The 57,671-nt window shown below is 53.2% G+C and carries 29 protein-coding genes (2 of these 29 running past the window's edge); 27 read left to right on the top strand and 2 right to left on the bottom strand.

The features are described 5' to 3' along the window. The 17 genes from NSS79_RS17885 to NSS79_RS17965 all read left to right on the top strand — a co-directional run. Positions 1-1,514: the 3' portion of a serine hydrolase domain-containing protein gene (locus tag NSS79_RS17885; protein WP_342435532.1), read on the top strand. It extends 52 nt beyond the left edge of the window; only the last 1,514 of its 1,566 coding nucleotides appear in the window; its start codon lies off the left edge, out of view; it ends in the stop codon at positions 1,512-1,514. After that, complete coding sequence (locus NSS79_RS17890; protein ID WP_342435533.1) at positions 1,511-2,218, top strand: alpha/beta fold hydrolase; 708 nt, start codon at positions 1,511-1,513, stop codon at positions 2,216-2,218. The genes NSS79_RS17885 and NSS79_RS17890 overlap by 4 nt, the downstream gene beginning before the upstream one ends. An 11-nt stretch (positions 2,219-2,229) precedes the next feature. Next, positions 2,230-12,153: an amino acid adenylation domain-containing protein gene (locus tag NSS79_RS17895; protein ID WP_342435534.1), complete on the top strand. Its 9,924-nt coding sequence runs from the start codon at positions 2,230-2,232 to the stop codon at positions 12,151-12,153. A 4-nt stretch (positions 12,154-12,157) separates the two neighbouring features. Then, complete coding sequence (locus NSS79_RS17900) at positions 12,158-16,609, top strand: beta-ketoacyl synthase N-terminal-like domain-containing protein (RefSeq protein WP_342435535.1); 4,452 nt, start codon at positions 12,158-12,160, stop codon at positions 16,607-16,609. Between the two features lie 23 nt (positions 16,610-16,632). Further along, positions 16,633-17,487, top strand: a complete 855-nt coding sequence (locus NSS79_RS17905; RefSeq protein WP_342435536.1) for a 3-hydroxyacyl-CoA dehydrogenase NAD-binding domain-containing protein — start codon at positions 16,633-16,635, stop codon at positions 17,485-17,487. Between the two features lie 20 nt (positions 17,488-17,507). Beyond that, positions 17,508-17,765: an acyl carrier protein gene (locus NSS79_RS17910; protein WP_342435537.1), complete on the top strand. Its 258-nt coding sequence runs from the start codon at positions 17,508-17,510 to the stop codon at positions 17,763-17,765. Next, positions 17,765-18,892 carry an acyl-CoA dehydrogenase family protein gene (locus NSS79_RS17915; RefSeq protein ID WP_342435538.1) on the top strand — a complete coding sequence of 376 codons (1,128 nt, stop codon included), beginning with the start codon at positions 17,765-17,767 and terminating at the stop codon, positions 18,890-18,892. Before NSS79_RS17910 ends, NSS79_RS17915 begins: the two co-directional genes overlap by 1 nt. A gap of 37 nt (positions 18,893-18,929) precedes the next feature. After that, positions 18,930-20,252 carry an ACP S-malonyltransferase gene (locus NSS79_RS17920; RefSeq protein ID WP_342435539.1) on the top strand — a complete coding sequence of 441 codons (1,323 nt, stop codon included), beginning with the start codon at positions 18,930-18,932 and terminating at the stop codon, positions 20,250-20,252. After that, positions 20,249-21,880, top strand: a complete 1,632-nt coding sequence (locus tag NSS79_RS17925) for an amino acid adenylation domain-containing protein (protein ID WP_342435540.1) — start codon at positions 20,249-20,251, stop codon at positions 21,878-21,880. The genes NSS79_RS17920 and NSS79_RS17925 overlap by 4 nt, the downstream gene beginning before the upstream one ends. A 16-nt stretch (positions 21,881-21,896) precedes the next feature. Next, positions 21,897-25,232, top strand: coding sequence for an amino acid adenylation domain-containing protein (locus NSS79_RS17930; protein ID WP_342435541.1), 3,336 nt, complete (start codon positions 21,897-21,899; stop codon positions 25,230-25,232). A 5-nt stretch (positions 25,233-25,237) separates the two neighbouring features. Then, positions 25,238-28,393 (top strand): beta-ketoacyl synthase N-terminal-like domain-containing protein, encoded by a 3,156-nt coding sequence (locus NSS79_RS17935; RefSeq protein ID WP_342435542.1) that lies wholly within the window; start codon positions 25,238-25,240, stop codon positions 28,391-28,393. Next, on the top strand, positions 28,393-34,968 hold the full coding sequence (locus tag NSS79_RS17940) for an amino acid adenylation domain-containing protein (RefSeq protein WP_342435543.1): 6,576 nt from the start codon (positions 28,393-28,395) through the stop codon (positions 34,966-34,968). Before NSS79_RS17935 ends, NSS79_RS17940 begins: the two co-directional genes overlap by 1 nt. A gap of 25 nt (positions 34,969-34,993) precedes the next feature. Continuing rightward, complete coding sequence (locus tag NSS79_RS17945; protein ID WP_342435544.1) at positions 34,994-41,614, top strand: amino acid adenylation domain-containing protein; 6,621 nt, start codon at positions 34,994-34,996, stop codon at positions 41,612-41,614. Positions 41,615-41,642: 28 nt separating this feature from the next. Beyond that, entirely contained in the window at positions 41,643-42,527 is an 885-nt protein-coding gene (locus NSS79_RS17950) for a stalk domain-containing protein (protein WP_342435545.1), read from the top strand. After that, entirely contained in the window at positions 42,524-43,282 is a 759-nt protein-coding gene (locus tag NSS79_RS17955; RefSeq protein ID WP_342435546.1) for a VOC family protein, read from the top strand. Before NSS79_RS17950 ends, NSS79_RS17955 begins: the two co-directional genes overlap by 4 nt. An 81-nt stretch (positions 43,283-43,363) precedes the next feature. After that, positions 43,364-44,119 carry a YoaP domain-containing protein gene (locus NSS79_RS17960; RefSeq protein WP_342435547.1) on the top strand — a complete coding sequence of 252 codons (756 nt, stop codon included), beginning with the start codon at positions 43,364-43,366 and terminating at the stop codon, positions 44,117-44,119. A gap of 24 nt (positions 44,120-44,143) precedes the next feature. Continuing rightward, complete coding sequence (locus tag NSS79_RS17965; protein WP_342435548.1) at positions 44,144-45,616, top strand: amidase family protein; 1,473 nt, start codon at positions 44,144-44,146, stop codon at positions 45,614-45,616. A gap of 179 nt (positions 45,617-45,795) precedes the next feature. On the opposite strand, the gene NSS79_RS17970 is transcribed toward NSS79_RS17965, so the two are convergent. Both NSS79_RS17970 and NSS79_RS17975 read right to left on the bottom strand, forming a co-directional pair. Next, positions 45,796-47,076: an MFS transporter gene (locus NSS79_RS17970; RefSeq protein WP_342435549.1), complete on the bottom strand. Its 1,281-nt coding sequence runs from the start codon at positions 47,074-47,076 to the stop codon at positions 45,796-45,798. Then, a complete protein-coding gene (locus NSS79_RS17975) occupies positions 47,073-47,735 on the bottom strand; it encodes a TetR family transcriptional regulator (RefSeq protein ID WP_342435550.1) in 663 nt (220 codons plus the stop codon). The genes NSS79_RS17970 and NSS79_RS17975 overlap by 4 nt, the downstream gene beginning before the upstream one ends. 395 nt (positions 47,736-48,130) lie before the next feature. On the opposite strand from NSS79_RS17975, the gene NSS79_RS17980 reads away from it, so the two are divergent. The 10 genes from NSS79_RS17980 to NSS79_RS18025 form a co-directional block, all read left to right on the top strand. Then, positions 48,131-49,687, top strand: a complete 1,557-nt coding sequence (locus NSS79_RS17980) for a contractile injection system protein, VgrG/Pvc8 family (protein WP_342435551.1) — start codon at positions 48,131-48,133, stop codon at positions 49,685-49,687. A 27-nt stretch (positions 49,688-49,714) separates the two neighbouring features. Beyond that, entirely contained in the window at positions 49,715-50,425 is a 711-nt protein-coding gene (locus tag NSS79_RS17985) for a hypothetical protein (RefSeq protein WP_342435552.1), read from the top strand. A 20-nt stretch (positions 50,426-50,445) separates the two neighbouring features. Further along, positions 50,446-50,865 (top strand): pentapeptide repeat-containing protein, encoded by a 420-nt coding sequence (locus NSS79_RS17990; RefSeq protein ID WP_342435553.1) that lies wholly within the window; start codon positions 50,446-50,448, stop codon positions 50,863-50,865. Further along, positions 50,858-51,382: a hypothetical protein gene (locus NSS79_RS17995; RefSeq protein ID WP_342435554.1), complete on the top strand. Its 525-nt coding sequence runs from the start codon at positions 50,858-50,860 to the stop codon at positions 51,380-51,382. Before NSS79_RS17990 ends, NSS79_RS17995 begins: the two co-directional genes overlap by 8 nt. A 1-nt stretch (position 51,383) precedes the next feature. After that, positions 51,384-51,980 carry a PAAR-like protein gene (locus NSS79_RS18000; RefSeq protein WP_342435555.1) on the top strand — a complete coding sequence of 199 codons (597 nt, stop codon included), beginning with the start codon at positions 51,384-51,386 and terminating at the stop codon, positions 51,978-51,980. A 118-nt stretch (positions 51,981-52,098) separates the two neighbouring features. Beyond that, positions 52,099-55,509: a hypothetical protein gene (locus NSS79_RS18005; RefSeq protein WP_342435556.1), complete on the top strand. Its 3,411-nt coding sequence runs from the start codon at positions 52,099-52,101 to the stop codon at positions 55,507-55,509. Next, positions 55,502-56,008 carry a hypothetical protein gene (locus NSS79_RS18010; RefSeq protein ID WP_342435557.1) on the top strand — a complete coding sequence of 169 codons (507 nt, stop codon included), beginning with the start codon at positions 55,502-55,504 and terminating at the stop codon, positions 56,006-56,008. Before NSS79_RS18005 ends, NSS79_RS18010 begins: the two co-directional genes overlap by 8 nt. A 670-nt stretch (positions 56,009-56,678) precedes the next feature. Continuing rightward, positions 56,679-57,050, top strand: coding sequence for a hypothetical protein (locus tag NSS79_RS18015; RefSeq protein ID WP_342435558.1), 372 nt, complete (start codon positions 56,679-56,681; stop codon positions 57,048-57,050). Beyond that, a complete protein-coding gene (locus NSS79_RS18020) occupies positions 57,031-57,195 on the top strand; it encodes a hypothetical protein (RefSeq protein WP_179091748.1) in 165 nt (54 codons plus the stop codon). The genes NSS79_RS18015 and NSS79_RS18020 overlap by 20 nt, the downstream gene beginning before the upstream one ends. Before the next feature lie 2 nt (positions 57,196-57,197). After that, a protein-coding gene (locus NSS79_RS18025; protein WP_342435559.1) for a hypothetical protein crosses the window boundary here: on the top strand, positions 57,198-57,671 show its 5' portion. Its footprint extends 24 nt past the window's final position; 474 of the gene's 498 nt are visible here — the first part of the coding sequence; it begins with the start codon at positions 57,198-57,200; the stop codon falls past the right edge of the window.

Raw genomic sequence — 57,671 nt, forward strand, 5'->3', positions numbered from 1 at the left:
CTGCGCTGCCGCTAGCTTCGGCAAATACTGCTGGCAGCGGGATTTCGGCTGAGTCCGTCGACGAATATGTGCTTAGGCTGATGGATCAGACGGATCTTCCCGGTGTCTCTGTAGCTGTGCTTCGCGGTGACAAGACTTATGTTAAGGGGTATGGCAAAGCTGACACCAGCCGGAATATACCCGTAACCCCGGACACCTTGTTCGAACTTGGCTCCAACAGTAAAGCCTTCACCGGCGTCGGTCTGCTGCTGCTTGTCGAAAGAGGGCTTGTAGACCTGGAGGCGCCAGTAACCCGCTATCTGCCATGGTTAACACTGCAAGTGAAGGGGGAGTCTGCCGAACCAACGGTCGGGCATTTCCTCCACCAGACCAGTGGACTGGGCAGTGATTCCGTTTCGCTGATTGATCCGTCCACCGAAGACACCGCACTCCAGGATACAGTGCGCGGACTAAGCGAGAACCCGCTCTGGTATAAACCGGGGACCCAATTTCTGTACTCCACCGGAAATTATGATGTACTTGGCGCGATTATTGAAGCTGTGAGCGGGATGTCCTATGAATCCTATATGTCCGCTGAAGTTTTGCAGCCTTTGGGTTTAGAGCAAACATCCGCAGGAAGAGCGATCTTGCAAGGTGGCAAGGAAATCTCCCAAGGCTACAAGCCTGGACTTATCGGCAACAGAGAGTATCAAGCCCCCGTCTACCGCGGGAATACACCCGCAGGCTACATTTTGTCAAGCGCTAAGGATATGGCCCGCTGGTTGAATCTGCAGATGAACCCGGCAGCAGCGCCTTCAGAGCTTAGGGGGGCCATTGCCCGTGCGCAGATTCCCGATGAAACGGTCAAGGCAACAGAAACTCCTCCGTACACGACACCTTTTCGCTATGGCGGTGGCTGGCTTGTATTTAACAAAGGAGATCATACCCTCTTTTCACACGGGGGCAATAATCCTAATTTCTCTTCTTACGTCTTGTTTGATCCAGTAAAACAAATCGGAGTTGCTGTCCTGGGGAATCGGAATACGACGGCGACTTACGCCATCTGCGAGGGACTGTATGCCTTGCAGCAAGATCTGAAACCTGCCGCTGCACCAATGGATACTATGGACACGGCGAATCTCGCAGGACGGATCATTATCATCATTTGTGCGGCTCTTTGTCTCTGGATGATCTACGTATGGGTCAAGGATCTGCGCTTGATCCGCAATGGCAGACGGATGCGCAGGGGATCTTCTTTCGCTCTATACCTCAAGACATCCGGTTTTGTTATCCTAGCCGCTTTTATCGTGGGCGTAGCCTGGTATATACCCAAAATGCTTTTTTGGGGCTATTCTTGGAGATTTATTGTCGTCTGGGCACCGTTTACGATAGTCCCGGCTATGATTTTAATCGCAATCACAGGAACGATGTTCTCAGCCTTAAGACTGTTAAAAATGTGGTTCCCGCTACACCCAGAGGTGCAAACGGACCGCCGGACACAGCCGCAAGAGATTCAAGAGGAGGCTTCCTTATGACTATCAAGCTTTTTACAATTCCGTATTCCGGCAGCTCAGCGGCCATTTACCTGAAATGGAGGACCCTGCTGCCGGAAAATATCGAAGTGGTACCCCTTGAATTTCCAGGCAGAGGCAAACGGTTCGGGTCCAAGCTATGCGGCAGTATGGAGGAATTGATTGACGATCTTGTACAGCATATTAGCAGCCAGCTTCAGGGGAGTCCATATGCGCTGTACGGACACAGCCTGGGAGGACTGGCGGCTTATGAACTGAGTGTGCGGCTCCTGGAGAGCGGACAGTCGCTTCCGGTACATGTCTTCCTCTCTGGCTGTAATCCCCCGCACCTGCGTTATGGAGAGGAGCAACTGCATAAACTGCCGGACGAGCTATTCCTTCAAGAAATCATCAAGCTGGGCGGTACCGCTCAGGAACTGGTTAATCACTCGGAGTTAATGAGAGTTTTTCTGCCGATCATCAAAGCGGACTATAGAATCTACGAGTTATATGCCGGTAACGGCCGGTGCGTGAAGCTTCCGGTGGATTGCACGGTCATGCTCGGCACCGATGATCCCTTGATGCCTGCGGAGAACGGGATAGAGTGGGAGCAGTATATCAGCGGGAGCATGGTGATCAAAAATCTGCCCGGCGGCCACTTTTTCATTCATGACCGGCAGGATGATGTGATCGCCGCCATTCAGGATGCACTTGCCGTTCATAAGTGAGGAGGCCCGAGATGAAGGTTGAGAAAAACAACGTCCAGGATATTTGGCCGCTGCGGCCGCTGCAGCAAGGGATGCTGTTTCATTATTTGCAGGGGGAATCCAAAAGTGAATACATGGAGCACCTTGTCCTTAGCCTGCAGGGGAAAGTCGATAACCGGCTGTTCAATGAGGCCTGGCTCGCTGTCTACCGTGCGAATGACGCATTGCGGTCTGTTTTCAAATGGGAGGGTCTCCGGTCACCTGTACAGGTGGTGCTTCGGAGCCGTGAACCGTTGCCGGAAATCTATGATTTCACGGGCGGAATTATCCCTGATGAATTTAAGGCCGTCATTTCCAGTGAAGATCAAGCGGCTCTGAAGCAGACGAAGAGCATAGAAGAACGGATGCAGCTAACTGCAGAAATCATTGGCAAACGGAACCGTACGATACGTTTCGACCTGACCCGGGAAACCCTAAGAATCGTATTATGTAAGTTCGACGGGGAATGCAGATTGTTCCTTACGTACCATCACATTGTGCTGGATGGCTGGAGTCTCGGCATTGTGCTGGAAGAATGGCTTCATGCCTACCGGGCACTCGCTGAAGATCAGGAAGTGTCCCTCTCAGCAAAGCCGGGAATGAAGGCTTATCTGGCTGCTGTCAAAAGCTCACGCGAACCGGAACGGGAAGCGGTGTATTGGGCCGATTGCCTGCGGGATTATGAAATAAAGCAAACGATACAGCCGTTCTACAAACCCCGGCGCTCGGGATTCAAACGGGTATCCCTGAACATACCGGAAACGGCAGCGGCGGGAATGCGGCTATTTTGCCAAAACAATGGCATGTCGGTAGCCACCTTGATGAATGGTGCGTGGGGCATATTGCTCCAGCGGTTCAAACATGTCGATGATATTGTATTTGGCTCGACGTTATCCGGCAGGGGCGTTAGTCTTACCGGCATCGGGCGTATAGTCGGGCTGTTGATCAATACGGTGCCGCTGCGTCTTTCCAGCCGAAAGAGGGAAAGTGTTCTGGAGTATTTCGCGGGCGTTCATTCAGCAATCGCGGCCAGGCGTCCATATGAAATGGCTGGTCTGTCTGAGATCCGGGAATACGCTGGGATTCAAGGTACGGAGGAGTTATTTGATACCTTACTGGTCATGGAGAACTATCCGCTGGATAAGGTGCTGCTGGAGCAGCCGATGGCAGACTCAGTACCGGAAGATCTAACCGGGCAAGTTCCGTTGTCGATCAGTTCCTTTGAAATGGTGGAGCACACTCATTATCCGCTTACTCTGCTCATTCGGGAGAGCAGCGGTTTCGAAATGGACTTCATCTATGATCAGGAAAGCTATGAGTATTTTGTGGTAAATCAGATGTCACAGTGTTTTGTGCTACTGCTGCATAATCTTGTCGCGCAGCCAGAGGTACTGGTGTCAGACATTAGGATCGCGGAGCCTGACGCACTAAAAATGAACGGACTGCTGTCCTCCGCCGAACCCCTTAAGCAGTTCCGTGAACAATCTATTCCGCAGTGGTTCACCACGATGGCACGGAGCCATCCCCAGAACATTGCCATAATTCATGAGCAAGTCAAGTGGACCTATGCTGAGCTTGATCGGATGTCTGACCGGGTAGCCGCTGCACTGATTCGTCTTGGAGCCGGGCCGGAGCAATACATTGGAATCGAGTCTCGGCGGAGCCCGGAGACGATCATGGGACTGCTCGCGATTCTGAAATCCGGGGCGGCTTATGTGCCTCTGCACCCGGATTATCCCGAAGAGCGGATCAGGTTCATGATCGAAGATTCAGGAATGCGGCTTATGCTGTCAGACACAGATAGCCGGCTTTCTTTTATGAAATCCATGAATGTAGATACACTGTGTTACCAAGATATCCTTGTGAAAGAAGACCCAGCACCGCTGGACAGCTTCCCTTCTCCGCATGATGGCGGACACCGTCTAGCCTGCATTGTTTATACTTCCGGATCTACCGGAAAGCCCAAAGGCGTAATGATCGAGCATAGAGGGATCGTGCGGCTGGTCAAACATACAGAGTTTGTGAATTTCAGCACCAGCGATGTGATTTTGCCGACATGTCCGTTTGAATTCGATGTCTCCAACTTCGAGATCTGGGGGGCACTGCTGAATGGAGCGTCACTGTACCTGATGGCTCAGGACAAGCTGCTGATGCCTCAGGTATTAAAAGAAACGCTGCTCCAGCAGAAAATAAGCTTAATGTGGATGACTACACCGCTGTTCAATCAATTAGCCAGTGTGGATGCTTCGCTGTTCCGTTCCCTGCGTTATCTGATTATTGGTGGTGATACATTGTCGCCAACACAGATTAACAAGGTGAGACAGGCCTGCCCGGCTTTGGCACTTGTCAATGGCTATGGTCCTTCCGAGAATTCGGTGCTGTCCACCACATTTGCGATTGAACGGGAATATGAGACCAGAATCCCGATCGGCAGACCTGTCTCGAACTCCACTGCATATATTCTGGACCGGGATCAACAGCTTTTGCCTGTAGGAGCGGTTGGTGAACTATGCGTCGGGCTGGAAGGCGTGGCAAGAGGGTATCTGAACAACCCTGAGCTGACCGAAGCCAAATTTATTCCCGATCCGCTTTATCCAGAGTACAGGATGTACAGAACAGGGGATTTGGCCCGATGGCTTCCTGATGGAAATATTGATTTTCTCGGGAGAGCCGACAATCAGGTGAAGGTTCGGGGATACCGGATTGAGCTGCAAGAAATTGAACATGAATTAAGCCGGCTGCCCGGAATAGAAGACTGTACGGTTATTATTATTCAGTCACCTGACCGGGAGAAGGAGCTGGCTGCATATTTTGTAGCGGGCGACACACTGCAAACAGGTTCGCTAAGAAAAGCGTTGCTGGAACGGCTGCCATCCTATGCGGTGCCTACGCGTTACATGCAGCTTGCTGCGCTGCCGCTGACAATCAACGGGAAAATTGACAAGAAGGCACTGCGCAACCTGCCATTCCCTTCCTCAATCATTGGAGGTACACCCGCAAAATCATTGGCCTTTATGGAGATCACGGTGCTGGAAGCCTGGAAGGAAGCATTAGGGGTGGAACAGATTGGACTTGATGACCCCTTTTTTGATATCGGCGGAAATTCGCTCCTGACGATCCGTATCAGCGATAAGCTGAATGCCTCCACCGGTATTGAGCTGTCGGTAACCGATTTATTCCGATATCCAACGGTCAGAGAGCTCGCCGCGTACATGGCCGCGAAGCAAACCGAAGGGAGCCCGAAGAACGACACCGATCATGTAGCTGTTACCTCCCAAGTAGAGCAACATCCGATGGAAGGCGCTTCAGCAACAACCAGTGATATTGCTGTTATCGGACTTGCCGGAAGGTTCCCAGGTGCTGCCGATCCGATGAGTTTCTGGCGCAATCTGCGGGAGGGGAAGGAGAGCATTTCGTTCTTTTCCGATGAAGAATTGCGCGCTGCCGGAATTGCCGAGACGCTGCTGCGTGACTCCAGGTATGTGAAGGCCAAGGGGATGCTTGAGGATATCGAATACTTCGATGCGGAATTGTTCCATTACAGTCCGCAAGAGGCCGAACTTATGGACCCGCAGCTTCGCATTCTGCATGAACTCGCCTGGGCGAGCCTGGAGGATGCCGGATATGATCCCATGCGGTACCAGGATGCCATTGGCTTATTTGTTGGCGCAACGGTCCATTTGAACTGGGTAAACCGCCTGTTCGATTCACTGGAGGACGATACAGAACGCTGGCGGGCGGCAAATCTTAATGTACATTCCTTGAGCATGCCCATCTCATATAAGCTCAATCTGAAAGGTCCGTCGTTAACCGTAGAAACCGCCTGTTCTTCGTCTCTAGTAGCGCTACATCTAGCCTGTAATTCCCTGATGCGAGGAGAGTCGGATCTGGCGCTGGCAGGAGGGGTGTCGATCTCAGTACCCAAGAAATCGGGCTACACCTACCAGGATGGCATGATTAAATCGCCGGACGGGCACTGCAAAGCCTTTGATGCAGATGCCAAAGGGACAGTCAGCGGCGACGGTGCGGGTCTTGTGGTGTTAAAAAGGCTGGATCAGGCTGTTCGGGATGGCGATCATGTCTACGCTGTTATTAAAGGATCTGCGATTAACAACGATGGAACGCGCAAGGCTGGATTCACAGCACCTAGCGTTCAGGGACAACTAGAGGTTGTGACGGCTGCATTGGAAGCCGCAGCCGTCCCTGCGGAATCCATCAGTTACATTGAGACACATGGTACGGGCACCCCACTGGGTGATCCTATTGAGATCGAAGCCTTGTCCGGGTTGTTCCCCGCCTCCAATGGAACTGGAACAGCCATCGGGTCAGTCAAAACCAATATCGGACATCTCGATGCTGCTGCGGGAATTGCCGGATTCATCAAAACAGTGCTGGCACTGCATCACAAGCAGTTGCCTCCCAGCTTGCATTATAAGCAGGCAAATCCAGCCATCGGCTTCGACAAAAGTTCATTGTATGTCAATGCCACGCTTCAGGATTGGCTGCCGCCGGAAGGTTCGCCGCGCCGTGCCGGTGTAAGCTCCTTCGGAATCGGCGGAACCAACGCGCATGTCGTCCTGGAGGAGGCCCCGCTTTCCGTCGCCGCAGATCATTGGAACAGACAGAACCGGAATGAGGGATCACCCGAATTGTTCCTATTATCCGCTGCGACAGAAGAAGCCTTGCTGCAAAAAACAGAAGACTTGCTCTGTTATCTCAGTTCGGCAGAAGGTCAAGAGCAACAGCTTGCTGATATCGCCCATACGCTGAATACAGGCCGTCAAGAATTGAACTGCCGGGTGGCATGGGTTGCCTCGGATGCAGCTGAGCTTGCTGCCGGCCTGCGTGCTTTCCAGAGCGGAACACGCAACATTGCCCGTATCCGGGAGGCTGTGCATGTAGTATTCGCATTCCCGGGCCAAGGAACCCAGCATGCAGGAATGGCACGTTACCTGTATGATACGCAGCCGCTATTCCGGAGTGAAATGGATCGCTGCCTGGAGCTGGCCTCACCGATCTTGGCGACCGATTTACGGTCCATCTGGCTGCCGCAGCAGGGGCCGGACTCGGGAGGGTCAACACTGCCGGCAACGACTTTGAAGGCTATCGACCAGACCGAAATTGCCCAGCCGCTGCTGTTCATGGTGGAGTATGCGCTGGCCCGGCTTTTGCAGCATTGGGGCATCTCACAGGCGGCTATGATCGGGCATAGCCTCGGTGAATACACGGCGGCCTGCATCGCAGGCGTGTTGACACTGGAGGAGGCTATCCGGCTGGTGATCCGCCGATCCTCGCTAATGCAGCAGATGGAACACGGCGAGATGATTAGCATTGGCCTGGGGCATGAGCGTTTGCTTCCACTGCTGGGCGAATGGCCCGATCTGTGCGTGGCTGCGACCAACAGCCCGGAACTCACAGTGGTCTCGGGACCACCCGCATCCATTCGTGCCCTATCAGCCGAACTGCGGCAAAACGGCCACGAGCCGTTCCGTCTGCAGGTATCGCATGCCTTTCATTCCGCGATGATGGAGCCGATGCTCGGCCCCTACAGCAAAGTGCTCCAAGAAATCAAATTGGCGGCTCCGGCAATTCCGTATATCTCCAATGTTACGGGTGAGTTCATCACAGCCGAACAAGCGGTGGACCCTGAATACTATGTGAATCATGTCCGGCAAACCGTCAGGTTCTCGGAAGGTGTGACAACGCTGGCGGAACAGCTTGAGCCTGTATTTCTGGAAGTCGGCCCGGGCCGGACGCTGGGTCAACTGATCCGCCGAAATCCGGGTATCAGCAGTAACAATAAGATTCTTAGCATAATACCCAAAGCCTCCGAGGCTCAGGCCGCAGATGTTCATCTGCTTCAAGCCTTAGGCGACCTATGGATGAGCGGAGTGGCTATCAACTGGGAGAAAGTATTTGAGAACCGCAAAGGGCGGCGGGTTTCCCTGCCGGTGTACCCGTTCGAGAAGCACTATTACTGGAAATATCAGCAGGGGAAAGCAGAGAATATCCAACCGGACAGCTCGCTTTCCCGCAAACGTCCGGTTTCAGAATGGGCTTATGCCCCGGACTGGAGTGAGCAAGAGGGCAGTATGGAAGACAAACGTCCTGCCTGCAACGGACAGACGGTGCTTTTGTTCACTGAGCGGAGCCTTTTCGCTGACCAGCTTGCAAAGTTACTGGAGGAGCAAGGAGACCGCTGGATCAAGGTCTACCCCGAAGGGAGCTTTCAGAGGGAGTCTGCTGCAGAGTACACCCTTGATCCCAGCAACCCGGCCCATTATGCTCAATTGTTTGATGTGCTTGCCGAAGCCGGGATACAGCCGCCCGAACGGATCATTCATCTGTGGAGTCTCGGGTTGGAACAAGCCGAAACCTTGGTTCAGGCCCAAGTAGCGTCCGGTCGAAACGGGGAGAATCTTGCCGGCATTGAGGTGCTTAACCGCTGCCTGTACAGCGTACTGGAACTGGTTCGTGCGGCCGCTGTAGCCGCGCAAGGGAAGACGCTGGATCTTACGCTGGTCTCAAATCAAATGGAACGTGTCCATTCGAACGACATTGTAGATCCGCTAAAAGCTACCCTGCTTGGATTAGCCAGCGTTATCCCGCTGGAGTATCCGCATATCCGGGTGCATACGCTGGATCTCGACAAGGAGTCCGCCGCCGCGAATCCCGGACTTCTGCTGACACTGCCTTTCGAAGGATCGGAGGGTAAGGCTTGCCCGCTTCCCACTCGGCAAGCGCTGCGGTCCTCACACCGATATGAACACGGCTTCATCCGGGTGCCCCTTCCCCGGAGAACCCTTCCGTCTGGCGCTTTGCGCAAGGGAGCGGTGTACCTGATCACTGGCGGCCTTGGCGGAATCGGCCTTGCGCTCGCCGATTATCTGGCTAGTCAATATCAGGCCAGGCTTGTACTGGTTAGCCGCAAGCCGCATCCGGTACAGGAGCGGCTGGAGCAGCTAAGTGTGAGCGGAGCACAGGTGCATGTGGAATATGCCGATGTCGCTGACCGAGCATCGATGAAACGCGTCATTTGCGCAGCGGCGGAGCGCTTCGGCCCGCTGGACGGAGTATTCCATGCCGCAGGAGTGCCGGATGGAAGCATGATCCACATCGCAACAAGAGAACAAATCGCAGCGGTGCTGCGGCCCAAAATCGCAGGTACCACAGTTTTATATGAGGTGCTTGCAGATATGCAGCAGCCACCGGCATTTCTCCTGCTGTTCTCTTCGATCAGCGGCACGTTCGGTGCTTTCGGGCAGAGTGGGTACTCAGCGGCCAATGCCTTTATGGACGGATTCGCCCGTGCACATGCCGGGGAGTCGTCTGGAATGCGCGTAGTCAGCATGGATTGGGATGCATGGAAGGAGACGGGGATGGCTGTTGAGGCTATGAACAAATTTAACGGGTCCGACAAAGACGATTTGGATACCCCAGCCTACAAAGAAGGGCTTACGGACCTTCCGCTGCGCATCTCCCACCCGCTGCTGACCTCCAAAAGTGAGGCGGCAGGGGAGACGCAGACGGTTTATGTGTCCAGATTGTCGGCAGAGCATCATTGGGTACTGGACGGCCACCGGATGCTCGGTTCCTCCATTTTACCGGGAACAGGTTATGTAGAGATTCTCAGGGCATCGTTTGAAGAGTTAACCGGAGATACCGGCCTGAACATTGTAGAACTGTTTTTTCTACAGCCGCTTGTGGTTGAAGAGATGTGTGAGCTAAGAACCGTATGGTCCAAAAATAGCAGCGGCTGGGAATTCTCCATGTCCTCCATAGGAGCGGCAGGAGAATGGGTACAACATGCCAAAGGCTGCGCGGAGCGCCTGGAAGAGCAGACTGATCGGACACTCAGCGACACAGAGCTCAATAAGCTCCATAACTGCCTATTGGCAGCAACGGTTCCTGTAGAAGCAGATCGAACCAAGGAGGGCACGAAGGTACGCATGCAATATGGCCCTCACTGGAACAACATGCGCCGGTTCTTCCGAAACGAGAATGAAGCTGTTGCCGAATTGTCACTGCCAGAGGATCTGGCAAGGGACTCGGCTGATTACGGAGTTCATCCCGCTCTGATGGACCGGGCTACGAGCCTGCTGGGCGGACAAACGGAGGACAGCCGTGCTTATCTGCCTTTTGCGTATAAGAACCTCCAGATTCTCCGGCCGTTTCCTGCTAATCTCTGCACCATTGTGCAAGAAGGGGAACAAAGTGAAGAAGCCCGGACGTATACCTGCCTCATTACTGATCTGGAAGGCAGTGTACTCATGGAGATTGAAGAATATGTCATGAGAAAAGTCCGTGACCAGTCGCTGTCAGACAAGTTGCCTTTGGAACGCGAAGGAATGTTGCCTGCGGTCGGCAATTATCGGCTGGGATTAGCCGTACCAGGTGAACTGAACAGCCTGCATATCCTGTCTGAATACCGGATGCCGCCGGGACCGGATGAGGTAGAGATTAGAGTGGCGGCTAACGGCCTGAACTTTAAGGAAGTGCTGTATGCACTCGGTGTGCTCAAGCTGCCGGATACCTATGGTTTCAGCTTCGGCCTGGAATGCGCCGGGACGGTAACGAGGGTGGGGGCAGGCGTAACCGGTTGGCTGCCTGGAGATGAAGTGATGGCGATAGCCGGAGCAAGCTTGGGTAAATACGCGCGAGTGCCGGAAAGCTCGGTGGTGCGCAAGCCTTCCCGGATATCGTTTGCTGAAGCGGCAACCCTGCCGATTGCCTTTATGACAGCATACTACGCCCTGATTATCCGTGGACAGCTCTCCTTGCGCGAGAAAGTGCTGATTCATACGGCAACAGGCGGCGTGGGTCTGGCAGCCGTGCAAATCGCCCAGTGGGCTGGAGCGGAGATTTATGCAACGGCCGGTACCGAAGAGAAACGAGACTACCTGCGTTCCCTGGGTATCTCCCATGTGTACTCCTCTCGGGATCTTGCTTTTGCCGACCAAATTCGTAAGTCTGCCGGAAGTGTAGACGTGGTTCTGAATTCCCTGACGGGAGAGGCTGTCGAAAAAGGCCTTTCCTTATTGGCCCCGCATGGCAGATTTCTGGAAATGGGCGTAAAGGACATTATGGAGAACAGCAAGCTGGGAATGCGGATTTTCGAGAAAGGAATTTCTGTGTCAGCCATCAGCATGGACAGTGGCCTGCCAGGCTACACAAGGCTCTTCCGCGAGATTGCCCGGCATGTGGAAGACGGCACTTTTACACCGCTGCCTGTGATTCCCTACCGGTTCGCAGATACGGAAGAGGCTTTCCGGTATATGGCATCGGCCAAGCATATCGGCAAAATCGTCATTACCCAGGAACATGTTGCAGCTCAAAAGCCGGAGACGGTGCAGCTCGAGGGTGGAATGACCAACGCTGAAGGAATGGAAGTGCTTGAGCATATTTTAACCAAAGTCATGAGTACAGAGTTGTCCCACGTTCAGTGGCTGTTGTCAACGACCGACCTGAACACCCGGTATTCCTTACTTGAGGCCAACACGCCGGAGGGGATAAGACCTGCTAATAAGCCTCTTCCTGCAGGACGCAAGCGGAAACGGAAACGGATGGCTAACAGCACCGAATATGCACCTCCGCTTACACAGACGCAGAAGAAGCTGGCAGAACTGTTCATGGACTATCTGGAGCTGGAGGCGATCGGGCTGCATGACAATTTTTTCGAAGCGGGAGCAAGCTCACTTGACCTGATTCAGATTAATGCCCAAATCAATGCTTTGTCTGTCAAAGATACGTCGATTGTCAAAATGTACTCCTACCCGACGGTTCATCTGCTGGATGCCTATTTGTTCGCGGACAGGGAAGACCAGACGGACAAGAGCGAGGTTCTCAAAGATTCCGAAGACCGCAAAAGAAAAGCAAGCCGCTTGAAAACACTGGAGTCCATCAAGGGAAGAAGGTGACGTGATGAGTGAAGAGACCGCTGAGACCGGACTTGAGATTGCCATCATTGGCATGAGCGGTAAATTTCCGGGCGCGGATAATATCGAGGATTATTGGAATCTGCTGATGCAGGGCGCATCCTCCGTAACCCAATTCAGCTTCGAAGAGCTTCGGGAACAAGGGATTTCTCCAGAACGTTTGAGCCATCCCGATTACGTCAAAGCGAAGCCTTACCTGGGCAACGTATACGATTTTGATGCTTCTTTATTCGGATATGCCCCCTGGGAAGCCGAGAACATGGACCCCCAGATCCGTCTGTTCCACGAAATTGTCTATCATGCGCTAGAGAATTCGGGCTATCACCCCGACCGCTATGACGGCCAAATTGGCATGTATGCCGGAGCCCCGCTCGACCTGAAATGGACGAGTGATCATCTGTCCCGTCACGGAGACGGAGAAGATGTGCTGGAGTCGGGCATCGTGTCGAGCAAGGATTTCTTAAGCCAACTGATTTCCTACAAGCTCAATCTGACGGGACCCAGCTACACCCTGTACACCGCCTGTTCAACCTCACTCGCAGCAGTCCATCTGGCTTGCCAGGGTCTCCTGCTTGGAGACTGCAATCTGGCCGTTGCCGGAGGGGTGACGCTGGAGCAGCCGGGCAAGTCGGGTTATCTCTACCAGGAGGGCACTATTTATTCTAAAAGTGGCGTTTGCCGCCCTTTCGACAGCCGGGCCGATGGCACCATCTTCGGAGAAGGTGCAGGCGCGGTAGTGCTCAAGCGCTTCTCGGAAGCTATAGATGACGGCGACCATATCTATGCCGTGATTAAAGGCTCGTCGAGCAACAATGACGGGCGTCGAAAAGTAGGCTTTGCTGCCCCAAGCCTGGAGGGCCAGAAGGAGGTCATCCGCTCGGCCTGGAACCTTGCAGATATTGAACCGGATACCGCCGGTTACATCGAAACCCACGGTACCGGCACCAAAGTCGGTGACCCGATTGAATTTACCGCCTTACAGCAAGTGTTCGGGGAGGAGAGCCAGCACCGGCCCATCGGCTCGGTCAAGGGCAACATCGGACATCTTCATGCCGCTGCCGGGATTGCCGGCTTGATCAAGACCGCTTTGTCTCTGGAACGTGAGATGATTCCGCCGACAGCAAATTATGCTGAACCCAATCCGCTGCTGGAGATGGAGAAGTCGTCCTTTTACCTCAGCCGGGAACCCGTGGTGTGGCCTAGAGGGAAGCTGCCGCGCCGCGCAGGCATCAGTTCGTTTGGCGTTGGCGGCACCAATGTCCATCTGGTTCTCGAGGAGCCGCCAATCCGGGCGCTCAGTGAGCCGGCGGAGCTTCCGGCTGTTCTGCTTCTCTCGGCCAAAAGCCCTGCCGCCCTGGAGCGGATGCAAGGCGAGTTGGCAGATCATTTGGAGAACATATCAAGCAGCGTACCGCTGGCCGATGTTGCGTTCACGCTGCAAATGGGACGGGGGCAATTCAAATACCGGCTAGCCTGTACTGCAGTGCAGACGGAAGAGGCTGTCCGCCTTCTAAGAGGTTCTGAAGGTGTGGGAATGATTCGATCTTCTCAGGAGCGTATCCACCGTCCGGTGGTGTTCATGTTCACGGGCCAAGGCTCGCAAGTTATGGGGATGGGCGCAGAGCTGTACCAGCGCCATCTGTCCTATCGCCAGGAAGTGGACCGGTTGTCGGAGCTGCTGCGGCCGAAGCTTGGCCTTGATATCCGCCGCTATATCGGCGTGGCGGAGGCAGAACCTCTGACTCTTGCCGGCACTTCCTCCGATTCCGAGCTGGACCAGACCTGGCTTGCTCAGCCCGCATTGTTCGTTTTGGAATATGCGCTTGCCCGTGCCTGGATGAAGCTTGGTGTCCGCCCTTCACACATGGTGGGACACAGCATAGGGGAATATGTTGCGGCAACACTCGCCGGGGTCTTCACTCTTGAGGATGCTCTCGATATTGTTGTGGCTCGCGGACGACTGATGCAGTCCGCTCCAGGTGGCATGATGTTAGCCGCAGCTATTCCTGCATCTGAAGCAGGCCGGTATGTCAGTGCAGACGTATCGCTCGCAGCTATTAACCAGCCGGGATTATGCGTATTCTCAGGCGACGAAGAAGAACTGCGGCTGCGGCAGGAGGAGTGGAGCCAAGCGGGGATTTTCACGGCAAGGCTGAACACCTCTCATGCGTTTCACTCTGCACGGATGGATGCCGTTCTGGAGCCGTTCGGCGAGGTTCTCCGCTCCAAACACCTGAATACACCCGAGCTGCCGTTCTATTCCTGTCTGACCGGTGAACCTGTCACTAGCGAGATGGCAGTAAATCCCGAGTATTGGACCGCGCAGCTTCGCGGGACGGTGAACTTCTCGGCGATGATCAGCGGCTGTCTAGCCAATGAGGACAATGTCTTCCTTGAAATAGGCCCAGGCCAGACGTTATGCCGTCTGGCGAAAGCTCAGACCGGAAGCGACCAGCTGGTGCTGTCCAGCCTGGGGGCCACGGCAGCAACAAGTGAAGCAGTCGTTTTCGTGCAGACCTTGTCCCAGCTATGGCTGGCCGGGGTACCCGTCCAGTGGGAGGAGCTCTATCCGCCGCAGTCCCGCCGGCGGCTGCCCCTGCCTATGTACAGCTTTGACCGGCAGACCTATCTGCCTAGGCCAACGCTTCCAGGGCCACTCCGGGCGGCAACGGCGGAGCAGAACATTTCCTTGCTCTATCTGCCTGCATGGAAGCAGGAGCCGCTCCCGGATGCACCAAATAATACCCGTTCGCATCCTCTAACCTGGCTCATTCTGCGGGAAGAAGGCCGGGCAGTCGAGCGATGTAAAGAACGGCTTGTTGAACAGGGAGACCGCTGTATCGAGGTGCTGGCTGCTGCGCAGTATCGACGGCTCGCACCGGATCTGATCGAGCTGAATCCGGTCCATGCCGGGGATTACCAGCGGCTCGCCGGTGACCTGCGAAGGGACGGCATTATCATCGACCGCATTCTCCATGCCTGGATGCTGGAAGAGCAGCCGCAGCCCGGAATTCTGTCCGCTGCAGAGATGACGGGAGCAGCCGCAGCCGAGCGCGGATACCTGTCGCTCATTCATCTAGTCCCTGCCCTGGATAAGGATCTCTGCGGAGCGCAAGTCCAGCTAACGGTGGCGGCCAGCCGGATCTTTACGATCTTCGGAGCAGGAAGAGGTGAGGCGGAACGACGGGCCATCCTTGGGCCAATCCTGACCTTGGGCCAGGAGCAGCCGGGCTGGCAGGGCCGGCTGGTTGACTTCCAGCCTGAGGAGCCCGAAAGACGTCTGACAGACAAGCTTTGGCTGGAACTCATGTCGCCTCCCGGTACTTCGATAGTAGCTGCTTACCGGGGCGGGACGCGGCTGGTGCAGGCTTTTGAACCATTTACAGCTCCAATTCAATTGGGTGAGCCTGCTATCTTCTCCGAAACAGCGGCAGCAACACCCGGGGAGGTTTATCTGGTTGTCTCTCCCGCTGGTGGCGCGGAGTTGATCCGCAGCTTTTTGGCAGCCCGGCCTGGTGTGGAGGTCATAGCATCCGAAGGTCTCGGATCAGATCAGCTTCGTCAGGCCATTGCGGCAGCGGTTGGAATCTGCGGCCGGATTGACGGGGTGGTATACGAACCGGAGCTGCAAGCCTTGGAATGGCGGACACTTGCGGCGTTGTCTGCGGCGGCGAACCCCAAGGTTCCGGCGCCCCGCACCTTCCAGGAACTGAACAAGCTGCTGCAGAGCTGCGGTGCTGAGATCGGTTTTGGCTGGCTATTATCTTCCTTGTCTTCCGTAGTTGGCGGACTGGGCCTCACCGAACTGGCAGCGGCAGCAGGCGTGCTTGATGCCGCTGCGGAAGATGCGGGCAGCGGGAATATCCCCTGGCTGTCGCTGAGCCGGGATTTCATCCGCAGCACGGCAGCCCCGGGTCCGGGCATTACCCGGGAACAGGAATATGCCTTATATGAGCAACTGTGGCCGATCCGGGGACAGATCAGCCGGGCCATTATTTCTGCTCAGCCTCCAACATTCCGGTTGAAGATCGCCTCAGAGGAACAGCCACTTCCGGTGGAAGCCCATCCCTCCGCCCATCCTTACGATGCTGCGGGCAGTCGCGAGCGCCCGGCTTATCTGGGAGCATACAAACCTCCAGTGACGGAGCAGGAGGCTATCATCTGTGAGATTATCGCCGAATTGCTTGGAGTACATCCGGTGGGTGTGGACGACCATTTTTACGATTTGGGTGGACATTCGCTGCTGCTGATACGACTCCTGTCACGAATCAAGGATGTGTTTCGCGCCGAACTGCCGCTTCGTACCGTGATGGAGAATCCAACGGTGGAAGGGATGATCCACAGCTTGGTGAGCGAGTGGGGAGATGCCGGAACCTTAGCGGACATTGCAGATGCCTACCGGGAATATCAACGGCTGGCCTATGAAGGTGTACAGTGAGCAGAATTCAGGACGGAGGAAGAATGATGGAACAGAGGATTGGCGTTATAGGCTCAGGTGTGATGGGAAGCGGCGTAGCCCAAGTCTTCGCTCAAGGAGGGTACGACACGGTAGTTGTAGATGTATCCGAAGCGCAGATGCGCCGAACCCGGGAGAAGATCCGGGAGAGCCTTCGTTTTCAGAAAATGATGACGGGTGTGGCCCCGCGGGAACGTGCTGAGGTGGTGCTGGACCGCATCCACTTCACCCAGGAGATCGAAGACCTCGCTGCGTGTTCGTTCGTGGTGGAGAATGTGACCGAGAGCTGGGAAATCAAGCAGACGGTATACGAACAGCTTAACAAGGTCTGCGCGAAGGATTGTATTCTGGGGGTCAACACGTCGGCGATTTCAATCACACGAGTTGCCGCATTGGTGGAACGCCCCGAACGGGTTGTCGGGATTCATTTCATGAATCCGGTGCCGCTCAAACCTATGGTTGAAGTCATCAAAGGATACCATACCACCCCGGAGACGCTGCAGATGACGCAGGAAATGCTGGGAACCCTCGGCAAGCAAAGCGTAGTCGTTGACGACTCGGTCGGGTTTGTGACGAACCGGGCGATGATGATTTTTGTCAATGAGGCCATCTTTATGGTGCAGGAGCAGGTAGCTTCCTCGGAGGACATTGATATTTTGTTCAAACAGTGTTTCGGGCACAAGATGGGCCCCTTGCAGACAGCCGACCTCATTGGTCTGGACACCATTCTCAAGTCACTTGATGTACTTTACGAAGGCTATAACGACAGTAAATACCGCCCTTGTCCCTTGCTCAAAAAAATGGTTGATGCCGGGCTTCACGGTATGAAATCCGGTCAGGGTTTTTATTCTTACAATTGATTACAGGAGGCTGATCCCCTATGAATCATGAGGAAATCAAAGTACAGGTGACTACATTTCTTACCCGCTCGCTGCGTACCAAGGAACTTAAGGAGGACGATAACATCCTGGAGCTGGGCCTTGTGCATTCCCTGTTCATGATCCAGTTGATTATGTTCATCGAGAAGACCTTTCATCTGGAGCTGGAAGAAGAGGATTTGGATATGGACAATATCAAGACGGTCCGCGATCTGGTAGTTCTGATTGAACGCCATCAACCTACGGGAGCTGAAATCTAATGACTACGCCACTAAAAGCGACCTCCATTCCTACCGCCCTTACCATCCGCCAGTTTGTTGACACGCACATCCTGCCGCAGGCCGCCCAGATGGATCAGGAGCAGGAGATTCCGCGCTCATTGTTCACTGAGATGGCAGCCGAAGGACTTACAGGCCTTGCGATTCCAGAAAAATATGGGGGAACTGCCGTCGACTACGCCACACTTGGAGCCATTCATGAGGAGTTGGGCCGCGGATATGCCTCGGTGCAGAATGCCTGTACTGTGTTCGGCATGGTCTGCAAACCGCTGGCGCGGTTTGGGTCGGAAGCCCAGAAGCAAAAATGGCTGCCCGCCATCGCGGCTGGCGGGGTAATTCCGGCGATAGCAATCACCGAACCGATGGTGGGCAGCGATATTGCCAAGCTGGAGACGGAAGCGGTTCAGGAAGATGGACAAATCATCCTGAATGGCCGCAAAAAGTACATCACGCTCGGGCAAATCGCCGATTTGTTCCTGGTGTTCGCCCGCTTGAACGGGCGCGGGGTCGCTGTACTGATGGAACGGGGAACTCCCGGTTTGCAGATTGATCCTATGCGGGGGCTGATGGGGCTGAGGGCCAATATGGTTGCCGAGCTGACCTTCGAGCATTGCAGTGTGCCTGTGGATAATTTGGTTGGCAAAATCGGCTTCGGCTTCACCCATGTGGCGAACTATGCGCTGGACGAAGGCCGTTACACCACCGCCTGCGGCAGCGTCGGGTTAGCACAGGTCTGTCTGGAGCAAAGCATCCAGTATGCCGGAGAGCGGTTCCAGTTCGGTGAACCCCTGCGCAAGCATCAGCTTGTGCAGAAGATGCTCAGCGAAATGATTACCGAGTCCAAAGCCGCCCGCGAGCTGTGTGCCGCCGCCGGGAGACTGCGGGAGCAAGGTGATCCGGCGGCCATCACAGAGACCTTGGTCGCCAAGTACCATGCTTCCAAAACGGCTGTCCATGCAGCAGATCATGCCTTGCAAATACACGGCGCTTCAGGCTGTATGAGCGGCAATCCGGTAGAACGGTTCTACCGGGATGCCAAGATTATGGAGATTATTGAGGGGACTTCACAGATGCATGAGCTGCAAATCGCACGCACCTTCCGTTTGTGACACTATGCCGCAACTTTGGCAGAAGGGTGAGGATCGGATGAACAATCAAGCAGACCTGGCTTTATTATTCCCTGGATCAGGGTCCCAATATAAAGGAATGATGCGGAGCCTATATGAATCCTCGCGCATGGTGCAGGACACCTTGCATGAGGCAGACGACATTCTCGGTTTTGAATTATCCCGGCTGATGATGGAGGGCAGTACGGTGAAGCTGAACCGGATCGGGCATATGCTGCCGGCCATCTGTGCGGCGAGTGTTGCCCATTACCGCCTATACCGGGAGCAAGGCGGACCGCTTCCAGCCTATATGGCGGGACACAGTCTGGGCGAATATTCCGCACTAATTTGCAGCGGTGCCTTGTCCTTCAGGGACGGGCTAATGCTGGTCCGCTTCCGTGCCCGACTGGCGGAAGCGGTTATAGACACCACGGGCGGCGCCATGAGTATTATGAAATCGGTTGATCCTGCACAAGTCGCATTGCTGTGCCTGAAACTGCAAGCCGAGGGGCGGGAGGTCAGCATTGCCTGTCAGAACTCCCGCAGCCAGATCGCGGTTTCCGGTCAAGACGCTGCACTGGTCGAGCTGGAGCAGCGGGTAACAGAAGCGTCAGATTATGCACAGATCAGCCACTTGATCGGAAGCGCCCCTTATCATTGTGCTCTAATGCAGCCGAGAGCCGCTGAAATGACGGAGGAACTGCTCAAGTATAACTGGAGCCTTCCGGCATGTCAGCTTCTGTCCAATGTAACCGGACGGCCTTATACATCTATCCAGGAGATGCAGGGGCTGCTGGCGCAGCAGCTATACAAACCGGTGCTGTGGCAGAACTCCATCATGTATCTGCTGGAGAACGGTGTTCAGACATTCATTGAAATGGGTCCGCAAAACATCCTCAAAACACTGATGCCCGAAATTTCTGAGCAGACCCGTGTATATGCCCATGATGAAAAGGTGGACCGGATGACCATTAGAGATCACATAGCCGCTTCTTCAGCCACTCCTGTGCCCAGGCACAAGGCTGAGACAAGCCCGCCTGCCGCAGATTTGCGGCTTAAAGCAATAAGTATGTGTCTCACCCATGCCATGACCACCCGCAATAACAACCAGGCTGATGTTCCGGTTATGCCGTCCTTGGAGCTGTATACGCAAGTCAAACGGATGAAGCATGAGCTGGATCAAGGGGAAATAACACTTGGAGAAGAGCATGTTGACCTGGCAATATCCATGCTGCAGGCTGTGTTTGAAGATAAGCGTACCCCGGACAGTGAACGGGAGCTTCGATGGCTGCAGATCAAGGAAAAGACCGGTGTGGAGCGGCAAGCAGAGATTACTTCCATTGTAAGGAGGGAAGCGGAATGAGTCTGCCTACTGCAGAGAACGAATTGCTGCATACGCTGCGCGGCTTTAATGATACCGCTGCGCCTTATTCACAGGACACCACCATTGTCCAGCAGTTTGAAGCACGCGTGGCGGAGCAGCCGCTCGCACCTGCTGTATACGTGAAGGAGGCAATCTACACTTACGGGGAATTGAACCGTGCGGCGAACCGGCTGGCTCATGCGCTGCGGTCAAGCGGTGCCGGAAACGGGTCGATTGTCGCCTTAATGCTTGAGCGTTCTTTTGACATGCTGGTTGCCATATACGGAGTACTCAAAGCCGGAGCCGCGTATTTGCCGCTGGATCTGGAGAGTCCGCCTATGAGGCTGCAGACCATGCTGTCTGACAGTGCCCCGGGCTGGGTCATTACGGAGGGAGGCGTTTCCCGTCCGTCTGTGCTGCCTGCAACAGCAGAATGGGTCCCACTAGATAGTCTGGCAGATCGTGATCTGCCCGAGACGAATCTGCCGGACGGACCAGAACCAGGTGACCTGGCTTATGTAATCTATACATCCGGTTCCACCGGCAACCCCAAGGGTGTGCTTGTGGAACATGATGCCTTGACCAACCGGATCGAATGGATGCAAAAAGCCTTCCCCATTACCCACAAAGATATCCTGTTCCAAAAAACAGTGTATACGTTTGATGTCTCGGTCTGGGAAATGGTCTGGTGGTCAACCGCTGGCGCTGCGGTCTGTCTTCTGCAGCCTCGCAAAGAGAATGATCCGCGCATGTTCGTGAGACTGATCGAGAAAACAGGGATTACTGTCATTCATTTTGTTCCCTCTGTATTGCGTTTGTTCCTTGAATATATCGGCAGCGATTTTGCACTGGAACGCTTGCGCAGCCTGCGTTATGTCTTTTGCAGCGGAGAAGCGTTGACCGTCCCGCTGGTTAGTCAGTTCTATCATACCTTCCTAGCCGAACAAGGAGTGAAGTTGATCAATCTCTATGGTCCTACGGAAGCGGCGATTGATGTCACCTATCATGTCTGCGAGCGGGATGCTCTGGACCAGCCAGTTCCCATCGGACGCCCCATTGACAACATCCGCTTGTATATTCTGAGGGATGATTTGACGCATGCATCTATTGGAGAGACGGGACAGCTATATATCTCAGGAGTGGGGCTGGCACGCGGATATCTGAACCAGCCACAGCTAACGCTGGAGAGATTCGTGCCCAATCCCTATGAACCCGGACAGCGCATGTACCGTACAGGCGATCTCGCCTCATGGACTATGGAGGGGGAGGTCATGTATGCCGGACGGGAGGACGATCAGATCAAGCTGCGGGGACTGCGCATTGAGTTGGGTGAAGTGGAGAGCTGTTTGCTCCGAGCAGCCCATGTAAAAACCGCCGTTGCCGGGGTGCGCATAGGGGATGCCGGGGAACAATTCCTAACCGCCTTTGTGGTTGCGGCTGCAGACGCGGAGCCCATTCCGGAACAGGACAAGCTGCGGGCGCTGCGCGCCGAGCTTGCGATGTATTTGCCTGCGTATGCGATTCCGACAGAGATCATCTGGATGGATGAAATTCCACTGAAACCAAACGGCAAGGCAGACCGGAGCCTCCTGCTTGCCATCCACGGAGGTAAGGCCGCACAAAGCTAAGGGGGCGGAATGGAAGATGATAAACAATGAGCTGTATGACAGATTATTGCGCAACAAAGGCATTTCAGTTCCGGGGCACAAGCACACCGCAATTACCCGTACAGGAGAGTCTGGTTCCTTCGGCTTGTCCCCCGCGCAGCGCGGGATCTGGTTCCTCCAGCAGCTGCATCCGGGCAGCGCCGCCTTCAATAACAGCGCGGTGCTGAAGATCGAAGGGAACCTCGACACAGACTGCATGCGGGCAGCACTGCGCTCCCTGCTGGAGCGCCACGAACTGCTGAACATGAATTACAGACTGCACCAGGGCGAACCGTGCGCCTGTCCTCACGCAGGAGACTTAGCTTTTGAAGTAGTGGGAGCGGAGGGCGGTGGCAAAGCCGCTTCTTCCGAATGGCTGCATGCCGAAATCACACGTATTGCAGGCAGTCCGATAGACCTGGAGCATGATCCGCTAATTTCTTTTACACTGCTGCAGGTGAGTGAGCAGGAGCATATCTGGATCATCCGCATGCACCATATTGTAGCGGACGGCTGGTCCAAGGGGATTCTCTTTCGTGACTTCACACATCTGTATGAAGCAGAGTTGAACCGGACAGCACCAGACTTGCAGCCGCTTACGATCCAGTACCGGGACTATGTAAGGTGGCTTGAGAGCCGGAGGGAAGAAACGGCGTATTCACGGGATCTGGCATTCTGGCTGGACAAGCTGGAAGGCGCGCCTCCTATGCTGGACATACCCGCCGATTTTAAACGGCCAAGCTCCATGTCGGGCTTGGGAGGGATGGAGTCGTTTCGGATAGAGCCTGACGTGTATGAGCGCATTGGCAGCTTCTGCCGGAAGGAACGCTTATCGGTGTTTCATTTCCTGCTGACCGTCTTCAAGACGCTGCTCTTCCGGTACTGTGCAGAAGAAGATTTGCTTGTTGGAACTCCGGTAGCCGGACGGACAAGAACCGAGCTGGAGCCGCTGATAGGGATGTTCGTGAATACTGTGGTAGTCCGTACGCAACCGCGGGACGACCTGTCTTTTATAGACTATGCAAGGAGCGTTCAGGAAGAGGCTTTGCTGGCTTTTGACCATCAGGACCTGCCGTTCGATCTGCTTGTCGAGAGACTGAACCCGGACCGCGAGCGAAGCGTACAGCCCGTCTTTCAGACCATGTTCCAGCTCGATAATCTGGAGATACCTGTTATGGAAGCGCAAGGTCTCCGCTTATCAGCCGTCCCGCTGGACATCGGAATTGCCCAGAATGATCTGTCCGTATCCTGCTGGGAGGAGGACGGAGGACTGCAGGGGACTTTTGAATTCAGCTCCGATCTGTTCACAAGAGCAACGATGAGACGAATGATCGGGCATTTTATCCGGCTGGCGGTGGCAGCTCTGGACAATCCGCAGGAGACGCTTGGACGGTTTAATCTGCTGGAGGCCTCAGAAGAGAAGATGATTTTACGGACATGGAACGAAACAGAGCAGCCAATACCGGAACAAGGATTTGTAAGGTGGATTGAGCGCAGAGCTGTCCAAACTCCAGAGAAATGCGCGGTGCTAGAGGGAGAACATGCACTTAGTTACCGCGGCCTGAACCAGTGGGCGAACCGTCTTGCGGCACAGCTTATGGACAAAAGCCTGTACGCGGAGACGCCGGTGATCGTCTGCCTTCCCTCCTCGGGACGTTTTGTGGCGGCTGCACTTGCCGTATCCAAAGCAGGAGGAGCCGTGGTGCCCGTTGATCCTGCGATGCCCCGGGAACGTATCCGGCAGATGGTGGAGGAGCTTGGCGACGTGTATGCACTTAGTGATGCCGTCCATTCCGAGTTGCTGTCGCTCCCGCCAGAACGGGTAATCTTGCTGGAGGAACCGATCCCAGTGTTCGGTGAGCAGGACGAGCGGGGACCGGACAACGGATTATCGCCGCAGGCGCTCGCTTTTATCATCTTTACTTCCGGTTCCACAGGGGTTCCTAAAGGAGTCCTTCTGGAGCGGCGCAGCATCGATAATCTGGTCCACTCCTTTCTTTCATCGTACCAGGCGACGGACTTGGATCGTCTGCTGCCGATTACATCGGTTGCTTCAGCCAGTTTCATCGGAGAGTCGCTGCCGATTCTGGCTGCTGGAGGGACTCTCGTCTTGCCGGATACCGAAACCGTGCTGCACCCTGGCAAGCTGCGGGCCTACATGGAGCAGCATCACATTACGATCCTCAGCACCGTACCCTCTATGATTCGGCGCTTGAATAGCGACGGCGGAACCTCTTCCCTGCTTCGCCTCATTCTGAGTGGTGGAGAGACTCTGCTGCCCACGCATGTGGACAGGCTGCGCGGAATGGATATTGCCAACGGGTATGGACTATCAGAATCCGGCGTGTGCAGTACGTATAAGTTACTGAAGCCCGTCCAGGACGGGGAGCAAGCCGTTTCCGCCTCACTGGGCAGACCGGTAGCCAATCAGCAAGTCTATGTGCTGGACTCTCATCTACGGCCGGTTCCGATTGGGGTCAAGGGACAAATCTGCATCTCTGGACACGGATTGGCCCGTGGATATTTGAATCGCCGTGACTTGACCGAAGCGGCATTTGTTCCCCATCCATTCCGCCAAGGCGAACGGCTGCTTCTGACAGGGGATACCGGATATTTGCTCCCCGGCGGCGAGCTTGCCTTTATCGGCCGCAGTGACCGGCAGGTCCAAATCCGCGGGTACCGGATTGAACTAAGTGAAGTAGAGCGGCATTTGTGCACGTTCCCGGAAGTCGAAGAGGCAGCCGTGCATCCTCAGCCCGATTTTGAAGGCAACCTGCGGCTGATCGCGTATTATACGGTCCGCAGCCAAGCGAGCATTATCGGCCAGCAATTGGCCCATTGGCTGGAGTCGCGGATTCCTTCATATATGAAGCCAGCTGCTTATATTCATCTGGAGCATATTCCCTACAATGCCAATGGCAAGCTGGAGGTTTCTGCCCTTCCACAGCCTGGCGAGAGCCTTGCCTGTAACGGGGCCGCCTATGAACAGCCCCAGACCGCCGCAGAGAAAACCATCGCAAAAGTCTGGGAGGAGATTCTTCAGCTCCGGCACTTTGGCGTGGAAGACAACTTTTTTGATCTGGGCGGACATTCGCTGCTGCTCGCCAAAGTGCATGACCGGCTCAGCCGGGAATTTTCCGTTCCGCTGACGCTGGTGGATTTGTTCAAATACCCGACGGTCCGTTCACTTGCCGGATATCTCAGCGAAGACTCGCGCGATGCTCTGGGGACTGACATTTACGAGACGGCCGCGAAGCAAAAAAACGCATTTCTCCGTTACCGGAAAACAGCTTCTTCCGTAGCGGTTCGCAGCACCACAGAGAAGGAGGAATAGATGCTATGAGTCATCCTGAGTATCCTTATAACGGAAATGAAATTGCGGTCATCGGCATGGCGGGAAGGTTCCCTCAGTCCGAGAACCTGGAGGCCTTCTGGCGGAATCTGACCGAGGGGAAAGAGTGTATTTCCCATTACTCCAGCCGGGAACTGGAGGAGGCAGGCATTGACCCCGGAATACTAAGTCAGCCGAATTATGTCCGGGCCAAAGGGGAAATCGGCCAGCTCGATGCATTCGATGCCGCTTTTTTCGGGATCAATCCCAAGGATGCGGAGCTTATGGACCCCCAACATCGGATGATGCTCGAATGTGCTTGGGAAGCGCTGGAGCATGCTGGCTACCAATCCTCGGAATGCGGAGGCTCCGTGGGCGTTTTTGCCGGAAAAAGCATGAGCTCATATCTGTTCCTGAACCTCTATCCTCACATTCAAAAAATGCTGGCCACCGGCAATTTGCAGGCAGCCATCGGCAATGACAAGGACAGTATGGCTACAACGATCTCCTATCGCCTGAACCTCAAAGGCCCGTCTATGGCGGTGCAGTCTTCGTCGTCCACCTCTCTGGTCTCCGTCTGCATGGCAGCACAGAGCCTGTTGACCTATCAATGTGACATGGCGCTGGCTGGTGGCATCACGGTTGGCCCGCCTGAACGTGCAGGCTACCTGTTTGAGCCTGGAGGAATTATGTCGGCGGATGGGCACTGCCGCGCTTTTGACGAGAACAGCAGCGGATTTGTTCCGGGCAACGGTTATGGTCTTGTCGTGCTGAAACGGCTGGATGAAGCGATCCGCGACAAGGATCATATCTGGTCAGTCATCAAGGGATTTGCCGTCAACAATGACGGAGCGGATAAAATCAGCTATACCGCGCCAAGTGTAGGCGCACAATCAGAAGTCATCGCTTCGGCCCAGGCGCTGGCAGAGGTTCACCCGCAGACGATCGGTTACGTTGAAGCGCATGGCACCGGCACCCGAATGGGAGATCCCATTGAAATAGAGGCGTTGACCCAAGCGTTCCGCCTTGGCACGAATCAGCGCGGGTATTGCCCGATCGGTTCGGTCAAAACGAACATAGGGCATCTCGATTCTGCCGCCGGCATTGCCGGATTCATCAAAGCGACGCTCATGCTGCACCACAAACAAATTCCGCCGACGCTGAATTATGAGCGCCCTAATCCGGCGATTGACTTTGACGGCAGTCCTTTTTTCGTAAATACAGGGCTTACGGATTGGCCCGAGCAAGCCTACCCGCGCCGCGCCGGAGTGAACTCGCTCGGCATGGGCGGCACCAATGCCCACGTGGTCCTTGAAGAGGGTCCACGTATGTACAGTGCACCAGCCGCGCCGGGGTGGCATATTCTTCCAGTATCAGCGAAATCCGAGACCTCCCTGGCTGGTAATCTGTCCCGGCTGCAGCACTATTTACGCGAAGAGACGCAGACGACATTAGCGGATGTAGCATATACACTGTCGGTTGGCCGGCAGGCTTTTGGGACCAGGGCGGCTGTGGTCTGCTCCACGCAGGAAGAAGCTGTCCTGGCAATGGAAGCGGCCGACCCGCAAGCGGTATACCAGGGAGAAAGTCCTTCCAGGAACCGTCCTGTGGTGTTTATGTTCACGGGGCAAGGCTCGCAATATATGGGGATGGCGGCAGGCCTATATGCTGCTGAGCCGGTATTTCGCGAGTATTACGACCGCTGCGCAGTGCAGATCCAAAGCCTGACAGGGATGGATATCAAGCTATTGATGCAATCCGTTAAGAATCACCCGCAAACACTGGATGTGAACGAGACCGCGCTTACCCAGCCGCTGTTATTTGCTGTTGAGTACGCAATGGCCCAGCTCCTGATCAGCCGGGGACTTCGTCCACAGGCCATGATCGGCCATAGTCTGGGAGAGTACGCCGCAGCCGCAATCGCAGGTGTGTTCCGTCTCGAAGATGCCGTTATGCTGGTCTGCCGCAGGGCAGAGTGGATGTCCCGGACCGAAAGAGGAGCGATGCTGGCAGTTGGGCTCAGCCGTGAGGCAGTAAACGGATATCTACAAGAGAGAATTACGCTGGCAGCGGTCAACAGCCCAAGTCTATGCGTGTTGTCGGGAGAAGAAGCCGCCATTGCCGGACTGGAACAGCGGCTGACGGAAGAAGGGGTTTTTAATAAAAAACTATCCACCTCTCATGCCTTCCACTCGCCGCTGATGCAGCCGATGGCCGCCACTTACCGTGAGTTGTTAATGCAGGTGGAATTAAAGGAACCCTCTGTTCCAATAATGTCCTGTCTTACCGGTACCTGGCTGAAGGCAGAGGAGGCTATCGATCCCGAGTACTGGACACGGCATATTCTCGACCCGGTTGTCTTTATGGATGGACTTGGGGCCCTGCTGCGCGAAGGAAACCGGTTGTTTGTGGAAGTAGGACCAGGCTCCACATTATGTGGTCTGGGGCGGCAGAACCCGGCAGCGGCTGAAGACAGCGTGTGGGTGCCCGCCTTGCGTTCTGTCCACGGACAGGACGAGGACACGCAGGTGCTGGCACAGGCTATAGCCAACCTATGGGTATGTGGTGCAGATCTGGACTGGGGGCTTTATTTCGGAAATGAGACGCGCCGACGGGTCCCGCTGCCAACGTATGCGTTCTCCCGGCACAGCTACTGGGTATATCCCGAAGCTGCCCCGTCCGGCTCAAATGCCTCGGTTTCGGTTACGGTAGGGACACAAGCATCCGGGATATCCGTACCGTTCAGTCCCATTCCCGAGCAACGTCAAACCGGATCACGCCATGCCCGGCCCAAGGTAACGGCAGCGTACCGTGCGCCGGAGGGGAGCATTGAGCAGCAGCTTGTGGAGATTTTGGAACGGGAGCTTCATATTCAACCGGTGGGTGCGGATGATAACTTTTTCGAGCTGGGAGGCCATTCACTGCTGGCCACCCAGGTACTTGACCGGATTCGGCAAGCTTTGGGCGTGCAACTGTCCATCGAGAACATCTTTCTGCATCCGACCGTAAGCGGAATGGCTCAAGTGCTGGAGAACACCTCCGGAGGGACCCGCAAAGAGCAATCCATTGCAAGTTTGTTCCAGGAAATGGCTGCTATGAGCAGTGGCGAAATCGCCAGCAGCCTTGCAGAGGACAAACTCAAACCGAGCGGAGGGAAGGGGTAATGGCCGAACAAGTAGCCTTATCCTCATTGTCGCCTGAGCAAAAACAATGGTTCCGGCTGCAAATGCGTGAACGGGGCATTCCCGTGCTGCAAATTCCCTTGGAAAAACAAACACGCGATGGCAATGGATTACCGTTGTCTTACAGCCAGGAGCGTTTATGGCTGATGGAGCAGCTCGGCGGCACCGCCTCCAGTTATCATCTGCATCAGGCAATCCGAATTACCGGTGCTCTTAAGAAGGGGCATTTGGAAGCCAGCCTGCGCCTGCTGGCGGCCGGTCACGAGAGCTTCCGGACCTCATTCACCGCCACGGAGGGGAAGCCGCAGCAGCACATCGCCGCCGACAGCGTCATTCCGCTGCTGCAGGTCAAGGTCACAGGGACAACAGAAGCGGAGCGGCTGCGCCAGGTCGAACAAGCGGCTCAGCCGCTGCTTACGCAGCCGTTTGATCTCGGCAGGCCGCCATTGCTGCGCGCCGGATTGTACGAGCTGGCAGAGGATGACCACATGCTTGTGTTCGTCATTCATCATATTGTTGCCGATGGCTGGTCGCTTAGATTGCTTACAGAAGAATGGGTGCAGCTCTATAACGTATTATGCAAAGGTCAGAGCCTACCGCATAATCAGCGTGAATACGACTATGCCGATTATGCCTGCTGGCAGAGAGAATGGATGCAGGCAGAGATGCTGACGGAAGGTCTGCATTACTGGAAGGAGCAGCTGCGGGGCGCAGATCCTTTCTATACAATTCCTTCACACCGCCCGCGCCCGCGCTTGCTGACCTCGGGCGGAGATAGCTGCACGCTGCGGATCGAAGCGGAGGAGCTTGAAGCGCTCAGAGTTCTCGCAAGGTCTGCAGGCGCTTCGCTCTTCATGACTGTACTGGCTGCCTTTAACGTGCTGCTGTACAAATATACCGGCAGGGGAGATGTTGTGGTCGGCACTCCGACGGCGGGAAGATGCCGGGAAGAAACCGAAGAGATGCTGGGCTGCTTCGTGAACAATGTGGTGTTAAGAACGGATATCCGCAAAGCAGGCAGCTTCACAGAGGTCCTGCAACTGACCATGCAGACAGTGCTTGGAGCTCTGAAAGCTCAGGAAATCCCGTTCGAGCATGTACTGGATGCATTGAATCCGCCCCGGGACATGGCTTATTCGCCTTTATTCCAGCTCTTTTTTATCTTCCAGCAAGGCGGCATGTCATTGGATCAACTGGACGGTGCTGTCTGCACGCCGCAGAAGTGGACTCAGCCGTCTGCGAAATTCGATATCACACTGGAAGTTATCGAGCATCTCCACCATTTGGATGTAATGCTGGAATACAACACCGATCTCTATGACAAAAGAATAGCAGAAGGTCTGCTCGCCAACTATGTCTGGATGCTTGGGAATTTGCCGGCGAAAGCGCAGCAGACGCTCCCGCAGCTTCCATTAATTTCTCCGTTTGAAGAAGCGGAGCTGCATAAGGCAGGCATCGGCCCGGGTGTTGTTTACCCGGATCGATCGACCCTGTATTCACTGGTGGAGCGGCAAGCCGCAGCCAATCCGTCGGCCGTGGCTATTGTATGCGGCCCTCGTTCCTATACTTATGCCGAATTGTATGGGGCGGCAGAGCGGTTAGCAGCCTATTTACAGTTCTCTGTCGGCGCAGGGCCGGGCCACCGCGTTGGCATCTGTGCCCGTCCTTCGTTCGAGCTGGCGGCAGGCATCCTAGGCATTCTGATCAGCGGCAGCGCTTATGTTCCGCTCGACCCGGCCTTTCCAGAGCAGCGGCTGCAATACATCGCGGGCCACGCCGAACTGGACTGCATTCTGGTAGATCATCCTGCGGAAGCCGAGCGGTTCGGCGACCATCGTTGCTGCGACATCAGCCCAGGTAGCCCGTGTTGGCAGACTAATCGTGCTCTGTCTGACTCCAAGGCATCTGAAAGACCGCATCACGCTTATATGATTTATACCTCCGGGAGTACAGGCCAGCCCAAAGGGGTAGCCGTGACTCACCGGAATGCGGTCCATTTCCTATATGCCATGCAGGATCTGCTGCATATGACATCCGAGGATTCGCTGTTGTCTGTGACGACATGCTCGTTTGATATTTTCTTGCTCGAACTGTTTTTGCCATTATCCGCAGGGGCAACGCTGATCTTCCCACAGAAGGGTAGCAGCAGCGATCCAGGACTGCTTATGGAGAATATGAATCGTTATAAGCCGACCTTTATGCAGGCAACACCGGTATTGTGGCGGCTGCTGCTGGCAGAGGGCTGGAAGGGTTCGGAGCACATGACTATACTCTGCGGTGGTGAGGAACTGAAGCCGGAGCTTGCTGCACAATTGTTGCACCGGGGTAAGGCGGTATGGAATCTGTACGGTCCCACCGAAACAGCGGTATGGTCTCTGGCCCACAAGCTTACGCCGGATGACCTCCTGTACAAAGTCCCGATTGGCAGACCCATCGGACGTACAACCTGCTTGGTATTGGATGAAGCGCTGGCTCTTGTGCCATTCGGAGCCGAAGGCACACTGTACATCGGAGGTGACGGCGTAACGGACGGCTATCACCGTCAGCCGGAGCTGACCGCGCAGAAGTTCATCATGAACCCGCTGGACAAGGCGGGAGGGCGGCTATTCAATACGGGGGACCGGGTCCGGCTGCTGCCTGGAGGAGAAATGGTCTATCTCGGCCGTAAAGACCAGCAGTTCAAGCTGCGGGGCTTCCGTATCGAGCCTTCTGAGATTGAACAGCAGTTGAACCTTCAGCCAGAGATTGCGGCAAGCGCCGTGGTCGCTTGCGACGACGGACAGGGAGAACAACTGTTGGCTGCGTATTGGGTACCGTCCCCTTTAGCCTCTGGCAAGGAGACCATTCCTGACGAGGCAGACTGGAAGGAAACACTCCGCGAGGTACTTCCCAGTTATATGATCCCGGCACGTTTTGTTAAGCTTGCTGAGCTGCCTTTGACACCAAACCGCAAGGTAGACCGGCAATTCCTTTCACGGCTGCCGCTGGACAAGGCGGTATTAACCCGCAGTTACACAGCGCCGCGAAGCACAACTGAGATCCGGCTCGCCGAGGTATGGGGAGAGGTGCTGAACCTGACCAGCGTCGGAATACATGATCATTTTTTTGATTTGGGCGGTAATTCTTTGTTGGCTGTCAAGCTGCTGACTGAAATCCGCTCCAGGATGCAAGTGGAGCTGACGCTCCGCCAACTGCTTATCTCCTCCACCATTGCCAACATGGCAACTGAACTGGATGACGCTGCGGTGGCACCTTTGTCAGAGACGGGAAGCTCAGCCAGAGTGGACTTACCCGAATTTACAGTGTCGCCGCAAGAAGCCTTTGAACCTTTTCCTTTGACCGAAGTACAGATGGCCTATTGGAGCGGAAGACGGACAGGCAGCGCCGCCACTCATGTCTATCAGGAGATGGAGTTTGCGGGTCTTGATATTGAACGTTTCGAACAGTGCTTCCAGACGCTCATTAAGCGGCATCCAATGCTGCGGGCTATGGTCATGCCGGACGGCATGCAGCAGATTCTGGAAGAGGTCCCGCCTTACCCGGTGAGAATGGCAGACGCAAGCGGCTGCTCCGAAGCGGAGCGCGTCTCACGGCTGGACGACATTCGTCAAGCGATGTCGCAGACCATTCATACCGGCAGTTGGCCGATGTTCGCCATTGAAGCAACCCGGCTGCCCGAAGGACTGACCCGGCTGCATATCAGCTTTGATCTTATGATCGCCGATGCGCTGAGTTTTCGGATTATTCTGGAGGAACTGGCTGCGCTGTATGCCGGAACAGCCCAATTGCCGCCACTGGAAGCAACTTTCCGTGATTATGTGCTGTCCTTGCTGTCCGTAACCTCTGCAGACCGTTATAGAATGGCGCAGACCTATTGGCAAGAGCGACTTCCCCGCCTCCCGGCCGGTCCGCAGTTGCCTGTTGCGGTTTCTCAAGGCTTGAAGCGGCAGGAATTTAAGCGCTGGAAGGCCGTTCTGCCGGCCAGTCTCTGGTCAAAACTGTCGGCAGCGGCACGCAGACGGGGGTTAACTTCTTCCGCATTGCTGCTCGCCTGTTATGCGGAAGTACTTGCGCTGTATGCCAAGCAGCCGCATTTCCTGTTGAATCTAACGCTGTTTAACCGCCTCCCGCTGCATCCGCAAATGGAACATTTGGTTGGTGATTTCACAACCATCAGTCTGCTGGAGGTCGATTACCGTGACCCTCTTCCTTTTGACAGCAGGGCTGAACAGCTCCAGAAACGTCTGTGGACTGATCTCGATCACCGCCTTTACAGTGGCATCCGTGTGACAGAACAGCTTATGGCCAACAGCATTCTGAGTGAACCGGTTCCGGTGGTGTTCACAAGCCTGCTGGACTTGTCTGACAGGGAGAGGACGACATCCGGATTTGATCAGATCTTCCAGCGGAGAAATGAATCTGAGACGGAAGCACGCAGTCTGTCGGAGACACCTCAGGTATGGCTGGATCACCAGGTAGCTGAACGGGACGGCGAGCTTCACTACAATTGGGACGCGGCCCTGAGCAAGTTCCCGCCGGGAGTACTGGATGAGATGTTTGCCATCTATGGAAGTTTGCTGCGCCGTTTGGCAGAAGAAGAAGAGGCCTGGGAGCAGGCCCTGCCGCTGGCCGATTCGGGTTCAGCCGGATTCGCACACCGCCTGAGACTGGCGGAAATTGACACACGGCACCGGCACAAACAGGAGACGCAGGACATTGCCCTGCATCATGGCTTTCAGCGGATGGCCCGCACTCAGCCCAATGCTCCGGCCCTGATTGTGGGCGGATATACGTTCTCTTACAGAGAGTTGAACCGCAAAGCCAATGCTATAGCGCATCAGTTGGTGGTGTATGGCATACAGCCGGAGACATTGGTAGCCGTAGTGATGGAAAAAGGCTGGGAGCAGGTGGCGGCTGTCCTAGGGATCTTAAAGGCCGGAGCGGCCTACCTGCCGGTAGATGCAGGTCTGCCTGCCTACCGCATTGGGGAGCTGCTGGAGCTCGGACAGGTTCAAATGGTACTGGTCCAGTCCTCTGTCCCTGTAGGTGATTGGGCTACTACCGGTATTAAGACCCTAGAGGTGAACGAAAATACCGGAAACGAAGAGACGCCGGAATATGGAGGCAATGCAGACGGAATAGGCGAGCAACTGGCCTACGTTTTATTCACTTCCGGCAGTACAGGAACGCCTAAAGGGGTGATGATCAGCCATATAGCCGCGGTTAATACGTTGACCGATATTAACCGCAGCCAGGGGCTAAACCCGCAGGATGTCGTACTTGGCCTTTCTTCGCTAAGCTTCGATTTGTCCGTATTCGATATCTTCGGCTGCTTGGCGGCAGGAGGCACACTTGTGCTGCCAGAGCCGCAGCGGCTGCGCGATCCAGCACATTGGCTGGAGCTGATGCACAAGCACCGGGTTACGGTCTGGAACAGTGTTCCCGCCTTTATGAACATGCTATTAATGTATGCCGCATCTGAAGTACGGCTGGATTCCCTCAGACTGTGCCTGCTGAGCGGAGACTGGATTCCTTCTACTCTTCCGGGAGCTATTCGTCGACTGAGTGTTCAGGCCGAGGTTATTGCGCTTGGCGGGGCAACCGAAGCAGCGATCTGGTCGATTCAGTTCCCGGTTCACACAGTCGATCCGGCTTGGACCAACATTCCCTATGGTCTATCCATGTCCGGCCAGCGTGTATATGTGCTGAATGCACGGATGGAAGAATGTCCAGTATCGGTGCCGGGAGAATTATATATTGGCGGTCTGGGCGTTGCCAGCGGCTACTGGCGGGATGAGATCCGCTCTGCTGAACGCTTTGTCATGTCGCCTATCACCGGAGAACGCCTCTACCGGACGGGGGATTGGGGACGCTATGGATCAGACGGGGTCATTGAATTCCTTGGACGCGACGACCTCCAGGTCAAAATCAGCGGCTACCGCATTGAGTTAAGCGAAATCGAAAGCACCCTGAAGACCTGTCCCGGCGTTCAAGAGGCTACTGTGCTTGCTGAAGGAGAGGAGGACGCGAGACGTCTGCGCGCTTTTGTGGTTCTCGGTTCGGAACGGCAACCCATGCCGGACCCGGCTGCACTGCGTTCCCATCTGCGCTCCCGGCTTCCAGGCTACATGGTTCCTTACAGCATAAGTATTCTCGAAGAATTCCCTTTGACTCCCAACGGCAAAACTGACCGCAAAGCACTTCTGGCCATTCTGCCTGAGATGATTGAACCCGCAGCGGGACCGACGAAATCCGTATTGGAAGAAGGTATTATCTCCATTTGGAAGGAACTGCTGAACCGTCCGCATATCGGCAGGGATGAGCATTTTTTCGACCTTGGCGGCAATTCGCTCAAGCTGGTTCAAATGCAATTGAAGCTGCAGGAGATGCTGAACCGCGAGATTCCTATCATCGAGCTGTTCAGACATACCTCCGTCGCCGCGATGGTTGAATTTTTCGGAAGAGCTTCAGTGGATAAGTCCCCTACAGGTATGGAGCAAAAAGCGGCGGACCGCGCGGACAGACGGTTTCAAGCAAGACAGACGCGCCGCAGATGATTTTGAACATAAGGGAGGAAACACAGTGACCAAGGAACAGTCGGAGCAGGATATAAGCAATGATATCGCCATCGTCAGCATGGTGTGCCGGTTCCCCGGGGTGGATACCGTGGAGCAGTATTGGGAGCTTCTAGCTAGTGGGACGGATGCGCTTCAGCTAAGCCCCGCACCGGCAGGACCAGGCATAGAACCCCTGAACCGCTTGGGGACCGAAGGTCTGATCCCGGTGAATACTTCATTGAAGGACACTGAGAAATTTGATGCTGCCTTCTTCAAGCTGACCAGCAGGGAAGCCGAAATCACCGATCCGCAGCATCGGCTTTTTATGGAGAGCGCCTGGGAGGTACTGGAGAAGGCCGGGTATAACCCGCTGAATTATCCCGGACTGATTGGTTTGTTCGCGGGAGTCAGCACCAGTACTTACCTGATTAACCACTTACTTGCGGACAGGGACCGGAACGAATCCGTCAGTGATTTGCAGCTTATGATCGCCAATGACAAGGACCATATGACCGCCCAAATTGCCTATCGCCTAAATATTTGCGGACCTGTCGTTGCCGTACAAACTTCTTGTTCGACTTCTCTCGTAGCAACGCATCTGGCCTGTGAAAGTCTGCTCAGCGGACAATGCGACCTTGCACTGGCAGGGGGCGTGACGCTCAAATTCCCGCAAGTTCCGGGTTATCTGCATCACCAAGGGGGGCTGACCGCAGCAGATGGGATGATTCACGCTTTTGACGCAGAGGCTACTGGGACTGTATACAGCAATGGCCTGGGAATCGTCGTCTTGAAAAGGCTTGAAGATGCACTGCGGGACGGAGATATGATCCAGGCCGTAATCAAAGGTTCGGCAATTAACAGCGACGGCGCTAACCGGATCGGCTATGCTGCTCCCGGTGTAGATGGCCAGGCGGCGGTCATTGCTGAAGCCATGAGCATCGCCCAAGTCCAGCCGGATGCAATCAGCTACGTAGAAGCTCACGGCAGCGGCACGCCGCTTGGAGATGATATTGAGCTTGAGGCGCTAAGCAGAGCGTTTGCAGCGGCGCGCTCCAACCATTTTTGTGCAATTGGTTCGGCCAAAACCAACATCGGCCATGTCGAGATGGCTTCTGGGGCAGCCGGTCTGATCAAAACAGCCTTGGCGCTCAAACACCGGAAAATTCCGGCAAGCCTTCATTTTGAGACACCGAATCCCAAGCTTGAGGAGCATAGCAGCCCCTTCTACGTAAATGATATGCTTGCTGACTGGGATGCCGGGGAACATGGGCGGTATGCCGGAGTCAGCTCCTTTGGACTAGGTGGAATCAATGCCCATTTGGTGCTGACAGAAGCACCGGTTCAGGCGGAAGGGGATGCAGAGAACCGCTGCGAGCTTCTGGTCCTGTCGGCCAAGACAGCAAGTGCGCTGGAGCGGATGTGCGCCAATATGGCGGCCCATATAGAAATACACCCGCAGCTTAATCTAAGCGACATGGCCTATACCCTTAAGACAGGACGGGCGGTATTTGCCGTTTCAAAAGCTATTGTCTTTCGCGGGCGCACCGATCTGCTGGAGCAGCTAAGGGCTGCGAGTGTAACCGGTACTACACGTCAGGGATCTGCAGCGGAGGGCAAGCTGGCAGTTTGTTTAAGCTTCTCCCAAAGCTGTGTGCTCTCTGCAGAAGAGGCTCGCGATTTATACGAATCGAATACGTCATTTCAGCAGTTGATTAGCGAGCTGTCCGACCAAATCCGCCGCGCATATCCACTCGACCTGCGACATTATGTTCGGTCCGGCCTTACACCTGAACCATCTTCCGCTACCGGGAGAATGTTGTCGTTTGCGCTGCAATTGGCGCTTGGCCGCCTGTTCCTTGGCTGGGGTATCCAAGCCTCTTCCATCGTTGGTACAGGATTAGGTGACTGGGTCAGACTGGTGTTGAAGGGCGAATGTGCCTTGGAGGATGCTTTACATCAGATCTACAGCGAAGACAAGGATCATACTTCCGGTCATGCACCTGAACAGGTGGAGCAGGTCTATGTCCTGAACCTGGGCAAACCCAGCCAATCCGACGGGCAGATTACAGCGGCAGGCCAAGCACCCGGACTATATTGGCTGCAAAGCGAAATCGCCCGATTATGGCTGGCAGGCGCTGAACTGGATTGGGCGCTGTATTACGAAGGAGAACGCAGACGCAAGCTGGAGCTCCCAACTTATCCTTTTGAAAGAGGTGTATTCTGGATTGGCCCTTCCAGCGGACGTTCCACAGCAGATATTGAGAGTGGAAGCCGCCAAGGAAACAGAACGGCAGACAATAACTATTATCAGCAGAAAGTCAAAGAAATCTGGGAGCAGAGCCTTGGGCTCGAGATCGCGGATGGACAGGAGACCTTCTTCGAGCTGGGCGGGCATTCCCTGCTGGCGACCCAAATTTTGTTTGTGATGAACAAGACCTTCTGTACAGAAATTACGCTCCAGCAATTTTTCGATCATCCTACTGTGGACGATCTGGCTGCATTGGCAGCGGAGCAAGCCGGGCAAGGCATCAGTGCGTATACTGATCTTCCCGAGGTGCAGATTGCCTTCGCGGAGCGGTATGATCCCTTTCCACTGACCGATGTGCAAAAGGCCTACTGGATCGGCCGTTCGGAGGGCTTAGAGCTTGGAAATGTATCGACCCATATGTATTTTGAAAATGATGTCGCTGACCTTAATCTAAGCACGTTCCAGCAGGCGTTCCAAGCGCTGATTGAGCGGCATGACATGCTTCGCTCGGTGATTCTTCCGGATGGGCAGCAGCAGATTCTTCCTCAAGTTCCCAGCTATATAATCCGTTCCTATGACATCACCGCTTTTGGGGAAGAGGAGCGAAGCGCCCATGTGCGGTCTATTCGTGAAGAGATGTCGCACCAGGTGCTGGATTGCTGCCAGTGGCCGTTGTTTGATGTCCGCGCGACGCGGCTGCCTGAAGGCCGGGTCCGGCTGCATATCAGCGTCGATCTGCTAATCGCTGATGCCTGGAGCCTGGAGCTGCTGCTGCGTGAGCTCTCTGTACTTTATCTGAATCCGGCACATGTCTTCGAGCCGCTGACCTTGTCCTTCCGCGATTATGTGCTGGCTACTGCAGAGATTGAAAAAAGTGAATTATTCCGCCGCTCCGAGACGTACTGGAAGGGCCGGCTGGACTCCCTGCCAATGGGACCGCAGTTTGAACTTGTGAAGGAACCGTCCCAAGTGCTGAAGCCGGAATTCAGACGGCGGCAGCATGTCATCTCCGCCCCACACTGGAAGCAGCTCAAAAAGAGAGCGGAAGGTTATGGCATTACCTCTACGGTGGCTTTACTTTCTGCTTTTTCGGAGGTGCTGACGTTATGGAGCCGCAAAGCACATTTCGCCCTTAATTTGACCTTATTCAACCGTCTGCCGATCCATCCCGAAGTGGGCGAAGTCATTGGGGACTTCACCTCCCTGACTCTGCTGGAAATTGACAACCGCGAACCGGGTGCTTTCATCAGCCGGGCCCAGCGCCATCAGCGCAGGCTGCTTGAAGATATGGATCACCGCTATTTCAGCGGTGTGCGGGTGACAAGGGAGCTGCTGGCCAAATACAAAGAGCCATCGAAGGCGATTGTACCCGTAATCTTCACGAGCATTCTGAATCAGACGGAACAAGCTGCGACCGAAGGCCAGCCCGCCCAGGCCTTGCAGGAGGATCGCTATAGTGTCTCGCAGACTCCTCAGGTGTGGCTGGATCACCAGGTGCTGGAACGGGATGGGGAACTGCATTTCAATTGGGATTCTGTAGATGAACTGTTCCCGGCCGGCATGCTGGACGAGATGTTTGCTGCATATTGCGAGCTGCTGGACATGCTGGCTAAGGAAGCACAAGTCTGGGATGAACCACTGCCCCTGAGTATGGAGCTTTCACGCAGGATGCCGCACCGCGAACGTCTTCATGAGGTTGCAACATTCCATACCCGGCCACTACTGCCTAATCCGTCACCTGGATCACTGCTGGAGCGTTACCACAAAAACGTACGGCAACGACCGTCCGCAGTGGCACTTATCGCCTCCGGCCTACAGCTTAGTTACTCCGAATTGAATGACTACGCCGATTACGTTGCCGGCCAGCTTATCCTAAATGGAACCCGTCCGGGCGAACCGGTGGCCGTTGTGATGCACAAGGGCTGGGAGCAGATTGCTGCCGTGCTTGGGATTCTCAAGGCTGGCTGCGCGTATCTGCCCGTGGATGCCTCGCTTCCTCAAGCCCGGATAGCTGAGCTTCTGCGGCTTGGACAAGTCGCAAATGCCGTCATTCAGCCTGGTTTGGATCACTCAGATTGGCCGCTGCTTATGCCCGTTGTTCTTAACGGACAGTGCAGGCCGGACGGCAAATACGGAGCAGAGGACCCGGAGGCGGCGGACCGCCTGGCATATATTATGTTCACTTCAGGGAGCACGGGCGTTCCCAAAGGTGTCATGGTCAATCACCGCTCTGTTCTCAATACCATTGAAGATATTCTTCACACTTATAAAGTTGGACCAAATGATGTCATGTTCGGCTTGTCTGCGCTGAACTTTGACCTGTCCGTGTTTGATATCTTCGGCATGCTCTCTGCAGGAGGCACACTCGTTCTGCCAGACAAGGATCATCTCCGGGACCCTGCACATTGGCTGGAGATGATGAACCGGACAGGCGTAACCCTCTGGAATACAGTTCCTGCACTCCTCAGCATGCTTACGGAACTGGTCAAAGATACGAATTCGCCAGTCTGCAGCTCGCTGCGTCTGGCTCTGCTTAGCGGTGACTGGATACCGCTGGGCTTGCCTCAAGCAACCAGCCGGTTGAAGCCAGGGCTTGAGGTGGTCTCGTTAGGCGGTGCCACCGAAGCAGCCATCTGGTCGATTGCTTACCCGGTTCAGGAGGTGTTGCCTGGCTGGACCAGCATTCCTTACGGACGTTCACTCGCCAATCAACGGGTATACGTGCTGAACGAACGGATGGAGGAGTGCCCTATTGGCGTATGCGGGGAATTGTATATTGGGGGGGAAGGCCTCGCTATGGGCTACTGGCAGGATGAACTGCGAACCCTGGAACGATTCATCCGTCATCCTCTGACCGGCCAGCGGCTCTACCGCACCGGCGATCTGGGGAGATATGCGGAGAACGGAAATATAGAATTCTTGGGCCGGGAGGATCTGCAGATTAAGGTACGCGGGCATCGCATTGAGCTAGGCGAGATCGAAGCTGCCCTGAAATCCCATCCGTATATCAAGGAGGCTACCGTAATCAGCCAAGGGGAAGGCGAACGCAAACGGTTGTCCGCCTATGTGACCGTCGACCGTGAACAAGCTTACGGTGTCGCGGGGATGGCCGGGCAGGAATTGATTACGGGGGCAGTGGACCGGATGTTGTTCAAGCTGAATGAACCCGCATTGCGAAATAATCTATCCGGTAAAAGCTACAGTCTGGGTGATGCAGCGGAAGGCAACGATCCATTCTTGCGGCGGCGCAGCTACCGCAGCTTTGTGAAGGAGCCGATTTCCCGGCAGCAATTCGGGGCATTTACGTCCGCTTTGTCACAAAGGACGTTCGATGGTCTTCCTTTTCCCAAGTTCCAATATGGTTCTGCAGGCGGGCTGTATCCAGTCCAGGTCTACTTCCATCTGAAGCCTGGAGCGGTAGAGGATCTGCCTGGCGGGCTGTATTATTACAACCGCAAGGAGCATCAGCTTGTACTGCTCGAAGAACATCCACGGATGGATGCTGCCATTCATGCACCGGGGAACCGTGAAGTATTTGAAGCTTCGGCCTTCCAGATTTTCCTGATCGGCTGCATGGATGCAATCGTCCCTATGTATGGACAGAAGGATGGCCTGGGCTATTCGATGATGGAAGCCGGGATCATCTCGCAGCTCCTGGAAGATAAAGGCCCTGAACACGGAATTGGCTTAATTCAAATGGGTACCCTGGGCTTCGATCACATCCGCCCAATGTTCCGGCTGCGTAGTAACGATGTATATCTGCATTGCCTGCTTGGAGGCGGGATTACGCCTGAGCAGATGACTCTGGCTGGACAGGTGGAAGAGATGAACCTCTATTCTTCCAATAAAACCACTACCAAGGAGAGCAAACCGGACATCGGCAAAGCCCTAACCGCTTATTTAAAAGAGAAATTGCCTTCATACATGGTGCCGTCCGCTATACAGGAGCTGGAGAATTTCCCGCTGACAGCCAATGGCAAAGTAGACCGCAAAGCGCTTGCGCTTCTGGCACCGCAGCTCCCGGAAACCGATGAAGCGGCCGCTATGACGACCGGCGAACTCCCCTCTGGATCCGCTCTGTTGCTGCAGCAGATTGCGGATGCCTGGCGCAAAGTTCTGAACCGTCAGGATATTGGCCTGCAAGATAACTTCTTCGATCTTGGTGGTGATTCGATCAGTATGGTTGCGCTCTTCCGGGAATTGCAGGAGGATTATGGAAGCAGGCTGACCATGATCGAACTATTCAGGTATCCGACGATTAAAGATCTCTGTGAATTTCTGCTGGAAGATGCAGCAGATTCACCGCCGCAGGATGGCTTGCCCCTGGAGCGTGAACGGGCGGATTCCCGGCGCAGTTCCCTGGCCCAGTTAGCCGGCAAACAGCGGCAAGGCCGATAAACAACCTAAATTCAGGAGGGAACAGAACATGAAGAAATGTATGCTGCTATTATTTATTGCGCTGCTGGCCTGTCCGAGTGGCACTGCCTTATCGGCAGCCGCTCCAGCGGTCAAGATCTCGTGGAATGGAACACCGATTACCTTTACAGGGGCCGCACCGGTTCAGGAGGGCAAGACCTGGCTCGTACCGATCCGGCCTGTCTCCGAAGAACTGGGTGCAGATTTGCAATGGGCTGCCAAAGAAAAGAAGCTTACCCTGTCAACATTTGCCCGGACGGCAATACTGGTTATCGGCAGCAAGCAAATGAAGGTCAACGAGCAGACTATTACTCTTCATGCAGCCCCTAGACAGCACCAGTCCGCCATCCTCGTTCCACTGGAGGCGCTGGAGGCGATTGGGCTTGTAACAGCCTGGAATCCGGCGAAAACCGCAGTGGATCTGAAGCCGGAATTCACCGTTGTTAAAAAGTACGTTTTCCCAATTCAGGTTGCAAGCATCCGTTACCGCGGCCAATACGAGGAAATCACCAAGGTCTTTACCCTGCTTGACAGCAAAGTGAAGGATGTAATCAATGGTCAAGGCATGAGTTTGTATTATGAGCAGAATTATGAACTAGGACATGACACAGAGATTTGCATTCCGGTCAGCAAGGCTGTGGAGGGCGAGTCTATAGAGTACAAGGGCCAGAAGATTCCGATAGTTACCAAAACGCTGGAAGGCGGTTATTTCCTGTCGGTGGTTCACCAGGGAACGCCGGATACGCTGGGTGACGTCTGGGCGCAAATGGACTTATATGCTAAAAATACAGGAGTCCAGCTTACATCACCGTCACGGGAAGTATATGTGCATGAGGATCTGAAGGATTACCGTAAACAGGTTACCGAAATTCAGCTCCGGTTCAAAGACCTATGAAGCCTTATAACGAAGGTACGTTTTGCTGGGCCGAGCTGGGCAGCGCTGATCCGGCAGCATCCGCTGCATTTTATACCGCATTATTTCCTTGGAGCACACAAACGACAACTATGGAAGATGGGCGAAGCTACACGGTATTCCAATCGGACGAACAAGATGTGGCTGCCATGTATTCCTTAGGTGATCCCAAGCTGGCCTCTTTCTGGGGCTGCTACATTGCAGTTCAAGACGTGGAGTTCTCGGCTGCACGGGCCCAGTCACTGGGAGCGGAAATGCTCATTGCCCCAAGACGCATAGCGGACAAGGGCACTATGTGTGCATTCCGTGATCCTACCGGAGCGATGGTGGCCTTATGGGAAGCGGCAGAGCATCTGGGATCGGGCGTTCAGCACGAACCGTACTCTATCGACTGGCATGAGCTGTATACAACAGATCTGAACGCCGCCGCTCATTTTTATACTGAACTACTGGGGTGGTCAATGGAAGAAGTGCCTACTCCGTCAGGCCGCTATCTCCAGTTCAAAGTTGGAGCAGACTACGTAGCCGGCATGAAGGCAATTCCCCAGGACATGGCGAACATGAGCAGCGGCTGGGGATTATATTTCAAGGTTTCCGAATGCGAGAAGGTCTCTCAGCAAGCGGTAGCCTTGGGAGCTGCTGTGGTAATCTCACCAATGCCTGTGCCGGGTGGCGGGACATGTTCCACTTTGCAAGACCCGCAGGGAGCTTTCTTTTCGATCCAGCACGGGTTCTAGGCACAAATTCTACCGGGATAGTCCTAAACAACCGTTTGGCTATCCCGGATATTTCAAAAAGAATAGTGAGGTATCGACACAATGACCTACTTGCAAATTAACAAAGAAAACATCGAACAAGAACATATCTGCTGCGCCCTGGGCGCGAAGCAATATGAGCAGGCGGTCCGGGACAAAAAGCAATGGCTAAGCGAACGGATGGAGGAAGGGCTGGTTTTTTACCGGCTGAATGACCGGGCGAAGGTTTTTATTGAATATTTGCCTGCCGAGAAGGCTTGGATCCCGCTTAATGCCCCTAACTATATGTACATAAACTGCCTGTGGGTATCTGGAAGACACAAGGACAATGGTCATTCCAGACAGCTTCTGGATAAGTGCAAGGCAGATGCCCAAGCCTTGGACATGGATGGCATTGTGCATATTGTCAGCAAGAAGAAAATGCCTTATTTGAGCGATAAACGTTTTTTTGAGCATATGGGATTTCAAATCACTGATGAAGCAGATCCTTATTTCGAGTTGGCAGTACTCAAATGGAACGATGAGGGGGAGCGTCCGTCTTTTGCACATTCCGTGAAGTCTGCGCCAGCCTCGGGCGACGGGATTTGTATTTATTACACAGCACAATGTCCTTTTGCCGTTGGCGTTTTGGAGGATTTGCGGTCAGTGGCGAAGGAGAGGGGTATCCCGTTTACGGCTAATCTCCTGACTACCCGGGAGGAAGCACAGGCCGCCCCTTCGGTCTGGACAACCTTCAGTCTGTTTCTTAAGGGTACGTTCATCACTCACGAGATTATGAGTCCGGGCAAGTTCGCGAAACTGCTCGACAGCGCCAAATAGTAAGGATACAAGGGAGGAAGAAACTTGAATTTAACTTATCTTACCGCTTCCGATGTGATCCGGCTGCTTGAACAGGGTGAGGTGAATTCCAGGCAACTGCTGGATTACTATTATGGCCGGATGGACCTTGTGAATGAAGGGCTCAATGCCGTGGTACAGCAGCAGCGGGAAACTGCCTACGCCCAGGCGGATCAGGCCGACCGGGACAGAAAAGAAGGCCGGAGGTACGGGCCACTGCATGGTCTGCCGCTTACGGTCAAGGAGTCATTTAATGTCAGCGGGATGCTTACAACCTCTGGAGCCCCGCATTTAAAACATAACATTGCTACAGAACATGCGGCCACGGTGCAACGATTGATTCAGGCCGGAGCGATCATTATGGGGAAAACCAACGTGCCGGTGATGACTGCAGACTGGCAGACCTATAATGATCTATACGGCACGACCAACAACCCGTGGAACACAAACTTGACGCCAGGGGGTTCATCTGGCGGCAGTGCGGCCGCTTTGGCGTCTGATTGCACGCCTGTGGAATTCGGCAGCGACCTGATCGGCTGCCTGCGGATTCCTGCGCATTATACCGGTGTATATGCCCATCGCTGCAGTCTTGGAATGCTGTCGCTTAGAGGACATGTTCCCGGCAATCCTCCCGGTGATCCAAGCGAACCCGATTTGTCGGCGGCTGGCCCGCTGGCCCGAAGCGCCAAGGATCTGCGGCTGATGATGGATGTGTTGTATGATCCCTGGGTAGACGTGCCTGTCCCTCCTGATTTCCGCACTAACACATTAAAGGAGCAAGCGAAGATTAAAGTCCTGACCTGGTTTGAAGCTCCGGGGCATGAAATAGACGAATGTATTACACGCAGATATGCTGATTTTACCGCAGGTTTATCAAGGATGAAGGGGGTGGAGGTTCACCACGGAATGCCTCCTGAGATCCAGATGGACAAGTTGTTCGACCTGGCTATGCAGCTTTCTGGACGGCTTGTCGGCACCTCATTCAATTCAAGGCAGCGCCTGACTGCAAGTCTGGCTTCCCTTGGCTTGCGGGCATCCCGTTTGGTGACGAAGGTTTTTCCTGAAGGGCTAGAGGACTATTACCGGGCAATGAATCAGAGTGAGAGGGAACAAGAGGAAACGGACCGCCTGCGTCAGGAATATAACCGTGTGATCACTTCCTTACTTCAGGAATATGATGTTCTGCTGCTGCCCATCAGTCCCGTATTAGCAATTCCCCACATGCAGCAGGCGGTAACTAGAAGGATTTTGGAAGTGAATGGACGAGCAACTGGTTATAACGAGCATTTAATCTGGAATATCCTCGCGACTGTCTTTGGACTGCCTGCCACAATTTTGCCGCTGAACCGCTCTAACGATGAATTACCTTGTGGAATCCAGATCATCAGTGGGCATTTCAAGGATCATATCACCATTGACTTTGCCGAAATATGCGAGTCATTGACAGAGGGATTTCAAATTCCTCCTGGCTATTCATAACTGCACTACTCATCTTACATTTTCAAAATCACGATAAATATTATTTTCATCTTCAATAGTTTACGGATAGAAATGAGTAATAAAAGCACAGGGCCGCGGCTATGTGCTTTTTATTTGGCAGAAGCTTATTCCGGGCAGGCGCATGTATAGCCGCTCTCTTGCTCTGTTATGTAATCGGCTCAAGCCGTTTCACTTTGCGATGCCCCGCGTTCTGCGGCCGATTGTACCTCAAGCTTACGGACAAGGGAGGGAAGTGAAAAAAGGTAGAAGAAGCTGACGGCTACTGTACATAGCGCGAGTATATAGTGCAGCCAAGTCACCGAAATCCAGGCGGGAAAGGCCAGGGCGACAATGCCCAGAGCCATGGAGTGGCCCAGCATCATGACCGGATCAATCAAAGCATTAACCCGGCCCATATTTCGGGCGGGAACCAATTCGGGCATCCAGCTGCCAAGAACGATATTGATTGGCGCAATTGCAATACCTGCGAGCAGAATAATGACTAAGTATACCTCGACCCGACCGGCAAAACCGAGGCCCCCAATAAGCAGGCTGGCTGTGAATAACCCCGTTATAAGCACCGGAGTCCGGGTAAAGCGGGCAATGAGACGAGGACCGAAAATGCTGCCCAGCAGGAAGCCGATGCCAAGAAAAACGGTAATCATCGAGGAATAGACGACATAATTATCCGGACTCAGTTTATATTTCATTGCAAAAATCGGAAGCACAGCAAACACACCATTTACGATCCCAAAGAACAAAAATCCGCTGATAAGTACGAGCAGCAGCCGATTTCCAGCGATATAACGAAGACCCTGCCAGAAATCTGTAATGAGGTGCGAAAAGCGAAGCTCGCGAATACGGTTCTTGCCGTTAGGCATCCGGGCATTCTCGGGAAAATCCCCCCAGGCCAGCAGCAGACCCGAGGTTAGAAAGCTGGCACCGTCGACAATGATAGCGCCTTCAATTCCAATGAAATGATAAGCGGCCGCTCCCAGACTCATCCCGAATAACATGAACATTCCCATAACGATCTGGTTCAACCCCGATGCCTGAACATACTGGTCATGACCGATGCTTCCCTGCAGCAGCCCCATCTCAGCCGGACCAAAAAATTTAGAGATCGAGCTGCGCAGAAACAGGACCAGAAAACATAACACGATTAGATCGTAATGCACGAATACCAGCAGCAGCAATGTCAATCCGGCACGGATCCAATCGCTGTATGCGGCGATATGCTTTCGGTCGAACCGGTCGGCCACAACACCGACGATCCAGAATACTGCCAGTGTAGGCAAGGAATACATCAACTCTGCGGTCGTTGCCAGTGAGGGGCGCTCGCTGAACCGGTCTACCAGATAATAAGCAAAAGCCATGTTGCCGACCACCGTACCCAGTTGGGAAGCAAAAGCCGAAATAAACAGCTTGCAGAATACAGGATTGCGAAAAAGTGACTTCATTGAATCGCCTCCCTTAAACCTAAGAAATCCATTGCTTGGCCGGCTGACGGTTGAAGCAGACTGTACAGATAGTGAAGTAGTGCATTGAATTGCATACTGGTATCCGCTTGCTTGGTGCCAACCGTGATGGAATGTGTAACGATACCTTCCTGAAAGGAGGAGACCAACCTGGATATCTCACTAAGATCCATGACTGGAGTAAATTCGCCGCGGCTTACCCCCGTCCGAAGCAAATCTGCAAAGCGTTCGATGCCTCTTTCGTACCGTCTTTCAAGCAGCTCTCTGCGTGGAGAATCACGCCAGCCGACTAGAAAATACTCGTAAAAAGCAGACATCATTCCACCGCCCTCCATTTGCTCCAAATCATGAAGCTGCTGGGTATAGAGTGTGATAATGACTTGCCACATGGATGATGAAGCAGCCTTCAAGTATTCAAGATACTGTTCATACTCAAGATCCTGACGATCCAGCAAGGCTTCAAAAATTTCCTCCTTCGTTTGATAATAGAGGTAAATCCAGCCCCGGCTCATGCCTGCTTCCTCGATAATATCCTTCAGCGAGACCGCGCCGTAGCCTTTTCTAATAAATACACTTTTAGCAGCATCCAATATCTGCCGGCTTCGCTGTTCTTTCCGGTGATCCGTCAATCGGGGAGACATTTACCCTCCACCTCTCTAATTTTCCAAAATGAACCGCGTGTCATTATTATTTTAATGACACGCGGTTCATTTTGCAACAAATAAATAGGAGGCTGGAAGAGGAAGGCAGTCAGCCGTCCTACCGTGGCCATGTCGTAGTCTCGAATCTGAATTCCAAGGGTCAGACTGTTGTTTCCGGCAAAAAAGCGGAGCTGGAACGGTTCAGGGAAAGGAAACTCACAATGGGGGCCAGAGCAGTTGTAATTCCGGTCGGTGCCGCCTTTCACAGCCCAGTAATGGCTGATAAAAAATTCTTTCACATACTTAATTTAGTAATTAAGGGTGATATATTAAAATTCCATGGGAAAAAGTCGATATATAGTAAATTAAAGGAATTGCATGAAGGAGATGACACAATGGCAATGTCAGCGGTTAGCTATGAACATTTGCATATACTTCCTTTTGAGATGAGACTGCATCATGTGACGTTGGTCAAGAAAATCAATGACCACGCCAAATTAACGTTTACGGGCATGATCTCTGAAGATAGGGAAGAGCATTATGTACGGATGGCGGATGAGAATACCCCGGTAGAGCTTCTGTATACCGACGAGAATGGAAATAGCAAGCGATTGTTTCATGGCACGATCCTCAAACTCCGTGTCAAGGTCGATAAGGAAGCCTACTGGCTGGAAGCGGAAGCCATCTCTCATACCCACGCAATGGATCTCAAACCGCAGACGCGTTCCTACCAGAACCATTCTACGCTCATTCCCGATTTAATGCAGAAGATCAGCGGGTACTACCCCAATGGGCAAAGCTTTAATACGTTTGAGGAAGATAAAAGACTGGATGCGTATACCCTGCAATATCAGGAGACAGACTGGCAGTTTCTGAAGCGGCTGGCCTCACGTTATCACACGGTGCTGGTTCCTGTATCCACGGAAGACAGCGTTCGCGTGTATTTGGGCATTCCAGATCATCGGGACGTTGGCAGGGTCGAAGCTACACATTACCGGATGTACAAGGATATATTAGCCTTCAAAAAAGAGGCAGGAAACGGAGAGAGCGGGCTTAGTGAACGGGATTATATTTGTTATGAAGTGATGCTGAACAATCAGGTGCTTGAACTTGGAGATCAGGTCACCTTCAAAGGCCAGCAGCTTCACGTGTTCGAGGTACGGACCGAAATGAAGCAGGGTCTGCTTACACATCACTACACCCTCTGTCTGAAACGGGCAGCTTACCGGCGCATGAGGTATAATTCCAAGCTGATAGGCTCTTCCCTCTCAGGAAAAGTCATGGAAGTGGTCCGGGATGAGGTCAAGGTGCAGCTCGATTACGATCAGGACTGGAGCCTCGCGATCGCCAGCCCCTTTCCGTATTCCACGATGTATGCCTCGGACGATCAGACGGGATGGTACTGTATGCCGGAAAAAGGCGACGCTGTCCGGATCTATTTCCCCAATGCGAAGGAAGCAGAAGGCATTGCACTCAGTTCTGTGAGGAAGAAGGTGCCGGAAGAAGCAATGGCGCCCGCATCTAAGCCGGGCAGTACATCCGCTGCTGCAGGCAGACACAGCCAAAATGTAGCGACGACCGTAGTCCAGCAAGAACAGCTGCAGCCTGTTATTCATTACGACAAGGATGTAAAGGAAGATTTAATGGCCAATCCGAACACAAAGTTCTTGTTGACGCCAACCGGCCAGAAGATCACGTTCGAGGAAGATAAAATCGTCATTACCGGTGCGACCGGGGGCGCAACTCTTACTTTAACGAGTGCGGGCACGATTATTCTGAATTGTGAGAATAAGATTACACTGCAGGCCAGCAAACAAATTGAAATGGTCTCGGAATCCATTATGATGGTTGCCAACCAGATTGAAATGTCCATCAAGGACGGAAACGGCGGCTTTACAATGGATCAGGGGCAGGTCGTGATTAAAGGTATCGAAGTGCTGATGAATCAATAAAACACACCGAGGAGAGGAGCGCACGGGATGCACGATCTGGAGATATGGAACCATTTTATAGAAGAAGATGTCCTGCCTCAGCGAAATGAGCAGATTAAATCCTTACATACCTATTACGTTCAGCATAAAAAACAGATCATTGCCCAACTCGTCCCGCTGTTTGACCAGTTCTGCGAGAAGGTACGACTCCAGCAGCAAGAGGGGCAATTAATGAAATGCGCCTACCTTCATCTCTCACTGCTGCGGACGAGCCTGAACGAAGGGAAGCCCGTCTATATGCTGGAGGCCAGCGACAGGGACACGCAAAGCAAGGTGCAGCTGACACCTTTTCATTATGATGCAGGCTGGATCTATAGATTCGCGGATGCTTGGGATCAAGCATGTGAGGAAAAGCGCAGACGTTATATAAACCGTATTCACCGCCATTCGTTCGAAGTCTGGAAGGCCAGGCAGCTGTATCCGTTCCACATCTATATGGTACATGCTGTTCGTTATGCGATGGATACCATCCGGCAGCTTGTTTCTTTCCAAAGCCTGGAGAAAGACAGTACTTTTGAAGTGCGTGTCGTCAATTTCGGGATCCTGAGATCAGTGAATCTGTGTATCGCGTCAATGAAAGGCAACGTTCCTCCATTACTTGCAAAGGGTGGCTGGAAAATAAGTCGGATCAGGAATACATCTATGAACATATTGCCAAGGTCAACTTGTCCCGCGGCCATTTCGAAGGTGTTGATCTGAGTTATGCAAGGTTTGAAGAGGTGACGCTGACCGGAAGTCATTTCGGGGGCAGTCGAATGCTCGGTACCCGCTTCGAGCGCTGTGTGTGCGACCAGGCCGATTTTCGCAAGAGTCTTCTGGTGGATGCGGACTTTCGCGATTGTGACCTGACTTTTGCAAGGTTCGACCATGTGCTGGGAATTCGGGACATGGCGGCAGAAGCACATGGCTTGGTATTCGGCATGAATGGCGTGTTGTTTCAACAGGCCAATCTGACGTTTGCCAGCTTTCAGGGCGCGAGAATTGCCGGAGATTTCACAGGTGCGCAGCTGGAAGGGACGGATTTCACAGGCGCAGACTTGACGGGAAGCCGGATGCTGGAGCGGGATGCTGCTTCGGTAACACTGACCAAGGAACAGCGTGGCACGATGATCTGGGTGGGGGAAACGCTGCATGAGTAGCATGAAATACTTCTTGCTGGAGCATGACCGGCGCTTGCCGGCAAATGGAGTGAATCTGGCATTCCCGGAACGTATGCTGAAAGGGTACGAGTATGCCGGGCCGCAGGAAATCGTCTATACCAAGCCGGGCAATCTCCTCTCTGCCTGCAGTCTGATCGAACATCCGATATTACTGGTCAGCGAGGAGCTGCGGGCAACTGTATCTAAGCAGTTCCCGGACATTCCTTATAAAAGTGTGGTCGTCATGGACCTGGAACAGCAGGGGCAATTTTATTATGCATGGATGGACTTTCCGGAAATCCCTTGTCTTGCACCTGACCGCACAGAGACGGAAAACGGACGGATTCACACCCTTTGGGCAGACACAGAAGCATTAAAGGAAACGGCAATTTTTCAAATTCCATATTACCGGAGTCGTGTGCTGGTTGCACGTGTAGACATCGCTGAGAGCTTGCTTAGAAAAAGTCTGTATGGCTTAAGTGTCAGACCTATCCGGTTGACGAGAGGAGAAACTTGAAATGGGAATTATGGATACCCTGTTGACGAAAAGCACGCTTAACAAGCTCCTGGAATCCCCGTGGCGAAGCGAGGATACATATGTGACGGCGGGGGCGTATATGCATTGCACGCGAGGCACACATGAGGAAGTGCTGAACAAGCAGGATCCGAACGGTGTGTACATAAATGGCAGGCCGATGTTGACGGTGAAGGATTGTGTGACATCCACCTCGGAGCCGGGAACGATTCAGGGCGCTATTCCCTTTGACCGAATGGGACAGGCGCTCCATGGAAACTTCTATTCGTTCGGCTATTGCCGGAGTGATATGAATCCGCTGAAGGCGGCTGAGAAAACCCTGGGTTTTACAGATCCTTCGTATATGGTCGACCCCGATCCGGAGGAACCCACCGTAGGCCAGTTTATTTATCCTTGTGCGCCCAAGCTGATGCCAACGGTGCTGGGACCTTCATCTGCAGGAGGCCCATCCCCTGAGCCGCAATTCAAGCTGTCAGGTGCAGTATCTGCGCTGACCACATTGCTGGAGCGCTTAGCAGGCGCTCAGACAGAGTGGACCAACGGCAGTCCGAATGTTTCTATTCAAGGGTACAGGCGCTGACCAGCAAGTCCTGCTTATTTTGCCAGTATGGAGGTCAAATCCGGTTGCTCACGAATGGAATGGACCCGGCGCCGCCTGAGTTCTCCGCGAGATAAAGAAGAGAGGTGATGGTGAGGGCATGGGAGCAGAGTATCAAGGGGATGGCTACGAGCTGCAGTGGCCTTATGAGCTAAAAGCGATCCGCAGTTTCCGGATTGAACGGAAATTTAATACACATGCGCGGTGCACGTTTACGGCGGTCATGACGGAAGAAGAAGCGGAAGCCTGCTTGCTGAGAAGCAGCTTCGAGGACAGCCTTGTCTTCCGCAAACCGGCCAAGCCGCGGGTGGAGAGCTGGTTCGCCGGCGGCATTACGAATGTAGATATCCAAATGGAAGACGGGATTCCGCATGTGCAAATCGAGGCGCTCTCACGCAGCTATGCGATGGATATGGAGCCGAAGAACCGGTCGTACCAGAATAAACATCTGACTTATTCGGAAGCCATCGCGAAGCTTGCTGCGAACTATCCCGGAGGGGATGCGCACAATATGGCGACGGGCAAGCAGGACTCCTTGGGCACCTTAATGGTTCAATACGGTGAAACTGACTGGCAGTTTATGAAAAGGCTGGCTTCCCGGGTAGGGACAGTGATCTTGCCGGATGTCACACTGGATGCACCGCGCGTCTATTTCGGCGTGCCGGACCTGTCCTGGGGAGAGGAGCTGAAGTCCAAGCATTATACGGTCATAAAGGACCGGGCCGCCTATGAAGAGCTGAAGACGCATGCGGAAGGAACGGAAGCGGATCAGCTCCACGAGGGGGATTTTGTCCGTTACCGGGTTGTCAGCGGTCAATATTGCCAGGTCGGAGACGATGTTCTTTTTAAGAATCAGATGTGGGTCGTCTCCGAATCGGTGATCAGCTATGAATCCGGGCTGCTGCAGTATGAATATGTGCTGGTGAAACGCCAGACACTGCGAAGAAAGTCGCGGCGCAATGAGGCGATTCAAGGGGTATCCCTTGAAGGCCGTGTTGTGAAACGGGCGAACAATATGGTGAAGGTGCACCTGGACATCGATGCCGGTCATGACGCACAAGGGAACTGGTGGTTTCCGTACTCTGGGGAAGGGAACAATATCTTTCACTGTCTGCCGGAGAAAGGTGCGCGGATCAAGGTGTATTTTCCAAGCGGGGTAGAGAAGAAGGCGATAGCGATTAACTCGGTTCGCGGCGGGAGCGAGGAGATGAAGAGCCGGACAGTGTTCCAGAAGCCGACGACGAAGGTGTTCGAGATGCCGGGCGAAGCGAGGATGCAGCTGGGAGACGACGGCGTCCTGTTCCAGAAAGGGACGGTCAGCCTGCATTTGGATGGCGGGAACATCACCGTTAATGCCAGCGAGGATCTATTGCTGGTAGCGAGCAATCGGATGGAGCTGGGAAGCGGGGACGGAAAGAGTATACTGGAATCCATCCAGATGCGGGCAACCCAGCAGATTACGCTGCAAACGAACGCCGCCCATTATATGGTCGTCAGCGAGAAGCGGGTAGGCATCCATAGCAGCAAGATCGACTTCCAGAAAGTCGAAGTGGATTACATGGAGCTGCTGACGGATGCCGAGCTGAAGGAGCTGTATATTGACGAGCTGGCCAAAGGTGAAATCATGATGCAAGAAATAGATTTAAGCCTTAAATTAGGTGCGGCCACGCAATTAACAGAAGGACAAAGAGCCGATATCCGCTCCAAAGTGGCGGCTGATGCGAGCGGCAATCCGGGTACCCAGGAAGCGGCACGAAGCTGGATGAGCGGGAAGGCGGCGGAAGAACAGCAGAGCGCCTATAAGAAAATGTATGGCCAGCCGCCCGCCAGCGAGCCGGAGAAGCAGGGCGAGGAAGAAAAACAAGCGGAGCTGGAGAAGAACCAGCAGCTCTATGAGGTGGAGGACCGGAACCGGACAGCGGTTCATGCCTGGAATCAAAGTGCGGAGAGGATCATAGAGCAAGGCAGAAAGGAAGGTAAATCGCGAGCGGAGATCGAGGCGATGATACCAGCACAGCCAGAACTGGCCGCAAGCGCACCTCAGCAAAGCAAGCAGCCGGGAGTAATGGAGCAACTGCTGGATGCAACGGGAATCCGTCAATTGGTGAACCAGATGAAGCCTGTGCTGGAACCCGCGCTAGATGACTGGCTGCTGCAGAATGTCGTGCCGCAGAAACCGGATTATCTGAGCAAAAAAATGGAGAAAACAGTATACTTATCTCGATATACATTCCAGGTATTAATCCTAGACCCCCAAATGCTGGTCGCGGAGTTCAACCTCTTATTCGGCGTGGTGGCGATCATCTCGGCGATTCCGACAGCCGGAGGATCGTTATATCTCTTGGCGGCTGCAGACATCGCCTTTAGCGTAGGTGTGATCGTGATCAACGTGGAGAAGTTGAACGATCTCAAGAACGGAAACGCCTATACGAATCCGACCTTCCTCGGCATGGACCAGTCACTGCTGGATGGACTGGGGATTGGCATCGCCTTTGTGAGCCTGGCCAGCCTGCTCAAGCACGGGTTGTATAAGGCTGCGGATAAAATAGCGAACCGCAAGAATATTGCGGCGCTGGATGATGCTTTGAAGGCGTTGACGAACGAAGCGGACACCGCTGCTAAACTTAAAACAAACCTGCCCCAGGAAATGGTGGTTAATGATGGCGGTTTGATGGATGACATAGCAAAGAACAAGAGTCTTGCAGGGGCAGATGATGCCAAGACAGTGGGAAAACCAAAAGCGGTGGGTTCGTCGCGGTCAGTTGAGGAGACGGGTCAAGTAACGAAAACAATAAAGAAAAAGATTGATCCGCCACCTTATGATAGAGAGAGAATACTAAGAAACATTGAAGAAAGTAAAAAAGCTCGTGAAGCCTCCAATTTCGATAAGTATTTACAGAAAGAAAAGGAGCTTCTTGAGATGTTGAACAAGGGGACGGGTAAAGCTCCTCCTATAAAACCTATTGAACCAAGAGGCGAACCCAATGTATTTATTCCTGCATTTAAGGGTGAAGAAATAGCTATAAATATTTATGATAGAATGAGATTAACAGGTTTAGACAAGAAAGAACTAGAAACTATTTCAAAAAACACTGGATTAAGTTTAGATGAAGTTACTGCAATGAAAAAGCATTTGTTTTTAACTAAGCATGCTAATTTAATTGATGAAAATGGTAAGTATTATTATGAAGGTTATTTTACACCAGATATTAACGTAGCATATGGATGGGGAAAAGCATTAAGTACTGAACTATCACCTGCTGAAAAGGCATGGTTTAGAGAACTAGCCGATCACGAATTAGCAGAAAGCAAACTGATGCAAGAAGGAATGCCTATCCGTAAAATTGAGTCATTTAAGAATGGTAAACCCTCAGATGGAGACCCTCCTGGTGCCCATGATTTAGCACCTCCTCAACCAGGTGACTTTCCAGAGATCGAGTACGACCAATTGGGAGATATTAGTAAAAAAATAAGAAAGTTTTTAGATAATATGGAGGGAAAAGATGAATAAGGTTTTTGAAGAAGCTAAATGCATTATTCGAAATATTGATTGGAGCCATATTGAGTTTAAGAGACCGTCATATGTTGTGTTGTTGTCTGAGCACCTGAGAAGAAGCTCATTATTCTATGATTATTTTCACAAAGATTCGATGAGAATAATAGTATTTAGTGCTATGGAATTAATCGATATGCAATTACCTAAAAATATATTAGATGAATGTACGGAATCACTCCAAAATGTAAAAGGTATTTTTGTCAGAGAAGTGTGTATACATTATTTGGAATGGGCTTATTTGATAGGGGAGGGTGTGCCGATCGCTGTTCAGTTTCAGGAGCTATATTTACCCATAATAAAGCTATTTGAAAGAGGGGGCAGAATACAATACGATAAAGGACTGTTGATTATTGGGGGATTAACTTGTTCGCGATTTGTATCTTTGGAGTCTAGTTTGTTTGAACCAGAGGATATTAGTGATAGTTATCTAGATGAGATAGATAAAGATGTTTAGAATAAGTAAATATTGTAAAATATTTCATATAATATCTTTCACCACAATCAACAACGCCACAATGCGAGCTATCCGCCGTGTTGTGGTTTCTTTTTTGTCCATCACTATATGCTAAAAAATACAATTATATAAGTGGTGGCTATTAAAAAAATACCCCACCCAGTGCCGATTGAACCCATATTTAACTAATAACACATCTAACCCATGTAATACCCGTATAAAGATTTTCCCATATCGGTTGTACGCACATCAAATGCTTTAAATTTATAATTTAAATAACGCTTTTCCGTTACATCAAACAGGTTGATTATGGTCAGATACCACCGTAATTGACCTGTTTTTTGTTATCTTCGTTTTCTTACGTTTTTTTTCAAATTTACTCACAACTGTAGAATACACCGCCCTGATAGGGAGGATGAAATGTAGCAATAAATTGCATCTTTTAAGGTAGATACCGCCACTATTAAGAGTAGGACGGCTAAAACGAAGGTTTTTCCATATCGTCCGCAACTTAATTGGACCTTTCAGCGATTGTTACAGCGAAGAAAGAACTCTGCTGACGAGCAGTTAACATATAACAGGCAGGGAACGTATAAGGCTAGCCACCTGCCCTCTAATTAAGCCCGAAATTCATGAAAAAATTCGGGGAGGGGGCCTGCTCAAGCACGGCTTGTATAAGGCAGCGGATAAAATAGCGAACCGCAAGAATATTGCGGCGCTGGATGATGCTTTGAAGGCGTTGACGAACGAACCGGACATCGCTACTAGACTTAAAACAAACCTGCCCCATGAAATGGTGGTTAAAGATGACGGTTTGATGGATGACCTAGCAAAGAGCAAGAGTCTTGCAGGGGCAGATGACGCCAGGACAGTGGGAAAACCAAAAGCGGAGGGTTCGTCACAGTCGGTTGAGGAGACGGGTAAATCAAAGCCAAAGGATAGAGAAGAACATGAAAGAAAAGAAAGAGAGCAATCAAAAACTGAGGGTACGGGTAAAGTAACGAAATCAGAAAAGAAAAAGATTGATCCGCCACCTTCCTGACTCGAATTCCTTTGGTTTTGATCCTCCAGGAGCACACGACGCAGCTGATCCTCAACCTAAAGGTGAGTTTGATGGGGCGTTTAGCTATAATCTTAAAGAACAAGGTAAGATAGAAAAACAACTAGAAAAAGAAAAAGGAGAATAAATGTGGGATATTTAAATCAGGCAATTAAACGTATTTCCACAATAGATTGGAGCATTCTTGGAGAACAGGAAACTATGTCACAAAGTTATTTGTGTCGAGAGTACTTAAGAAGAGCAACCAAATTTTTAAGAGATTATTCAGGTACTTGTGTACCTCCTTTTATTATGATTTCAAATTCGATCACTGAGCCACAAGAAAACATTGAGATGATTGAAATAGTGAATGAAATAAATAATTCTTACCATAGGGCTCTCGTTACGAGTTATCTTGAATTATGCGCTCTTATTGATGAAAAAAATCCAATTGCTATGGATAACAAGGATTTGTTTGAACCAGCAATAAAGCTATATGAAAGAGGTGGCTTTTTCTATAGAAGGGAAGGATATATATATATAAATGGTATTTCTATTATAATTGAAGATGTTGCTTGGGATGAACAGGAACCGCTAGATATTAGTGATGAAACCTTGGATGCG

Source organism: Paenibacillus sp. FSL L8-0436 (assembly GCF_038593025.1).
Taxonomy (GTDB): domain Bacteria; phylum Bacillota; class Bacilli; order Paenibacillales; family Paenibacillaceae; genus Paenibacillus_AQ.

Coding starts and splice junctions, on each gene's coding strand:
- NSS79_RS18000 (WP_342435555.1), top strand. CDS start 51,384: ATGGGAATTATGGATACCCTGTTGACGAAAAGCACGCTTAACAAGCTC.
- NSS79_RS17895 (WP_342435534.1), top strand. CDS start 2,230: ATGAAGGTTGAGAAAAACAACGTCCAGGATATTTGGCCGCTGCGGCCG.
- NSS79_RS17900 (WP_342435535.1), top strand. CDS start 12,158: ATGAGTGAAGAGACCGCTGAGACCGGACTTGAGATTGCCATCATTGGC.
- NSS79_RS17930 (WP_342435541.1), top strand. CDS start 21,897: ATGATAAACAATGAGCTGTATGACAGATTATTGCGCAACAAAGGCATT.
- NSS79_RS17905 (WP_342435536.1), top strand. CDS start 16,633: ATGATGGAACAGAGGATTGGCGTTATAGGCTCAGGTGTGATGGGAAGC.
- NSS79_RS17980 (WP_342435551.1), top strand. CDS start 48,131: ATGGCAATGTCAGCGGTTAGCTATGAACATTTGCATATACTTCCTTTT.
- NSS79_RS18005 (WP_342435556.1), top strand. CDS start 52,099: ATGGGAGCAGAGTATCAAGGGGATGGCTACGAGCTGCAGTGGCCTTAT.
- NSS79_RS17970 (WP_342435549.1), bottom strand. CDS start 47,076: ATGAAGTCACTTTTTCGCAATCCTGTATTCTGCAAGCTGTTTATTTCG.
- NSS79_RS17950 (WP_342435545.1), top strand. CDS start 41,643: ATGAAGAAATGTATGCTGCTATTATTTATTGCGCTGCTGGCCTGTCCG.
- NSS79_RS17955 (WP_342435546.1), top strand. CDS start 42,524: ATGAAGCCTTATAACGAAGGTACGTTTTGCTGGGCCGAGCTGGGCAGC.
- NSS79_RS17925 (WP_342435540.1), top strand. CDS start 20,249: ATGAGTCTGCCTACTGCAGAGAACGAATTGCTGCATACGCTGCGCGGC.
- NSS79_RS17940 (WP_342435543.1), top strand. CDS start 28,393: ATGGCCGAACAAGTAGCCTTATCCTCATTGTCGCCTGAGCAAAAACAA.
- NSS79_RS17920 (WP_342435539.1), top strand. CDS start 18,930: ATGAACAATCAAGCAGACCTGGCTTTATTATTCCCTGGATCAGGGTCC.
- NSS79_RS17910 (WP_342435537.1), top strand. CDS start 17,508: ATGAATCATGAGGAAATCAAAGTACAGGTGACTACATTTCTTACCCGC.
- NSS79_RS17915 (WP_342435538.1), top strand. CDS start 17,765: ATGACTACGCCACTAAAAGCGACCTCCATTCCTACCGCCCTTACCATC.
- NSS79_RS17935 (WP_342435542.1), top strand. CDS start 25,238: ATGAGTCATCCTGAGTATCCTTATAACGGAAATGAAATTGCGGTCATC.
- NSS79_RS17995 (WP_342435554.1), top strand. CDS start 50,858: ATGAGTAGCATGAAATACTTCTTGCTGGAGCATGACCGGCGCTTGCCG.
- NSS79_RS17985 (WP_342435552.1), top strand. CDS start 49,715: ATGCACGATCTGGAGATATGGAACCATTTTATAGAAGAAGATGTCCTG.
- NSS79_RS18010 (WP_342435557.1), top strand. CDS start 55,502: ATGAATAAGGTTTTTGAAGAAGCTAAATGCATTATTCGAAATATTGAT.
- NSS79_RS17890 (WP_342435533.1), top strand. CDS start 1,511: ATGACTATCAAGCTTTTTACAATTCCGTATTCCGGCAGCTCAGCGGCC.
- NSS79_RS17960 (WP_342435547.1), top strand. CDS start 43,364: ATGACCTACTTGCAAATTAACAAAGAAAACATCGAACAAGAACATATC.
- NSS79_RS17975 (WP_342435550.1), bottom strand. CDS start 47,735: ATGTCTCCCCGATTGACGGATCACCGGAAAGAACAGCGAAGCCGGCAG.